The 57671-nt window shown below is 63.6% G+C and carries 49 protein-coding genes (1 of these 49 only partly in view); 23 read left to right on the top strand and 26 right to left on the bottom strand.

Going from position 1 to position 57671, the window contains the following annotated elements; all coding sequences use genetic code 11:
* The 4 genes from NWF22_RS15095 to NWF22_RS15075 all read left to right on the top strand — a co-directional run.
* Positions 1-199, top strand: the end of a protein-coding gene (locus NWF22_RS15095) for an SRPBCC family protein (protein WP_160903578.1). Its footprint begins 497 nt before the window's first position; the window shows 199 of its 696 coding nt (coding positions 498-696); its start codon lies off the left edge, out of view; the stop codon is at positions 197-199.
* A 213-nt stretch (positions 200-412) separates the two neighbouring features.
* Positions 413-1243 carry an AAA family ATPase gene (locus NWF22_RS15090; RefSeq protein ID WP_160903735.1) on the top strand — a complete coding sequence of 277 codons (831 nt, stop codon included), beginning with the start codon at positions 413-415 and terminating at the stop codon, positions 1241-1243.
* A gap of 71 nt (positions 1244-1314) precedes the next feature.
* Entirely contained in the window at positions 1315-2346 is a 1032-nt protein-coding gene (locus NWF22_RS15080) for a VWA domain-containing protein (protein WP_160903736.1), read from the top strand.
* On the top strand, positions 2339-3529 hold the full coding sequence (locus NWF22_RS15075) for an XdhC family protein (RefSeq protein WP_160903579.1): 1191 nt from the start codon (positions 2339-2341) through the stop codon (positions 3527-3529). Before NWF22_RS15080 ends, NWF22_RS15075 begins: the two co-directional genes overlap by 8 nt.
* Here NWF22_RS15075 and NWF22_RS24500 read toward each other — a convergent pair.
* The 8 genes from NWF22_RS24500 to NWF22_RS15030 form a co-directional block, all read right to left on the bottom strand.
* Positions 3526-4128: a TetR family transcriptional regulator gene (locus NWF22_RS24500; RefSeq protein ID WP_160903580.1), complete on the bottom strand. Its 603-nt coding sequence runs from the start codon at positions 4126-4128 to the stop codon at positions 3526-3528. The genes NWF22_RS15075 and NWF22_RS24500 overlap by 4 nt on opposite strands.
* A gap of 179 nt (positions 4129-4307) precedes the next feature.
* Positions 4308-5768, bottom strand: coding sequence for an MFS transporter (locus NWF22_RS15060; protein WP_160903581.1), 1461 nt, complete (start codon positions 5766-5768; stop codon positions 4308-4310).
* A gap of 1032 nt (positions 5769-6800) precedes the next feature.
* Positions 6801-7373: a maleylpyruvate isomerase family mycothiol-dependent enzyme gene (locus NWF22_RS15055; protein ID WP_233751604.1), complete on the bottom strand. Its 573-nt coding sequence runs from the start codon at positions 7371-7373 to the stop codon at positions 6801-6803.
* Between the two features lie 47 nt (positions 7374-7420).
* Positions 7421-8245, bottom strand: a complete 825-nt coding sequence (locus tag NWF22_RS15050; protein ID WP_160903583.1) for a fumarylacetoacetate hydrolase family protein — start codon at positions 8243-8245, stop codon at positions 7421-7423.
* Complete coding sequence (locus tag NWF22_RS15045; RefSeq protein WP_160903584.1) at positions 8242-9387, bottom strand: cupin domain-containing protein; 1146 nt, start codon at positions 9385-9387, stop codon at positions 8242-8244. The genes NWF22_RS15050 and NWF22_RS15045 overlap by 4 nt, the downstream gene beginning before the upstream one ends.
* Positions 9388-9519: 132 nt before the next feature.
* Positions 9520-9936, bottom strand: coding sequence for a nuclear transport factor 2 family protein (locus tag NWF22_RS15040; RefSeq protein WP_233751607.1), 417 nt, complete (start codon positions 9934-9936; stop codon positions 9520-9522).
* 118 nt (positions 9937-10054) lie between these two features.
* Positions 10055-11584 (bottom strand): aldehyde dehydrogenase family protein, encoded by a 1530-nt coding sequence (locus NWF22_RS15035; RefSeq protein ID WP_258321161.1) that lies wholly within the window; start codon positions 11582-11584, stop codon positions 10055-10057.
* Positions 11538-12635: an iron-containing alcohol dehydrogenase family protein gene (locus tag NWF22_RS15030; protein ID WP_160903586.1), complete on the bottom strand. Its 1098-nt coding sequence runs from the start codon at positions 12633-12635 to the stop codon at positions 11538-11540. Before NWF22_RS15030 ends, NWF22_RS15035 begins: the two co-directional genes overlap by 47 nt.
* A 180-nt stretch (positions 12636-12815) precedes the next feature.
* On the opposite strand from NWF22_RS15030, the gene NWF22_RS15025 reads away from it, so the two are divergent.
* Together NWF22_RS15025 and NWF22_RS15020 are read left to right on the top strand one after the other, a co-directional pair.
* Positions 12816-13595, top strand: a complete 780-nt coding sequence (locus tag NWF22_RS15025) for an IclR family transcriptional regulator (protein WP_160903587.1) — start codon at positions 12816-12818, stop codon at positions 13593-13595.
* A gap of 55 nt (positions 13596-13650) precedes the next feature.
* Positions 13651-14355: a class II aldolase/adducin family protein gene (locus tag NWF22_RS15020; RefSeq protein ID WP_202398932.1), complete on the top strand. Its 705-nt coding sequence runs from the start codon at positions 13651-13653 to the stop codon at positions 14353-14355.
* Between the two features lie 116 nt (positions 14356-14471).
* On the opposite strand, the gene NWF22_RS15015 is transcribed toward NWF22_RS15020, so the two are convergent.
* The 5 genes from NWF22_RS15015 to NWF22_RS14995 all read right to left on the bottom strand — a co-directional run bounded on the left by NWF22_RS15015 (position 14472) and on the right by NWF22_RS14995 (position 19815).
* The gene (locus tag NWF22_RS15015; RefSeq protein WP_160903588.1) at positions 14472-15941 is read right to left on the bottom strand and encodes an aldehyde dehydrogenase family protein; all 1470 of its coding nucleotides are present in this window, start codon (positions 15939-15941) and stop codon (positions 14472-14474) included.
* A gap of 77 nt (positions 15942-16018) precedes the next feature.
* Positions 16019-16855 carry a mycofactocin-coupled SDR family oxidoreductase gene (locus NWF22_RS15010; protein WP_160903589.1) on the bottom strand — a complete coding sequence of 279 codons (837 nt, stop codon included), beginning with the start codon at positions 16853-16855 and terminating at the stop codon, positions 16019-16021.
* Positions 16856-16947: 92 nt separating this feature from the next.
* The gene (locus NWF22_RS15005; protein ID WP_233751696.1) at positions 16948-17709 is read right to left on the bottom strand and encodes an alpha/beta fold hydrolase; all 762 of its coding nucleotides are present in this window, start codon (positions 17707-17709) and stop codon (positions 16948-16950) included.
* Positions 17710-17954: 245 nt separating this feature from the next.
* Complete coding sequence (locus tag NWF22_RS15000) at positions 17955-19496, bottom strand: class I adenylate-forming enzyme family protein (protein WP_160903591.1); 1542 nt, start codon at positions 19494-19496, stop codon at positions 17955-17957.
* Positions 19497-19506: 10 nt separating this feature from the next.
* Complete coding sequence (locus NWF22_RS14995) at positions 19507-19815, bottom strand: hypothetical protein (RefSeq protein WP_160903592.1); 309 nt, start codon at positions 19813-19815, stop codon at positions 19507-19509.
* A 306-nt stretch (positions 19816-20121) separates the two neighbouring features.
* Here NWF22_RS14995 and NWF22_RS14990 point away from each other — a divergent pair, with 306 nt between their 5' ends.
* The 3 genes from NWF22_RS14990 (at position 20122) to NWF22_RS14980 (ending at position 23662) form a co-directional block, all read left to right on the top strand.
* Positions 20122-21684: an MFS transporter gene (locus NWF22_RS14990; RefSeq protein WP_233751612.1), complete on the top strand. Its 1563-nt coding sequence runs from the start codon at positions 20122-20124 to the stop codon at positions 21682-21684.
* Positions 21685-21785: 101 nt separating this feature from the next.
* Positions 21786-22241, top strand: coding sequence for a MarR family winged helix-turn-helix transcriptional regulator (locus NWF22_RS14985; protein WP_160903593.1), 456 nt, complete (start codon positions 21786-21788; stop codon positions 22239-22241).
* A complete protein-coding gene (locus tag NWF22_RS14980) occupies positions 22238-23662 on the top strand; it encodes an MFS transporter (RefSeq protein ID WP_160903594.1) in 1425 nt (474 codons plus the stop codon). The genes NWF22_RS14985 and NWF22_RS14980 overlap by 4 nt, the downstream gene beginning before the upstream one ends.
* A gap of 31 nt (positions 23663-23693) precedes the next feature.
* Here the strand turns inward: NWF22_RS14980 and NWF22_RS14975 are convergent, their stop codons facing one another.
* Positions 23694-24338, bottom strand: a complete 645-nt coding sequence (locus tag NWF22_RS14975) for a TetR/AcrR family transcriptional regulator (RefSeq protein WP_160903740.1) — start codon at positions 24336-24338, stop codon at positions 23694-23696.
* 232 nt (positions 24339-24570) lie between these two features.
* Here NWF22_RS14975 and NWF22_RS14970 point away from each other — a divergent pair, with 232 nt between their 5' ends.
* From NWF22_RS14970 to NWF22_RS14960, 3 genes are all read left to right on the top strand, one after another.
* Positions 24571-25698: a DUF5938 domain-containing protein gene (locus tag NWF22_RS14970; protein ID WP_160903595.1), complete on the top strand. Its 1128-nt coding sequence runs from the start codon at positions 24571-24573 to the stop codon at positions 25696-25698.
* A gap of 8 nt (positions 25699-25706) precedes the next feature.
* Positions 25707-27239, top strand: coding sequence for an acyl-CoA synthetase (locus NWF22_RS14965; RefSeq protein ID WP_160903596.1), 1533 nt, complete (start codon positions 25707-25709; stop codon positions 27237-27239).
* 64 nt (positions 27240-27303) lie between these two features.
* Positions 27304-28059, top strand: a complete 756-nt coding sequence (locus tag NWF22_RS14960; RefSeq protein WP_160903597.1) for an SDR family NAD(P)-dependent oxidoreductase — start codon at positions 27304-27306, stop codon at positions 28057-28059.
* Between the two features lie 89 nt (positions 28060-28148).
* On the opposite strand, the gene NWF22_RS14955 is transcribed toward NWF22_RS14960, so the two are convergent.
* From NWF22_RS14955 to NWF22_RS14935, 5 genes are all read right to left on the bottom strand, one after another.
* Positions 28149-29405 carry an MFS transporter gene (locus tag NWF22_RS14955; protein ID WP_160903598.1) on the bottom strand — a complete coding sequence of 419 codons (1257 nt, stop codon included), beginning with the start codon at positions 29403-29405 and terminating at the stop codon, positions 28149-28151.
* Between the two features lie 101 nt (positions 29406-29506).
* Positions 29507-29905, bottom strand: a complete 399-nt coding sequence (locus NWF22_RS14950) for a (R)-mandelonitrile lyase (RefSeq protein ID WP_160903599.1) — start codon at positions 29903-29905, stop codon at positions 29507-29509.
* A 128-nt stretch (positions 29906-30033) separates the two neighbouring features.
* Positions 30034-30348, bottom strand: coding sequence for a carboxymuconolactone decarboxylase family protein (locus NWF22_RS14945; RefSeq protein ID WP_160903600.1), 315 nt, complete (start codon positions 30346-30348; stop codon positions 30034-30036).
* Between the two features lie 100 nt (positions 30349-30448).
* Positions 30449-31849, bottom strand: a complete 1401-nt coding sequence (locus tag NWF22_RS14940) for an MFS transporter (RefSeq protein WP_160903601.1) — start codon at positions 31847-31849, stop codon at positions 30449-30451.
* A 31-nt stretch (positions 31850-31880) separates the two neighbouring features.
* Entirely contained in the window at positions 31881-32399 is a 519-nt protein-coding gene (locus tag NWF22_RS14935; protein ID WP_160903602.1) for a cupin domain-containing protein, read from the bottom strand.
* A 358-nt stretch (positions 32400-32757) separates the two neighbouring features.
* On the opposite strand from NWF22_RS14935, the gene NWF22_RS14930 reads away from it, so the two are divergent.
* From NWF22_RS14930 to NWF22_RS14885, 10 genes are all read left to right on the top strand, one after another.
* Positions 32758-33579, top strand: a complete 822-nt coding sequence (locus tag NWF22_RS14930; protein WP_309249712.1) for an NAD(P)-dependent oxidoreductase — start codon at positions 32758-32760, stop codon at positions 33577-33579.
* Between the two features lie 181 nt (positions 33580-33760).
* Positions 33761-35206, top strand: a complete 1446-nt coding sequence (locus tag NWF22_RS14925) for a gamma-aminobutyraldehyde dehydrogenase (RefSeq protein WP_160903603.1) — start codon at positions 33761-33763, stop codon at positions 35204-35206.
* Positions 35207-35270: 64 nt separating this feature from the next.
* Positions 35271-37481 (top strand): oxidoreductase, encoded by a 2211-nt coding sequence (locus NWF22_RS14920; protein ID WP_160903604.1) that lies wholly within the window; start codon positions 35271-35273, stop codon positions 37479-37481.
* 478 nt (positions 37482-37959) lie between these two features.
* Positions 37960-38688, top strand: a complete 729-nt coding sequence (locus NWF22_RS14915) for a FadR/GntR family transcriptional regulator (protein ID WP_160903605.1) — start codon at positions 37960-37962, stop codon at positions 38686-38688.
* Entirely contained in the window at positions 38685-39395 is a 711-nt protein-coding gene (locus tag NWF22_RS14910) for a PDC sensor domain-containing protein (protein ID WP_160903606.1), read from the top strand. Before NWF22_RS14915 ends, NWF22_RS14910 begins: the two co-directional genes overlap by 4 nt.
* 444 nt (positions 39396-39839) lie before the next feature.
* Positions 39840-40190, top strand: coding sequence for a N,N-dimethylformamidase alpha subunit family protein (locus NWF22_RS14905; RefSeq protein ID WP_160903607.1), 351 nt, complete (start codon positions 39840-39842; stop codon positions 40188-40190).
* Positions 40183-42501 carry a N,N-dimethylformamidase beta subunit family domain-containing protein gene (locus NWF22_RS14900; RefSeq protein ID WP_160903608.1) on the top strand — a complete coding sequence of 773 codons (2319 nt, stop codon included), beginning with the start codon at positions 40183-40185 and terminating at the stop codon, positions 42499-42501. The genes NWF22_RS14905 and NWF22_RS14900 overlap by 8 nt, the downstream gene beginning before the upstream one ends.
* A gap of 97 nt (positions 42502-42598) precedes the next feature.
* The gene (locus NWF22_RS14895) at positions 42599-43708 is read left to right on the top strand and encodes a sugar ABC transporter substrate-binding protein (protein ID WP_160903609.1); all 1110 of its coding nucleotides are present in this window, start codon (positions 42599-42601) and stop codon (positions 43706-43708) included.
* A 192-nt stretch (positions 43709-43900) separates the two neighbouring features.
* A complete protein-coding gene (locus tag NWF22_RS14890) occupies positions 43901-45475 on the top strand; it encodes a sugar ABC transporter ATP-binding protein (RefSeq protein WP_160903610.1) in 1575 nt (524 codons plus the stop codon).
* 8 nt (positions 45476-45483) lie between these two features.
* Entirely contained in the window at positions 45484-46473 is a 990-nt protein-coding gene (locus NWF22_RS14885) for an ABC transporter permease (protein ID WP_160903611.1), read from the top strand.
* Between the two features lie 362 nt (positions 46474-46835).
* Here the strand turns inward: NWF22_RS14885 and ltrA are convergent, their stop codons facing one another.
* From ltrA to NWF22_RS14865, 4 genes are all read right to left on the bottom strand, one after another.
* Entirely contained in the window at positions 46836-48209 is a 1374-nt protein-coding gene (ltrA, locus tag NWF22_RS14880) for a group II intron reverse transcriptase/maturase (protein WP_202398906.1), read from the bottom strand.
* 1312 nt (positions 48210-49521) lie between these two features.
* Positions 49522-50409 (bottom strand): LLM class flavin-dependent oxidoreductase, encoded by an 888-nt coding sequence (locus tag NWF22_RS14875; protein WP_160903612.1) that lies wholly within the window; start codon positions 50407-50409, stop codon positions 49522-49524.
* A 42-nt stretch (positions 50410-50451) separates the two neighbouring features.
* Positions 50452-51942, bottom strand: coding sequence for an NAD-dependent succinate-semialdehyde dehydrogenase (locus tag NWF22_RS14870; protein ID WP_160903613.1), 1491 nt, complete (start codon positions 51940-51942; stop codon positions 50452-50454).
* Positions 51939-53207 (bottom strand): aminotransferase family protein, encoded by a 1269-nt coding sequence (locus tag NWF22_RS14865; protein ID WP_160903614.1) that lies wholly within the window; start codon positions 53205-53207, stop codon positions 51939-51941. The genes NWF22_RS14870 and NWF22_RS14865 overlap by 4 nt, the downstream gene beginning before the upstream one ends.
* Before the next feature lie 213 nt (positions 53208-53420).
* Between NWF22_RS14865 and NWF22_RS14860 the strand changes: the two genes are divergently transcribed.
* The gene (locus NWF22_RS14860) at positions 53421-54311 is read left to right on the top strand and encodes a LysR family transcriptional regulator (protein WP_160903615.1); all 891 of its coding nucleotides are present in this window, start codon (positions 53421-53423) and stop codon (positions 54309-54311) included.
* A gap of 319 nt (positions 54312-54630) precedes the next feature.
* Here NWF22_RS14860 and NWF22_RS14855 read toward each other — a convergent pair whose 3' ends face one another.
* The 3 genes from NWF22_RS14855 to NWF22_RS14845 are packed head-to-tail and all read right to left on the bottom strand — an operon-like array spanning position 54631 to position 57459.
* A complete protein-coding gene (locus NWF22_RS14855) occupies positions 54631-55461 on the bottom strand; it encodes an enoyl-CoA hydratase family protein (protein ID WP_160903616.1) in 831 nt (276 codons plus the stop codon).
* Positions 55448-56626: a CaiB/BaiF CoA transferase family protein gene (locus NWF22_RS14850; RefSeq protein ID WP_160903617.1), complete on the bottom strand. Its 1179-nt coding sequence runs from the start codon at positions 56624-56626 to the stop codon at positions 55448-55450. Before NWF22_RS14850 ends, NWF22_RS14855 begins: the two co-directional genes overlap by 14 nt.
* The gene (locus tag NWF22_RS14845) at positions 56623-57459 is read right to left on the bottom strand and encodes an enoyl-CoA hydratase/isomerase family protein (RefSeq protein WP_160903618.1); all 837 of its coding nucleotides are present in this window, start codon (positions 57457-57459) and stop codon (positions 56623-56625) included. The genes NWF22_RS14850 and NWF22_RS14845 overlap by 4 nt, the downstream gene beginning before the upstream one ends.
* Positions 57460-57671 lie beyond the last annotated feature (212 nt).

The raw sequence follows: 57671 nt of genomic DNA, 5'->3' as shown, positions 1-57671 counted from the left end.
GGCCACAGAAACCGCCACGACATCGTCGGCGTCGACGCCGACGGCCAGTGTCCGCGCCGCTGAGGCCGAGGCCCTCGATCTCAGCTCCCTGGTGTCCGGGCGCATCAAACGACAGATCGCAGCCGGCGCAGCACTCGTTCTCGGTCTCGCCGCCGCATCGATGTGGCTACGGCGCCGCCGCACCCGGGCACACCGCTGACATCGAAGTCGGCACGCCGGAGTCCGGTACGGCGCGGCGGAACATCGTGTCGACTGGGTGATCCCCACAGTCGGCCCCGCCGCGTCGTGCCACACGGATAGACGGGTCGACCTCGAGGCGCAGGTTCATGACAGGAAAGGAGGAACGAGCGTGACGAGCGACCCGATCCTCTCCCGACTCGACTCACCCGACGCCGTCGCGGCGGTCCTGAAAATGGGCGGATACCTCAGCGACACAACGCTGTCCACGGTCGTGTGGTTGGCGCTCGACCTCCAACGCCCCCTCCTGTTGGAAGGCGAACCGGGCACCGGAAAGACCGCGCTGGCCGAAGCGCTGGCCGAGGGACTCGGAGTCGAGCTGATCCGGCTGCAGTGCTACGAAGGAATTGACTCCTCGCAGGCGCTGTACGACTGGGACTTTCCTCGTCAGATTCTTCACTTGCGTGCGCTGCAACTCAACGGCCAGGTAGTGAGCGAAGAAGCAGAAGCCAGCGTCCACAGCGAACGCTTCCTGCTCGCCCGTCCGATACTTCGAGCGTTGCAGCAGTCACCGGCAGTGTTGCTGATCGACGAAATCGACCGTGCCGACGACGAGTTCGAGGCATTCCTGCTCGAAGTGCTGTCCTCCTGGCAGGTGTCGATTCCGGAGATCGGCACGCTGACGGCTGCGACCCCGCCGATCGTGATCCTCACGTCCAATCGAACGCGGGAGCTGCATGATGCCTTGAAGCGGCGATGTCTCTACCACTGGATCGGCTATCCCGACCTCGAGCGTGAGATTCAGATCGTCCGTTCTCGCGCGCCCGGTGCGTGTTCGGAGCTGGCAGAGCAAGCAGTACGGATCGTGCAACGGCTCCGGCGCGAATCCGCGCTGGTCAAGGTTCCCGGCGTAGCCGAAACCATTGATTGGACCCAAGCACTACATCGGTTGGGCGCCACAACTGTTGACGCCGATCAGGCCGAAGCCTCCCTCGGCGCCCTGGTGAAGTACCGCGAAGACGTATCCGAGGTGCGTGGTTCCCTCGAGGAGCATGCAGCATCGTGATCGCCGAATCATCCGCTCCAACGGTCGATCACCTACTACTCACCCTGGTTCACAGACTGCGTTCGGCGGGCATGCAGGTCGCGCAGGACCGGGCGATAGCATTCGTCAAAGCCGTTTCTCGCATCGGCTTGGATCACCCTCGTGCAATCCACATCGCCGGACACGCAACGTTGTGTTCGTCGCCGGAGGACCGGGCCGTGTTCGATGACGTCGTCTCCGCGTGGTTTGCCGGACTCGACGATGACCGGCGGCCACATCAGCTGCGCGCGATACGAGATGGCGGCATGAATGCGGAACGGCACGAGGGCGACACCGACCACGTTCTGGTCCAGCGCACCGTGGTGGCGTCCTCGATCGAACGACTGCGACATCGTGATATCGCTGACCTCGACGACGACGAACGAGCCGCCTTCCGCACGATCGTGGAGCAGATCGTCCCCACTTTGCCCCGCCGCACCAGCCGGCGGTGTCGTCCTTCGCGGCGGGGAGTATTCGACGCGCGTCGCACGCTTCGCGCCGAATTGAAACACCACGGGGAGCCCGGCGAGATCAGGAGACAGCGCAGCACATCGCGTCCCCGTCGACTTCTCTTTCTGATCGACATAAGCGGCTCGATGGAACCGTACGCCGATGCCCTGTTGAGATTGGCCCACAGATACGCCTTCGCCACGTCCACCGTGGGCGTCTACACGATCGGCACACGCGTCACGAGCATCACCCGTGCGTTGCGCATTCGCGATACCGAGCGTGCCTTGGCGGCGATGGCGGAGATCGTGCCGGATTGGTCCGGCGGGACCCGCCTTGGTGAAGCGTTCGGCAGCTTCCTCGGCCAAGCCGGTGAGCGCAATCTCGCTCGTGGTGCCGTGGTGGTTGTGCTCTCCGATGGTTGGGAGCAAGGAGACTGCCATGTGCTCGGTACGCAAGCCGCGTTGATGAGTCGGCTCGCCAACCGCGTCGTGTGGGTCAATCCGCAGCGGGGCAAACCCGGGTATGAGCCTGTGCAGCGCGGCATCGTAGCCGTACTTCCGTACGTCGACGACTTTGTATCCGGCCACTCGTTGGCCGCCTTTCTGGAGTTACGCGAGGTTCTGGCGAATGCGTGAAGTTCTCCCCGAATTGCTGCGATGGTGGAAAGCCGGACACACAGTGGGTGTCGGCACGGTCGTCGCAACCTTCCGTTCTGCACCGCAACCACCCGGTGCCTCGATGGTCGTCGGTCCCGATGGCGCGGCGTTCGGTTCGGTCTCCGGAGGCTGCGTCGAGGGCGCGGTCTACGACCTCTGCACGTCAACGGCAGAAACCGGCGATCGTGTACTCGAGCGGTACGGGGTCACCGATGACGATGCGTTGGCTGTGGGTCTCACCTGCGGCGGCATCCTCGACGTCTTCGTCGACGCTGTCTCGCCGACCACCTTCCCAGAACTCGCTGATGTCGCCGCCGACCTCGGCGCAGAGCGTCCGGTGGCCGTCGCAACGGTCATCGCTCATCCCGATTCGTCGCGGGTCGGCCGTCGGCTGGTGATCCGCGAGTCAGGTGTCACGGGCACTCTGGGCTCTGCGCGGGCCGACAGTGCAGTTCACGACGACGCCATCGGTCTGCTCGCCGCGGGACACCATTCGACGTTGTCGTACGGGCCCGATGGTGAACGTCTCGGCGACGAGATGAAGGTGTTCGTGTGGGCATTCACCCCTCCTCCGCGGATGATCGTCTTCGGCGCCATCGATTTCGCGGCCGCTGTCGCGCGGGTTGGCAGCTTCTTGCGGTATCGGGTGACCGTCTGTGACGCACGGCCGGTCTTCGCGACCGCGTCGCGGTTCCCACACGCCGACGAAGTGGTGGTCGATTGGCCACACCGCTACCTCGCGGGCGAAGCAGCCGCGGGGCGTATCGACCGAAGAACCGTGCTGTGTGTGCTGACCCACGACCCGAAATTCGACGTTCCGGTACTTGACGTCGCGCTGCGCCTCACCGGCGACGCACAACCGTGCTACATCGGGGCGATGGGTTCACGACGCACTCATGCCGATCGGCTGCTCAGACTTCGAGAGGTCGGACTCGAGGCCGATCACCTCGCCCGCCTATCATCACCGATCGGCCTGGACCTCGGAGCGCGTACCGCCGAAGAGACGGCGGTGTCCGTCGCAGCCGAGATCATTGCGCATCGATGGGGAGGCAGCGGCCGGTCGCTGGCCACTACCAGCGGACGCATTCACGGTGAGACCGCCAACGACGACGGTCTTCGCAGCGAGCCGGGGAGCGCGAACGTCCCAGCTAGCGGCAGCTAGCGGACCTGAGCACGCTCGACGGTTCCACCTGCATCGGCGAGATCGTTGAAGACCCGATCGACCGCGATACGGATCGAGGGACATTCTCCAGTGGCCCAGAGGCGCCACGCATAGTCGAGGCCCGCGAGGCCGGCAGCAATCAACGGGCCTGCCGCTTCGGGCCGTTCGATTCGCTGTGCCAGCACCGGTGCGATGTTTCGCTCGTGCGTGAGGTATCGCTGCGCCAGACGAGCGCGTAGCGCCGGTGTCGTATGAATCATCCGTAAGCGAGAACGTTCGGGCTCGGAGTCCTCCCGCGCATGGGCCACTGCCTCGGTAAACATCCGATGCATCAAGCCCCAGGGACTCTCCCCGACGATGGGCGGGAGACCCTCGAGCAGAGCCCCGTAGTCGATCGACGACGCCTCCAGCGAGGCGAGAACCGCGTCTTCTTTGCATGCGAAGTAGCGAAAGAAGGTCGCGCGGGAGATGCCGGCCTCCTTGGCAGCCTCGTCCACTGTGGCCTCGTCAAAACCACGTTCGGCGAAGTACCTGCTGAGAGTATCTGCGAGCTCCGCGCGGAGTGCATCTCGTGCACGCTCGCGCACTCCGTTTGCCATGCGGCAAGGCTACCGGAGCACCAACCGATCCCGAAGCCGCTGTGCGTACGCCCATCGGTTCGCGCCGCCGGCGCCTCACACAGCGAAGCGCGGGCTGAAGGTTGGGATGCGCCACTCGCGCCTCCGCTCCCTCAGCCCGCGCCTGAACCTCTGATCGAGGCCCGGTGACAGCTTGTCGGCTACACCGTCGCCCCCTTGGGCTCCGGAACGCCGGTGCGAACTTGGTCTTCCTCCGCGTCCGCGATGTAGATCCGCGGACCCGGACGGAAGCGGATCGCGAGCGCGATCACGGCAACCGCGGCCCAGATCGCGGCCAGCAGCCAGGACACGGCCGCTGCGCCGACCGCTGCCAAGATCGTGGAGATGAGGAACGGACCGGCCACGTTGACCAGGCGTCCGAACCCGTAGGTGAACCCGGCACCCGAGGCGCGCAGCGCAGCCGGATACTCCTCTGCGGTGGTGAGGTTCGCGAGGGGAACAAAAGCTCCGAAGGTGAACATCATCATGAACGCAGCGATGCTGAGCACCACGGTCACCGACGTCGTCGCGAACACGAACGCGGCCAGGATACCGATCGCGGACACCACACACATCGCGATCCAGCGGCGGATGAACCGAGTGATGACGATCATCGAAAGCGCACCGACGGGCTGTCCGATAGTACCGAGGAACGAGATCGTGAGCAGTTGCTCGGTGGAGAACCCGCGAAGGCTGAGCATCGTCGGAAGCCACACGTTGAACGACACCGCGACGAAGATGTAGAGCGTCCACAGAGCCATCAGCAGGGATGTCGGCACAACGAGACGTCCGCGAAACAGGTCGACGTACTTGCCCGGCCGAACCTCGTCGGCCTCGTCCGTGCGTGCTGCCGACGCGGCTCCCGCCGGTGTGGGGCTCGCGGCCTGATCCAGTCGCTCCGGAGTGTACTCCGGCAGGTCATGTCCCCGTTCGAGCGCCTGCATCGCGGCTTCCGCATCGGCGTTGCGGCCGCGCGAGACGAGCCACAGAGGCGACTCCGGCATCAACTTCATCGGCAACAGGAACAGCAATCCGACCCCGCCGAAAATGAAGACCAAGCGCCAGCCGTAGTCACCGAGCGGGACCACAACCCGGGCGAACGCCGAGATCACCACAACAGACGCCGTACCGAAGAATCCGACGAACGCCGTCCGGGCGTTGCGCTGCGCGCGCGGGCTGATCTCGATCAGATACGTGATGGCCACGATGTAGAGAGCACCCAGGGCCACACCACTCAAGAACCTGAGGACGACGAAGACCGCCACGCCGTCGATAAGCGCGAAGCTCATCGTTCCGGCGGAACCGATGAACAACGACCAGCGAAGCACGCGCATGCGTCCGACCCGGTCGGCGATCCGGCCACCCAGCCAAGCTCCGACCACCGTCCCGAACAGGGTCGTGCTCACCAGGAAGGCGATGTTGTCGACCGTGAATCCGAGGTTCTCCTGAAGTGTCGGAGCGACGTACGACAGGCTCATGTCATTGGCGAAATCGAACAGCACCGCCATGCCGAGGGTCAGGACGTAGACGACCATCATCCCCTTGAAGGGCACCCGTTCAAGTCGCGCGACAATCTCGCGCTCCTTCTCCGGATCGGCTACCCCGATCGTATTCTTGCTCACATCTTCCTCCATGTTGGGTCGAAAATCCTGAATTCGAGCGGGCTACGAACCCGGTTTCGGCCTCGGCACGTCGCGAACTCTCGGGCCATCGGCCGGTGGTCACATAACTCAGAACTGGCGTCGAGGTCCTCTCAACGGTTCCTTCCCTGACGACTGACGGACGCTGCGGCCTGTGCCACTCGACTCCGTTGCTGTGGTCCAGATCACCGCCGACTGAATGACTGTATTACGGTATTCGGAACCACGCAAGGTTTGCCGGCAGATCATTCCCCGGACGGCGTCGACATGCGACGAACACGACCCGTACGTGGCATGCCGCTCAGTGCGCGAAAGTCCGCGTTCCAGAGCGCAAAGGCTTGCGATTTCTCCCCGCCGCACCGGCGATCAACCAGCCAGACGCGTGGTGGCAGGTTACGACAGGTGATGCCGGTGTCCGTTGACATTCCGGACCAGGTCGGCGCATCCGCAGGCACGCAACGAGATTGCGGCGAGGCCCGCGGTGTGCGACGACATGCGCCGGGTCCAGACCCGGCGCATGTCGAAGTGAAGGCCAACAGCAACTTTGTTTTTCGCGGATGCGCCGAGACGCCCGGCGGTGGCCAGCGACTCTGGTTGTCGCACGAACCGACGTGGCCTGTTCCATCCCGCGCGACGTGCTGATGTCGCTTACCCCCGGTATGGGGACCACGGTGCGCCGGCTTGGGCACGAGGAAGAGGGCGACTAGGAAAGAGGCCACCCGGATCGCCGGCGACCGATCACCGGCGTGGGAGAACCCTCGGTGGTGTCTTCGCCGCACCGGTTCGAAATGATGTGAAACCTGTTGCGGCTCAGTCTAATAAATTCATTCCACAGTCGAGTGGTGGCCGGCTCGAGCACTATCGGGCACGTCGGATTCGTAGCCGGCACCGCTCGGGCGCCACCCCGCAAGACAGGTCCGAGGGCGACGCGCAAAAGCCAAGGCGCGCGACCGCGCCGCGCGCCTTGAACGAGTGGCGAATGGCCAGATCACCGATGTCAGCGAGCTGGAACGGTCACAGCCAGGGGCCGAGATCAGGTGCGTCGTCGAGGCCACTGGGCCGGCCGGTCAGCCAGGCGACGCGCTGCGGCAGATCCGCTTCGACATCAGGCACCTCACCGCGTTTGCGGATCACGTCCTCGCTGAGAGCATGCAGGAACGCCTCTGGCAGCTCCGCGAACTCGGCGCCGAGGCGCAGGTCAACCGAGTGCACGTACACCTCTCGTGCGCGCATCCACGGGATCTCAGTGGCGCGAACCACCCGGCCTTGCGCCGTGGTCACTTCTGCGGACCATTGGCTTTCCGACAGGCCACCCATCATGCCGCCGAGCTTGCTTGCAGCGGCATGAGCCCACCTGTTGAGCTCGGGCCCCGAGAGGGTGGCTCCTTGCTCGATCGACGCCGCGCGTTCCTCGGCACTCGAATACATCGGCGTGACCTCACCGGTGGCAGCCCAGTGAACGAGATTGCACAGGGCATCTGCATTGGCCGCGACGTGAGCGACCAAGTGGCGTCGGGTCCAGTTGGGAAGCGCGCTTGCACTGTCGAATTTTGACTCGCTCAGACCGTCCGTCAAGCCGAGGAACAAGTCGGTACCGTCGTCGGACCAGCGAAGCGAATCGGCGAGTTCGCGACTCATTCCTTGACGATCCTGTTGATGCACCGGCCGATGTTCTCGATCTCGGTCGTGACGGTCTCCCCGCCCCTCAGGTAGTTCTTTGGCTCCCGTGCATGACCCACGCCGGCCGGGGTGCCGGTGGCGATCAGGTCGCCCGGACGGAGCTCTACGAGCGTGGACACGTACTGCACGAGGTACACGGGATCGAAGAGCAAGGTGCCGGTGTCATCGTTCTGCATCACCTGCTCGTCGACCGTCGTCCGCACGGCTACCGCCGGCCGAACTCCACCGGGCAGCTCGTCAGGCGTCACGAGCCACGGACCCACCGGGGTCGAGGAATCCCAGATCTTCCCCTGCGTCCATTCGATGGTGCGGAATTGCCAGTCGCGCATGGAGATGTCGTTCATGATGGTGAACCCCGCGATTGCCGCAGTGGCCTGCGCTTCGGTCGCTCTCCGGACCCGATCACCAACCACTACCGTCAGCTCGACCTCCCAGTCCAGAGCGTCGGTCTCATCGGGCTTGACGATGTCGTCGTACGGGCCGATCAGTGTGCTGGCGAACTTCGTGAACAGTGTGGGGTATGTGGGAAGGTCCCGCTTCATCTCGAGAATGTGATTGCGGTAGTTGTGTCCTACGCACACAACTTTCGCGGGCGACGGAACGGTGGGGGCGAAATCTGCCCCTTCCAGCGACCAGGTCGGGCCGGTCGGCGTCGCCGCAGCGAGACTGGTGTCAGCCATCAGTTCACCGAGATCCGAATAGCCCAGATCCACCAGGACGTCGCCGTCCTTGCGGACGGCACGATTGCCCTCAGGTGTACGAATTGTTGCGAACTTCATCGGTTTTCCTCCACAGTCGAGCGGTAAAGTCCAAGAGCTTCGAACACCGGCAAGTCCGAGAACCGGAACAGATCCAGCGCGCCGGAGTCCGAATCGGTTGCGCCGGCCTCAGACCGCACCGAGAAGTCCTTCCACGACGGAACGGTGAACAGGTCGCCGCGCGTAACGCTCCACGTTTCGTTCCCCACGGTCACCGTTCCCGAACCGTCGAAGACCTGCACGACCGACGAGCCGACTTCGCGTCGCGGTCGGGTCTCGACACCCGGAAGGACTCGATGCATCTCGGCGCGAATAGTGCTCAGAACGTCACCACCGTTCACGGGATTGGTATATCGAATCGCTGCGTGCCCCGGGTCCAGCAGCCCGCCTCCCAATCCGTCTGCCCCGACGGCAAGCTGTTCCGCCAAGGCCCGATCGGTGTACTCCCACTTGTAGGAGAGCAGTGGAGTCCCCGAGCTCGGGATCCGCTCTGACAGAGGCCTGAGCCCCGGGTATCCCCAAAGCCGCTCCGAACGTGAGAGATCACCCGATACCTTCTCATCGTCCGGGATCTCCTCGCGCCCATATTCAAAGAATTGGGTGTCGGCCAGATATTGAAAAGGAATGTCGAGACCGTCGATCCACGACATCGGGCGAGTGGAGACGTTGTAGTGCGCGTGCCAGTTCCAGCCCGGCTGAGGCAAGAAGTCTCCGCGGCGCATCGCTACCGAGTCCCCGCCGACGACGGTCCACACGCCCTCTCCCTCGACAATGAAGCGGAAAGCGTTCTGAGTGTGCCGATGTTCGGGGGCATCCTCTCCCGGCAGAAGATATTGGATCGCCGCCCACAACGTCGGTGTCGCGAACGGTCGTCCCCCCAGTGACGGGTTCGCCAAAGCGATGGCGCGACGCTCACCGCCACGCCCGACAGGAACCAGATCTCCGGCCCGGGCAGCCAGTTCACGCAAGTTGCTCCACCGCCACAGGTGTGGTTTCGCCTGCGATCGTGGGTGGCTCGGCATCAGGTCACCGATCTCGGTCCACAATGGAACCAACATCTCTTTCTCGAAATTGCGATAAAGATCTTCGAGATCTGGAGTGACGTCCGGTTGCCCTGGCGCCTGTACCGCCTGCAATTGGACCGGAGAGGTACCCATGTTCATCCCTTCATACTGCCCAGCTCACTCAACCCAGAGAAGCGTGATTCTGTACAACAGAACTGTGCTGGCACGTTGGGCCGCCTCGGCGAGCGGTCCCCCTCCCGCGTGAGTCAGTCCCGATGGCCCTGTATCTGCCTACGAATTCAGCCAGGGATAGCGCGCGGTGTCTGCACTCGCATAGTCCGGGTCGAGGTAGGTCGAGAGGCGATGGATCTTGAAGTCCCGGATCTCGAAAACGTCACACCAGTTGCCGGCGTGCGTGATCCCCGCACGCCACTCGACGCCGTCAGACGTCGTCCCGTGGCTGGTCCCCTCCAACACGACGAGGTCACCCTGCACCACCACGTTGTAGAACATCGCATGATGCTCGATGCTCTCGATCATGGTGGACAGTTGCTCGAAGAACTTCTTGATCTCGGTTTTGCCACGCATCAACCCCCTCTTGGGGAAGTAGTACAGCGCGTCGTCATCGAAGAGTTCCAACGTGTCACCGCCGGTGTCGAGGCGAAGGAGAAACTCCTTGGCCACTGAGACGCGCTGTTCGTCGGTCATGACTCCTGTTGTCACGCTCATGGAGATACCTCAATCTCTCTCGCCGAATCCCCCAGGACTCACAGTCGGCGTAGTCGTCGCGAACCCTGAAAGGCATCAGCGGGTCGCGCCTTTGTCGTCACTCCGAGCGCCGCTGGCCGCCGAAGTTCACATGGACATTCTTTGATTGCGTGTATGACTCGAGTTCCTCGATATCCTCCTCGCGCCCCAGACCGCTGTTCTTGAATCCACCGAAAGCGGTGCCCGGTGTGTGCCGGGAGACATCATTCACCCAGACATAGCCGGCCTCGACGTCATGAGCGAACCGGTGGGCCAGGTCCAGATCACGGGTGAAGATACTCGCGGTCAGTCCGTACTCGACCATATTCGCGATGCGGATGGCGTCGTCGTAGTCCTCGAATGGCATCGCGGCCAGCACCGGCCCGAAAATCTCCTCCTGAGCAAGGCGTGAGGCGGGATCCACATCGGCGAACAGAGTCGGCCGCACGAACCGCCCGGCGTCGAGCCCGTCGGCGCTGACACAACTTCCGCCCGCGACCAGCCGCGCGCCCTCATCGCGACCGACATCGATGTAGGACAGGACCTTGTCCATCTGGGCCTGGCTGACGATGGCCCCGGTATCGGTGTCTTCACTGGCGGGCGATCCGCTGGTCAGGTCGTCGAGCTTGGCTCCCAGCCGATCAACGAACTCGGCATAGATGTCTTTGTGGACAATGAGCCGCGACGTCGAACCACACGATTGCCCCTGCCACGTGAAGTTCATACCCCGGGTCGCAGCATCGAGGGCGATGTCGATGTCCGAGTCCGGGTACACGACAAGTGGGTTCTTGCCACCGAGCTCGAGGGTCACGTGCTTGACGCTGACCTCGGCGGCACGGCGCAGGATGGCCCGGCCTGTCGCCGCAGACCCGATGAATGCCAACCGTCGGATGTCCGGGTGCGCAACCAGTGCGTCCCCGGCCTCGTGCCCATAGCCCGTGACGACATTGAAAACGCCGTCGGGAAGTACCTCCTTGGCCAGTTCGCCCAGACGCAGCGCGGACAGGCTGGTGAACTCACTCGGTTTGATGACCACCGTGTTGCCGGCCGCCAAGGGTGCGGCGATCTTCGATGCGGCAAACATGAACGGGTGATTGAACGGGATGATTCGCGCGACGACGCCCCAGGGCTGCCGCAAGGAGTAGTTGAGACGCCCTTGGCCCGTCGGCACTGTGTGGCCACGCAGCTGCAGAATCAGTCCGGCGTAGTAGCGGAGCTGAGCTGCGCCGACAAAAGCGTCATTTCGCATCTCCCGGATGGGGCTACCGTTGTCGGTGACATCAAGATGCGCCAGCTCATCGGCATTCTCGACGATGATATCGGCGAGCTGATTGAGGATGCGCGCTCGCTGCATGGGGTCGATGCGCGACCAGCCGGGAAAGGCATCGCGGGCCGCCGCCACCGCGGCGTCGACGTCATCTGCGTTGCCTGCCGGAAACTGTGCGATCACCTCGCCGGTGGCGGGATTCTCTGCCTCGATGAAACGGCCGGCGGAACCCACGGAGTCCTCGCCGCCGATGTGCATCGGCAGCGTCGGGATGGTGGTTGTCATGACTTCTCCTCTAGTTGGCATGAGCTGCAGCGACGATGGCCCGGATGTCGTCGTCACACGTCGCGCGAAGATTGTTGTTCCGGAACGGGTGTTGGGTACTCGCCACCACGATGGCGTCGACGTCGGAACCAGCCAGGTCGGACTCCTCGAAACGGCCCTTCCAGTCGATGTCCGCGAAAAACTGCGGCAGGCGATCCACCAATGCGGCGTGCGTCGGGCTCATCACGGGACGATTGAAATCGCCCACGCTCTTCAGCAGGGCACCATTCTGGTATCCGTGTGCAAGAGGCACGGATGGTGCGCATGTCATTGCGTGAATCAGCCCGAGACCTGAATTGCCGCAGGCGAGGTTGGCCGCGGTACTTGCTTCGAGGAGCGCTTGGAGCAGGCCCTCCTCGCGGCTCGAGAGAGCCGCGGGAAGGACGTCGAAGATCGTCAGCGCCGCCTTCTCGGCGAGCGCATCGGTGAAGAGGCTGCGCCCCTTGACCCACATGGCTTCGAAGGCATGACTCAAGGCATCCAGGGCCGCATAGAGCATCGGGGCGTGGGGTAGGCCTACGAGCAGTTGGCCATCCAAGATCGCGTAGTCCGGCGCATAGCCGGCGCCACGGACGATCACCTCGCGGGGACGGCCCTTCTCGTGCAGCACCAGGGCGTTGGACACCTCGCTGCCGCTACCGGCCGTGGTCGGCACCGCGATAGACGGCGCGGGCGCCAGCGCAGCTTTGCCGACACCCTCGTAATCCAGGATGCTGCCGGGGTTGGTCAGCCTGAGTGCAACACCCTTGGCCAGCCCCAGCGCGCTGCCGCCACCCACCGCGATAACCGCATCGCAGCCGGCCTCGAGAGCGGACTCCGCGGCGAGGTCGCACGACGCGACGTCGGGATTCACACCTACCAGCTCGACCGTCCCGATCGATCCGACACCGTCCAGCGCGCGATCGAGCAGTCCGGCTTCTGCCACACCGCGATCAGCAACCACCGCGATCCGTGTCGGTGACAAGGACTCGACCAAGGCCGGGATATTCGCTACCGCGCCCAACCCACTGATGACGCTCGTCGGCGCAGCGAAGCCGAACCCGAACGGCTCAGTCTGTTTGCCAGCCACAGTCTTTCCTCTCGATTGTCGTCCGCCAGCATCGTACGGCTGACGCCGGGAAAGAATCACCGCCAACCGCTCCAAGTTCTGCCTTGCAGAACATGAAGCGGTTGGGCATAGTCTTCCTACACGGGTTTGTCGTGGCCAAGTCACCGCAGGGCAGCCCAACGAACGGATTGGCCGGAAGCCATGAGCCAGGACACCACGCTGCATGAGACGGCGCCGGGTAGCGACCCACCACCGCCCTACGCCATCGCATCGGTCGACAACGCGCTGCGCATCGTCTTGATGCTGGATGAACGAGGGATGCGGCTCACCGATATCGCCACTCACCTGGACGTCGCACGGTCCACCGCCCATCGCTTGCTGGCGATGCTGGTCTACCGAGGCTTCGCGGTGCGCGGTGAGGACCACCTCTACCGCGCCGGGCGCGTGCGTCACCGCAGCGCACCAACGTCTTCCAGACGAGCGGACGACCTCACCCGTTTGGTCCGGCCGGCCTTGGCGGAACTCAACGAGAGTCTTGACGAGACAGTCCATCTGCAGGTTCTGCAGGGTCGGCTGGTTCATTTCATCGAGAGCATCGAAGGCACGCAGCCGTTGCGGATCGGATCGCGTGCCGGCGCAACACTGCCCGCACATCGAACCTCGGGCGGCAAAGCAATGCTCGCATCTTTGCCCCGCACGGAACTGGACGCGATATGGTCGGCCGCAGAAGAACATGACGGCCTTCCCCAGGATGTCGCCGACCTGCTACAACCAGTGCGGCAACTGGGTTATGGCGTCAACCTGGGCACCACCGAGCGAGGAATACACGCGATCGGCGCGGCAATCATGTCGGCCGATTCCAGACCCGTGGCCGCGGTGAGTGTATCGATGCCCTCGATCCGCCTACCGCGCAGAAGGGTTCGAGAGCTTGCCGAATCCGTCGTGCGCACCGCCCGAAACGCCGAATCCGCGTTGCGTTGATCGAAAAAACAGAATCAAACTGAGTCCGTACCACTACCGAGGAAGCGACGTGACGATGACCGACTACCCCGAGATCCGCGAGATGGTTTCGCTGTCGAGCCGTGTGATGGCGGCAGCAGGCAGCAATGATTTCATCTGGGGCCACGTTTCAGCGCGCGACCCCGAGGGCCGCGGCGTGTGGATGAAGCAAGCATCATGGGGCCTGGAAGAGATCACACCGTCCCGAGTCCATCTCGTCACCCCCGACGGCGACGTAGCGGCCGGCGGAGGCCAACGGCACAGCGAATACCCCATTCACACCGAGATCATGCGCGCCCGGCCCGATGTCGGTGGGGTGGTTCACGTTCACAGCCGCTATTCAGTTGCCCTGGCGGCAGCGGACGTCGACCTCCTCCCGGTCAGCCACGAGGCCAATTACTTTGCACCCATTGGTGTTCCAAGGTTCACGGAGACGGCAGACCTCATCCTGACAGCCGAACTCGGCCAGCATCTCGCCCGAGCGTTGGGAGACGCCGAAGCGGTGTTCCTGGTCAATCATGGAGTGGCCACAGTCGGCCCCGACCTGCAGTCGGCCACCGTGGCCGCCATCGTGCTTGATCGTGCCTGTAGACAGCAGTTGCTGACGAGGGCCTACGGCGGCTCACCGACATGGTCGGATGCCGACGAGTCACTCGCGAAGCGCGAGCACATCTATGGCGGCAAGGCTCGGCATCAGGTATGGGACTATCTGGTACGACAACTCCCCAGCGATCCGGCGTAATATCCGCCGGTGCCCGGGGTGGCCGATCTCGACCTGTCGCTCGCTACCAGGGTCAGTGTCCCGCGGCGGAATTCGTTGGTATTCCGTCGCGGGACACCGGCGGCTGGTCGGTGACCTCAGAAGGGATAGGCGGGGATCTCGTCCTGGACCGTCATCCACTTCCACTCGGTGAACACTCCGGTATTCGTCAGGGTGCTCCACGCACTTCCGTTGCCGGAGATTCCCACACCTCCGATCGGACCGTACACCTCGTGCAGCACCGGTTGATCGTTGACATGCACGATCCCGGCGTGAAGTTGTTCGGCAATGCGCTGTGCACGAGCGAGATCGGGACCCACCACTCCGGCCGACAGTCCGTAGGCGGTGTCGTTCGCCAGCGCGACGGCCTCGTCGTCACTGGCGAAAGTGGTGATCGGGGCGACGGGGCCGAAGATCTCTTCGTCGAAGCACGGCATACCTGCTTTCACCCCGGTCAGCACTGTCGGTGTGTACAACAGCCCCTCGCGGCGGCCTCCCGTGACCAATGTCGCTCCGGCGTTGACCGTTTGAGCTACGATCCGATCCACATTCGCCGCTTGACGCTCATTGACGATGGGACCCAGGTGCACGTCGCCGCGCGGATCGCCGACCGCAAGCGCCTCAGCATGTTTGGTGAGCGCGGCGACATAGTCGTCGGCGATGTCCTCGTGAACGATGTGTCGTCCGGTCGACAGGCAGATCTGCCCCTGATGGAAGAACGAGCCCCAGGCTCCGGCACTGGCGGCTGCCTCGATGTCGACTCCGGGAAGGACCACGTAGGGATTGTTACCACCGAGCTCGAGAACCACCTTCTTGAGTAGCTCTCCAGCCTTGGCCCCGACTTGCCGGCCGCCGCGGATACCGCCGGTGAAGGTGACGAGATCCACCAACGGATCAGCAACAACGGCCTCACCGGTTTCGACGCCTCCGGGCAGGATGTGCAACAGACCCTCGGGGAGTCCGGCTGCCTCGAACAGTTGCGCCAAGACCGCTCCGCCACAGATCGGGGTCTGGGGATCCGGCTTCACGATCACGGCGTTGCCAGCGGCGAGCGCGGGCGCTATCTGGCGCAATGCCAGGAGGAACGGCGAGTTCCACGGGGTGATGATGCCCACGGTTCCCACTGGGACCCGCTTCGCGAAACTCCGTCGGTCCCGGTCTGATGTTGCGGTCATGTACCCGACTGGTTCTGAACCGATATTGGCCGCTTCGATGGCTTCGCGAACCGACATCACGACTTCCCACTGGCCCTTGGCCCCGATGGAGCCCGTCTCACGAACCGTGAGCGCGGCGATCTCATCCGCGTGGTCCGGCAGGAGCGCAGCGAACTTGCGCAGCACATCACCGCGCTCGGGTCCGGGAACGCGGGCCCACTCGCGCTGTGCATCTTTGGCCATGCGAGTCGCACGCGAGACGTCGGCGGCGGAGGCCTGCCCGATGACACCGAGCGTCTCGCCGGATGCCTTCTCGATCACGTGGAGTTCTCCGCCTTCGGCCGGCGCGACCCACGTTCCACTGTAGATTTTGCGATCCCAGATCGACTCGGGTGCAAGTGTGTTGTTTTCCATTGTAATTCCTAACTACCGGATCAAATTCTGCTATTGCGGGTGCCGGGAGAGCCTGTGCCGGGAGGCGTCGTTGGTGCTCAACGGGCGGTCACGCCGGCGTCTACCGGAAGGGTGACACCGGTGATGTACCTGGCCTCGTCGCTGGCGAGGAACAGGACGGCATTGCTGATATCGACCGGGTCCACGAACGGCACCGGAATCAGATGCATGTGCGTGAACGCCTCGTCGGATTGTTCACGCGTGGGTTCCTCGACACCCGGCACCGCCAACCGCCACAACGCCGGATGATGGATCATCGGCGTGTCGACGTTCGTCGGCGCGACGCTGTTGACGCGGATGCGCGACGATCCCAGTTCTTGTGCCAGCGTGCGCATGAGCCCGATGACCCCGTGCTTGGCGGCAGCGTAGTGCGGCAGATTCTGAATGCCCTTGACGCCCGCCACCGAGCTGATCAGGACGATCGAACCTCCACTGCCCTGTCGCAGCAGGTGGGGAACGGTGGCCTTGGTCGTGTGCCACACGCCGGTGAGATTGATGTCGATCATCTCTTGCCACTCGTCGGTACTCAGTTCCCAACTGATCCCGTATGTTGCGATGGCCGCGTTGGCGACCACGATGTCCAGGTGTCCGAGTTCAGCGACTCCCGCGTCCACCGCAGACCGGAGAGCATCGAAGTCCCGGACGTCCACCCTTCGTGCAACGATCCGACGCCCCAGGTTCTCGACTTCCTTGACCGTCCGGTCTAGGTCATCTGGCGTCGCCGCCGGATAGTCTCGCGCTGTACTGATCTCATCGCAGATGTCGACTGCGATGATGTCGGCGCCCTCTTGCGCCAACCGAATCGCGTGAGCGCGACCCTGCCCTCGTGCTGCACCGGTTATCAACGCAACTTTGCGATCCACACGCCCGGCCATACTCATCACCCTTCCAAAGTCGCTCCGCATGTCGCTGAGCTTTCACAACAGATCAGTTCTCACTTCGGGCACGCCACACGCGTCTCGTGCCCTCACAACGGCAACAGGGCCCGGCCATGTCGTCCCACATCCAATGAGTCCAGAAGGGAGACCAGATCTGTACTGACCGAATCGTTGTCATTTCTCGCCACGGAGGCGAGTCCGTCGCCGGTATCGATCCACGTGGTCGTGCGCGCGATCTGGTGCCTTTCCTGAACGATGGACTCCGCAACGCTGCTCGGCGTGTGCTTCGGCTCGATCAGTCGGGGAGCCATCAGTGATGCTGCGGCCTCGTGAATGTGCTTCCGCGAACGGGCGGTCGTCATGTCGTCGCCGTAACCGCGGGCACTCTCGTTGTGCAGAAACCCCGGATCCCAGTGCCAGAACCACCGCCCGTCCCGCCGCGTCAGAATCCGCCGAAGATCGCCATTCGTCAGACGCTGCCCGATCTGGTTGTCGAATGTCGAAGCGGCATCCTTCGCCTCGCCGAGGGTCGCAAACCCGCTCGTCCCGCTTCGGATGAACGCCCAGGTATCCCTATTGCCGCCGGGCTCGAGCCGTTGCGCAACATCGACAAGCGCGAGTGCACGCGCGAGCGCAGGGTCGGACATCACGGCGAGCATCGCGACAATGCCCCCCATCGACGAACCGACGAGGACAGGCCTGTCCGACAGCGTCGAAATCACCGACCGCACATCGGCGACCATGGTGTTGATCCGGTAGTCACCGTCCGGAGCCCACTGGCTGCCGCCGTGACCGCGAGCGTCGAGCGCGATCGCGGTCCATCCGTTCTGGGCCAGACGCTGGCCCGTCATGGCCCACGCACGCCGCGTTTGGCCTTCACCGTGCAGCAACACGACAGTGCCGCGACCGACGGTCCCTGACGGCGGAACCCAACGGTCCGCCGCCAGAGTGACGCCGTTACCGAAGAAGATGATCGGAACAGTGCCGCGCTCCATGTACGCCTCCTCGATTTCTCCGATGTCGATCCCACGAATCGACTACATGCAGGTCGATACGCACCTGCATGTGCCTGACATGTGGATCCGGCGGAACGCCGCTATGCGCGCTGTCCCTGAATCGCTTTCGCCTGGGTCTCCTCACCCGCCAGAGTCGCGACGATGTCGCGGCGCACCAACTTGCCCAGGTCTGTGCGGGGCAGTTCGGACCAGCAGGTGATGCGGTCGGGAGTCTTGGAGCCACGGAGCGTCGCTCGCACGTCGGCGCGCAATTTCTCCGTGTCCACCTCACCGCCACTGTGGGCTACCACCACGGCCTCTATCCGCTGTCCCCACTCGTCGTCAGGAACACCGACTACGACCGCATCTGCGACTGAGGGATGTCGGAGCAGGACATCTTCGATCTCGGCCGGCGAGATGTTTTCTCCTCCGCGGATGATCGTGTCGTCGACTCGCCCCTCGAGGTACAAGTAGCCCTCGGCGTCCAACCAGCCTTGGTCGCGTGTGTCAAAGTAGCCACGGTCGTCAACGGCGGATTGGCGTCCCGCGTATTGGCCGGACACTTGTTCACCGAATACCCATACGCGCCCCGGGGTTCCAGTCGGCACCGGCTGGCCGTTTGCGTCTCTGATCTCGATGTCCACGCCGGGAATGGGTTTGCCGGCCGATCGCAGGCGTCTGCGTACATCTGGATCGTCGCTCGCGATGGCCGCGCGGTGCTCGTCCGGACCCAGGACCGAGATGGTCGACGAAGTCTCCGTGAGTCCATACGCATTGGCGAACTCGACGTGTTCCCACTCTTTCAGGGCCGCCTCGATCACGCGCGGCGGCATCTGCGCGCCCCCGTAGGCAACTGCTCGCAGGTCGGGCACGGATATGTCCAGGTCGGGGGCATCCATGATGCGCGCCAGCATAGTGGGCACGAGCATCGCATTCGTCACGCCCTGATCCCGGACCAGCTGAACCCACGCCTGGGGTGCAAAGTGCGGAAGCGTCAGCAGACGTCGACCAGCGTAGAGATTCGTCAACACGTTGGAGACGGCCGCGATGTGATACGGCGGGACACTCATCAGGGAGGCCTCGTCGTCGGACGCTCCCGCGAACTCGACGGTTCCCAGCACGTACGCGGTCAGGTTCTGATGCTTCAGTACCACGCCTTTGGGCGCGGACGTCGTGCCGCTGGTGTAGATCAAGACCGCGGGCACTTCGAGATCAGCTTCGGCGTCGTCGGCGTCGACGGTGGGACCACTCAGCGCGGCGTTCGTTGCCTCGCTGATCCACTGCTCTGGAGTGAACACGGACAGACCGGCTCGTTTGAGCGCTTCTTCCTGACCGGGATCGGCGATACCGAGTGCACGCGGATGATTGGCCAGCAACGAGTCGAGTTGCTCGGTGCCCAGACGGTAATTCACGGGAACCAGCGGCACGCCGGCGATTGCTGCAGCAAACAGAGCGACCGGGAAGGCCGGCCCGTTCACTCCCAGATACACGATCGAGTCGGCTCCCGCGGCGCGCACGAGGCCGGCTCCGCCACCGGCGACCGAGCGCAGCCTCTCCGGAGTGAACCCATCCTCTTTACGGCCGAGCACCACTCGGTCTCCGAAGCCGTCGGTTGCCATATCCAGCAACATCGTCAGATTCATCGGCTGCTACTCAATCCGAGGCGGGCAGCGGCTTGGCCGCCTTCAATGGCATCGGGACACCTTCGAGCGCCAGGGTTCCCTTGCCGGCTTTGGTGCACAGCAACTCCACCCCACGTTCTTCATCGGTGTACCGCTTACCGAGTGCAGTTCCCTCAGCGTGGGCGGCGTCGACCTCCCCGGTACCGACTCGGGGATCCTTCTTGTCGACCATCACGACACCCCCACAGGTGACCTCCAGATCTTCACCTGGCCAGCGGACAACGACCACCGTCGTTCCGTCCACAACACTGGCCAACGTCTGTCCCACGCGTGGCTTCATCACACACTCCTCAACAAACCGATCGAGATTCGTGCGGCTCGACGGCATTTTCTCGTCGTACCGTATTACGGTCTGAAGCTTAGTGGAGTGACCCGGGTTACACAACCTTTTGCCCCGCCCCCGGTCGAAGTCACTTCAAAAGGTCCGGCCGCATCCCGACCACGGAACGTCCGTCACCTCGCCGGCCTGTGACCGATTACACGAGCGCACTGTCGTACACGCGAAAGAAGGAGTGATATCGTATCTCTAATATGAGATTGAGTCTCATCCACGCGGGTCGCCGAACTCAGGGCCCAAGAAGGAGGGATGATGGTCACCCGATATACGGATGACACGCATGTCGGCGCGCAGACCACACCCGACAGTCACACCAAACGCGCACTTCGCTGGGCAGGTCCAGCACTCGCCTTTGCCGGACTCGGCGGGTCGTTCACGCAGACGATCTTGATCCCCATCCAGGGTGAGCTCCCAGAACTCCTCGGCGCCTCGGCCACCAGCACGGCGTGGGCCGTCACGATCACGCTGCTCGTGGCGGCTGTGTTCACTCCGATATCGGGGCGTTTCGGGGACATGTTCGGGAAGCGGCGCGTCTCACTGATTCTCATCGCCGTGCTGATCATCGGATCGGCGGTGTGCGCCCTGTCGAACTCTGTCATCCCACTCATAGTGGGCCGCGGCCTACAAGGGGTCGGCGTGGGCGTCGTGGCGGTGGGTATTGCCATGGTGCGGGACATCTTGCCGGCCTCGCGGGTAGGTTCCACCGCAGCCATGGTCAGCGCCACCATTGGCGTGGGAGCCGCCCTCGGTCTGCCGATCAGCGCCTTTGTCGCGCAGCACTTCGACTGGCACATGCTGTTCTGGCTATCGGCCGCCATCAGCATCGGGACATTCGCACTGGTGGCCTGGGCGCTCCCGACAGAGTCACCGAAGACCGGCGGAAAGGTGGATTGGGTTGGCATCGTTGGCATGTCGGCTGGCCTATCGGGACTCCTGCTGTGTCTGTCACATGGTCGTGAATGGGAGTGGACGTCAGTGCGCACCATGGCGGTATTGGGTGGCAGCGCCGCTGTACTGGTGTTGTGGGTGTGGCATGAACTTCGCGTCCGGCAGCCGCTGGTCGACGTCCGGGTCAATACCCGGCGTGCAGTTCTGTTGACGAACCTCGCCTCTGCGGCCATGGGGATGGCGTGGTTCGCATCGCAAGTCGCCTTCCCCCAACTGTTGCAGCTACCGACCGCCGTAGGCGGAGTGTCGCTCTCACTCGTCGAAGCCAGTCTCGTCCTCATGCCGTCGGGTCTGGCGATGCTCGCGATGGCCCCCGTGGCAGGCCGGCTCGAGCGACGATCCGGACCAAAACCGCTGCTGGTCGCGGCCGCGGTACTGATCGCCATCGCGTTCTGCCTCGCTCTCACCATGACCATGGGCCAATGGACCGTTCTGTTCATCAACGTCCTCATCGGCGTGGGTATCGGAATGGGCTACGCCGCCATGCCGACCCTCATCCTGCAATCGGTTCCGCGGTCGGAGACCGGATCAGCCAACGGGGTCAACACGCTCATGCGGGCCGTAGGCGCGGCGGTCGGCGCCGCCGTGGTCGGAGCCGTGCTCGCCATCGAGCCGGCCCCGGGAGCCGCCGACAACCGCCAGCACGTGTCGGCTGCATTCGACGAGACGTTCCTGTTCGGCCTGGTCGCCGCGCTCCTCTGCGGCCTGTTTGCCGCGTTCATTCCGGCCCGAGGTCCGGCGGCTGTGAGCGGTACCGAAGTGCCCGGGCCCAGTTCGAGGGGCAGGCGATTCCCGCGAAGTCGACTCATCCGGCACCGTGGGACCGCATATCCAACGAACTCCCCCTCTCGTACATCCCTTTAGACACCTAAGCTGTCTACACTGAGAGCAACGTCGCACCTGCACGCGCCAGTTGCTCCAAAAGTAAACAGCTATGCTGTCCATACTGCCCCGAGGGAGGATGTATGGACAGCCGCGTCGATCAGCTACGCGAAGACATAGTGCGTTTCAACCGAACGATCAGAACGAAGAGCGCCGGCGGGCATCTGCTGACCGCCACCCAACTGCAGGCTCTCGGGCAGATCGACCGAGACGGGCCGATGAGCGCCCGCGCACTCGCCGACGCCGAGGCCGTGACGCCCCAAACCGTGGCGCGGACGGTCGCGGCACTCGAGCAGCAGGGCATGGTGACGCGATCGAGCGACCCGTCCGATGGGCGTGCCAGCTTGATCGCCATCACCGACCACGGGCACGCCACCCTGCAATCCGACCGTGGCAACCGCAGCGAATGGCTCGCGGCGGCCATCGAGACGCACTGCACCGACGTCGAACGAGATCTACTCTTCCTCGCCGGGGCGCTGCTTCGCCGACTTGGCGAGGACAGCCGCGCCACACAGGGTTCGGCTGGGGTTGACGCATGACCGCCGGGGCCGAAACCGGCACTGCCAACACCTCTCGGCCTGTTCCCTTGCGGATCAGCGGCGCCACCGCTACGGGCAGCGTGCTGCAGCCCCTCAATTCCTCGATGATCACGGTGGCCATCGTCGCGATCGGCGCGAATTTTGGGTCGGCAACCGGCATCTCGTGGATCATCTCGGCGATGTATATCACCACTGCGGTCTGCTCTCCGATGGCCGGCCGCCTCGGGGTCATGTTCGGAGCGCGTCGCGTGTTCGTCATCGGCCTGCTGTTGGTTTGCGTCGCTTCCCTTCTCGGCACCTTCGCTCCGTCACTTGCGTGGCTGATCGCCGCCTACGTGCTGCTCGGCATCGGCATGTCGGCACATCTGCCCAACGCCATGACGATGGTCCGCGGATATGCCGAACGCTACGGTTGCCAACCGCGAACCGCGATCACCACCCTCGTCGTCTGCAGCCAGTCCGTTGCCGCCCTCGGCCCCACCCTCGGTGGTCTTCTAGTGGGCACATTCGGATGGCAGTCGATCCTGTGGATCAACATCCCTGTCGCAGCCATCAGTGCCATCGCCATCCTGCGTGTCGACGTCGGTTTCGCCGGTGACAGACCGGCCTCAGTCTGTGCCGCTGTGCGCACGATCGACATACTCGGCATCGCACTGTTCGTCGTGACCATCACCTCGCTGATGCTCTTCCTCGTCTCATTGCGGGCGACGCCACTGTGGTGGATCATCCCCGTGTTCGCACTCGCAGGCGGCCTGTTCATCTACTGGGAGCGACGAGCGGCCGATCCGTTCCTCGATGTCGCCGCCCTGCAACAGAATCGCGCGCTCACCGCGACACTCGGACGGACCATGCTCACGTACCTGTGCTTCTACTGCGTGTACTTCGGGATTCCGCAGTGGCTGCAGTATGTTCGCGGCATGTCGGCCATCGAGGCCGGACTGACGATGCTGCCCGTCGCAGGTGTCGGAATCGTCGCGACGATGTTCGGCTCACGCATCTATCGGCGCTACGGAGCGCGAACCACGCTGTTCGTCGGCACCTTCGCACTGCTGATCGGGGGTGTTCTGGTCGCGACCGTCGAACGATCCACCGCCCCGATCGTCGTTCTGCTGATCGTCGCCGCTGTCCTGGGTATACCCAACGGCGTCAACAACATCGGCAATCAGAACCTACTCAACGAGGTCACGACGGTCGACGAAGTAGGCACCGCCATCGGGATGTACCGAACCGTCTCATTCGTCGGCGCCAACCTCGCGGTGGCAGTGCTCACGCTCACCGCCGGCGGCGCCGTCGGCGACGCCGGCCTGCGCCGCACCGGTGTGTTCATCATCGTGGTCGCCGCACTACTACTGGCCGGGGTCGTGTTCTCTCGCAATATGGGTCCGCGTGTCGAGCGCGACACCGCGCGGAGCCTCAGCTGACATTCCGTTGGCCGCCGCAACCCGGCGAGCCTCATTGTTCGTGTGCGGCTCCACCCACTGCCACCGCAAACACCGCATCGAGTTGCGCCTTCGCCGCATCGACGCCGGCCGGACGTCCCGCAAAATGCTGCAAGAGAGCGCGCTGAAAAATGCCGTCGAGCGCCGCATAAGCGGTCGACGAGTCGATCGTGGGTTCGACACTTCGCAGCTCGCAGTATCGGGCGACTACCCGCCAGATCATCTCCTCGCGGCGCACCTCGATGTCGAGCACCTCGGACCGGAATGCATCATCGAAGAAGCTCTGATTGCGCAGGTCGTACCAAAGACGATGTACGGGCGCGTCGCGAACGAGGGTGCCGATGTACTTGTCCCCGAAAGCCTGATGTAGCTGGTCTGCGGTCTCCGCATCGGCGACGATTTCGTCGTAGCGCGTGACACACAGGCTCTCGAACTGACGTACCGCCTCTGCGATCAGGTCGAGTTTGTCGGAGAAGTAGTAATGCAAGACCCCGTGGGAATACTCCGAGTTCTGCGCGATCTCGCGAAGGCTTGTGCGCGCATAGCCGAGCTCGGCGAGTGTGTTGAGGGTTGCTGCGGCCAGTACCGCGCGTTTGGCATGGAACTTGTCGCGGCTGCGTTCCTCGACTCGCACCTTGGGGTCGACGACCTGCGTCATATCCACACTCCCTCCTTATCTGCCGATCCATTCCTTGCCTGGCAGCGAGTCTAGTCCCACCTGCCGGTGCGATTTCTTGACAGTCGTCAAGCTTTTCCTTGACGACTGTCAAGTGATCTCACTAGTGTGAGCCACAGCACATACCTGTGCCGACGTGAAAGGCGCATCACCGCCCCTGCCCGCATCTGCGGGATCCGGCCGGCCGCGCTCCGATGACGAGAGGAACACTCACATGGCAACCGACAAGCGCGTCGTCGTATACGGCGCTTCGGGCTACACCGGCCGTCTCATCTGCGAGTACCTGCGCGAATACAACATTCCGTTTCTTGCTGCAGGCCGGAGCCTCAGCCGCCTGAAGAGTGTCGTCGAGGCCGTACCAGGCATCGACACCGTCGACCACGACATCGTGGAGGTCGAGCACTCGAAGGAAGCCTTCGTCGAGACCTTTCGCGGTGCAGACGTCGTGCTCAACACCGTCGGCCCGTTCGCGCGGTGGGGCCACCCCGTGGTCGAGGCCTGCCTGGAGATCGGCGCGCATTACACCGATACCAACGGCGAACAGAACTGGATGATCGACGTCGAGGCGAAGTACTCTGCCGAGTTCGCCGCCCAAGGCCTCGTCCTCACTCCCGGGCTCGCCCAGATGTACTCGATCGGCGAGATCGCCGCGAACATCTGCCTCGAGACGCCGGGTCTGGACACCTTGGACATCGAGGTGTTCTGGAAGGGCCACCCCACGGTCGCGTCCACCAACACGATCCTGACCAACGCCGCCTTCTCCAAGGCGTACTACCTTGAGCAAAACGAGTACGTCGAGTGGCCGGCCGACGGCGGTCTCCTCCAGGTCGTCGTGCCCGGCCAGCACGAGCTGGGACTCGCGTTGCCGTGGGGCGGAACCTCACACCCCGTGTGGTTCAAGAACGACCCGCGCGTGGCGAATGCCCGCGCACTCGGCGGGGTGTTCAATCGCCCACTGATGGAGGGTGTCCCTCAGATGGTGGCCGCAGCGTTGGCCGAGATGGAGGGCAAGACCGAGACGCAGAAGTACGAAATCATCGACGCGATCTCCGGTTCCATCCGCAGCGAGACCCCGCCGCGGGAGAACCCACGGATCAACACCTCACTCGATTCGGTATACGCTTCGGGCCCACTTGGCCGGGTACATTGCGTGATTCACGGTAACTGCAACTACAAGCAAACCGCGCTTCTCAACGCTCACGCCGCCGCCCACTTGCTGAAGGCGCCACCACGAGCGGTCGGTTTCGCATCCAGCTGCGAGGCGTTCGGATACCGGGAACTGCTCGGAGTGTTGAAGGCCTTCGGCCTGGTGCTCGATCCGATCGTGACCGCGCACAGTTGAGCTCGGCGATGCGACTAGCGGACTACCTGGACAAGGGTGCGTCGTTGGGCCCCGACCGCCCATGCCTCACCGCTGACGGCGCGACATGGACCTATGGCGAGGTCCGAGAACACACGGTCGCCATCGCTGGGGCGTTGCAGCGCACCGGAATCGCGACCGGCGATCGCGTCGCGGTCCTCTCGACGAACGATCCCCTGGCCTTGACGTGCGTGTTCGGTATCTCGCGGGCGGGTGCCGTGTGGTGCCCGGTCAATCCTCGCAACGAAGCTGACGAGAACCGGCAGTTGTTCGACCTGTTCGGCTGTCGATTCCTGTTCTTCCAGAAGAAGTTCGGCGAGCTCGTGGCCCGCATCAGGCCCGATTTGCCGCAGCTTGAATGGCTCGTCTGTCTCGACGGTGAGTTCGACGGCGCCGTGGACTTCGGCACCTGGCTGTCGGAGCACCGCGGCGAACCAGATGAGGAGCGGCACCCGCCGCACGGATTGTGTCTTCTGGCAGGCACCGGGGGCACGACCGGCAAGCCGAAGGGGGTACGGCTCACCGAGGACAACCTGATGACGTCCACGGCGCTCGCGTTGATGAGCTACCCGTTCGGGGAGCGTCCCCGCTACCTCGCGCTCGCTCCGCTGACCCATTCGGCGGGCGTGCTGACTTTCCCGATCCTGAGTCTGGGTGGCGAAGTGGTCATCATGCCCCGGCCGGACCTTGGGGAGTTCTTGACGCTTGTGCAACGACATCGCATCACGCACGCGTTCTTACCCCCCACGGTGATCTACGGGCTGCTCGATCATCCCGCGCTCGACGACACGGATCTCTCCTCGCTGCGATGCCTCTGGTACGGCGCCGCACCGATGTCGCCGACACGCCTCGAAGAGGCGTTGACGCGAATCGGCCCGGTCTTCGGACAGCTGTTCGGTCAGACCGAGGCGCCCAACATGATTGCGACCCTGGCGCCGGCCGATCACTTCCGACCGGACGGTACGGTGGCGACGGAACGACTACGCTCTGCCGGTCGTCCGACGCCACTCACCACTGTGGCGATCATGGGAGACAACGGCACCCTGCTGCCTCGAGGGGAACGCGGCGAGATCGTCGTGAAAGGACCGCTGGTCATGGACGGCTACCACGACAATCCAACTGCAACAGAGGAATCGAGTCGTTTCGGCTGGCATCACACCGGCGACATCGGATACCTCGACGAGGAGAACTTCCTCTTTGTGGTGGATCGCGCGAAGGACATGATCATCACCGGCGGGTTCAACGTCTACTCCGCCGAGGTCGAACAAGCCCTGCTGGCCCATCCCGCGGTGAAGGAGAGCGCGGTCATCGGTGTCCCCGACGACAAATGGGGCGAGCGCGTCACCGCAGCGGTGCAACTACGCCCCGGACAACCGGCGACCGGCGAAGAGCTCATCGGCTTCGTCAAGAACCGGATCGGCAGTGTCAAGGCGCCGAAGGAGATAGAGATCTGGGACGACCTGCCGCGGTCGAAGGTGGGCAAGATCCTGAAGAACGAGGTGCGCGCGTCGATGCAGAAGTGATCGATCCAGCCGCCAATCATCTGAAATCACTGTTCTCACCGGTATGAGATCTGAAAGGAACACCATGTCCGAACTACAAGGCAAGCGGGTTTTCGTGACGGGATCAGGCGCCGGCATCGGCAAAGCCATCGCCACGTTGTTCACCGAACGCGGCGCGCGTGTGGTCGTCAGCGACCGTGACAAGGACGCCGCCGAGCAGGCCGCCGCCGAGATCGGTGCGGCGGGAATCGCAAACTGCGACGTCACCAGCGAACCGGAAGTCCAGACCGCGATCGCCGAGGCTGTCCGGATTCTGGGCGGCCTCGACGTGTTGGTCAACAACGCCGGAATCGAGATCTCCTCACCGCTGCTCCAACAGTCGACCGAGAGTTTCGACCTGATCCATCAGGTCAATGTCCGCGGGCCGTTCGTGGCGATGAAGGCAGCGGCCGAACACCTCGTGGCATCCAAGGGCAATGTCGTCAATATGGCCTCGGTCGCCGGACTCGGCGGAAGCCCACTGCTGGGGTCCTACTGCGCCAGCAAGGCCGCACTGATCCAGCTGACGCGTGTGGCGGCGATCGAGATGCGCGACGCCGGAGTCCGGGTGAACGCAGTGTGCCCGGGCTTCGCCGACACCGACATGGTCTCCCGGCTCGTCCCCGATTTCGAGGCGGCGACCCAGGTACCGTTCGGCGATCTGGTGGCTGCCAAACAGGGCCGACTGGGCACACCGGAGGACATCGCCCAGGTGGTCGCGTTCCTGGCATCTGACAGCGCTAGCTGGGTCACCGGCAGCAGCTATGTCCTCGACGGCGGCCTGACGGCCTCGCTGGTGTGACACCGGAGGAGCTCACCGACTCTGCCCCGACTGCGCTCCGGTGAGCGACCCCGATCAGGCGGGCCAGAAGCGGTTCGCGGCGGTCTGACTCACGACCGCCGCGAACCCCGTGTCGTTGTCGCCCGCCACGCATCGCTGAACTCCGGAACTCGTGAAGTGTCGGCATCCGAGTGGGGCGCCGCGGATGCCTCTCGGAACGTGAAAACGATCGCGATCACGGCGGCGAGCACCACCAGAACGCTGTATCCGGCGGCAATACCGGTGAGGTCCACCCGAATGGAGAACTGACCAGCGATGAAATTGGGGATCGCCGCACCCGCATAGGAGATCAGATAGATCGTCGCGAGCATGCCCGCACGTTCCGCAGGCGAGGCCTGTGCCACGAGACGCCGCAGGCTGGCCGTGAACGCCGCACCTTGCGACATCCCCGCGATGACTCCCGCCACCAGGAACAAGGCGATGGCGTGCAGGGCGAGGGCGACGGTGAGCGTCACCGCCGCGAGAGCAAACAGAGCGATCCCCCAACGCTGGACGGTCACAGGCTCGAGAGATCCGGTAAGCGGACCGCCGAAAGCGTTGGGCGCCATGAACGATGCAAACACCACCGACGCCACGAAGACGCTCTGTGACCCGAGGTCGACGGCGGTTACCGTGGGGCTGAATGCTTGGTAGAAACCGCCCAGGGACCAGGTGGCGATGAAGATTGCGGCGGCGGCCGGCATCAGTGGTAGCGCCGCTGCGGGCACCGCGACTCTGGGTCGCAACGATGCCATCGCGCCGGGTGTGCGCCGCACGGGTTCGCTACTGAGCACCAGGCCGACCGCACAACAGCACAACAGGGCAACTGCAACCAGGAGACCCAACTGCCTGGGTGTGGGAGCGTATTCCGCGAGCGCGCCCACTCCGACGGCACCTATGGTCAGCCCGAGAAGCGGGCCGCTCGCAGCGGCGACGGTCCCAAGCCACTGCGGGCGGCGCGGCGCGGTCTCGATGATGAACGACGTCAACACACTCGACGCCAGCCCGCATGCGAGTCCTTGCAGAGCCCTGCCCGATGCGAGCGTCACCAGGGAGTGAACCGACAGGAGCATTGCCGTCCCCATGCACGCCAGTACGACAGTTGCCAGTGCAACCGGCCGCCGTCCGAGGTGATTGGACAGTCGTCCGCACACAACGAGCGAGAACAGCACGGCGACAAAGTAGCTCACGGCAGCCAGCGACAAGCCCGCGGTGGTGATGGGTTCGGTCTCACGGTATCGCTCATATAGCGGGATCGGCGCCCCCGATGAAGCGAAGACCACGATAAGCGAAGTGACCGCCGCAGCGAACGACAGGAACGTCCGCATTGTTGTCGCAGATCCGCCGGCGATGCCTGGCTCCGACTGAGTCAGGGCGGAATCAGCGGGTGAACCCGCCGGTGGGGCGGAATGCTGTGTCACAGGCCTGATCAGCGTTGTCCGTACTCCGCGTCGGTCACGTGATCGAGCCAGGTGACCACCTGCCCGTTCTCGTCGGCCTCTTGCATGGCGACGTGTGCCATGAACCGGTCCGGTGTCGCACCATGCCAGTGCTCTTCACCCGGTTCGATGTACACCACGTCCCCGGGCCGGATCTCCTGCACGTCGCCGCCGCGACGAGCGACGAGGCCGATACCGTCGGTCACATACAGAGTCTGGCCTTTCGGGTGGGTGTGCCATGCCGTACGTGCGCCGGGCGTGAAGCGCACGTGCGCACATCCGATCGCGGACTGGCTGTCTGGAACGCGGATGCCGTCGATGTACACCGACCCCGTGAACTGAGCCTCCGGACCCGGGGCGGTCTGGCCACCACTTGGCATGAACTTCATAGGTCACTTCCTTTCCATTCGATGACAATCGTCGATCCCTCGGCCGTGAACAGCGATCTCGAAGTGCAGCCTTTGTGCTATCGACATGGTTCGCCGCCACCCGCCACCGAGCAGCGCCTGGACTCGATCTACTCCTCGCCGTTGACCAGCACTGATCTGAGAATCTCACCTCCGGTGACGGCAGAGGGCCAACCGGCGTAGAACCCCATGTGCGTGACGACCTCGGCGAGTTCGTCGGCAGTGACCCCATTACCCAGTGCCCGCTGCATGTGTGCTTCGAGTTGTTCCGGGCGGTAGAGGGCAATCAGTGCGGCCACCGTGATCAGACTGCGATCACGCTTGCTCAGTTCCTCGCGTTCCCACACGTCTCCGTACAGCACGTCCTGTCCCAGTTCAGCCAGTTTGGGGACGGCCTTCGGGTAGTGCCACTCACGCTGTGCCATTGTGTACCTTCGTTTCTCGACTGTTCGGTCATTCCACGACAACTCGGTTCACACGGTCGCGCCCGGACATCGGCGATGTCCGGGCGCGACGCGCGGGAACCTAGGATCGCGTGAGGGAGGAGGGTGATCCGTCCGTCTCGTTGATGGACTCGTGGTCCGGGACGACCGGCTCGTCGAACTCGTGCTTGGTGTTGGCCCACAAGCCGAACGCCGAGGCACCGGCGATGAAGACGGTCACCGAGGCGGCCAAGTACATGACCTCTGCGGTAACCACGGAGAGCAGTGCTCCCACGAGAAGCGGTGCGGTGATCGATCCGACGCGGCTGATGCCGCCCATGAGCCCGAGCCCACGTGCACGGATGGTCGGCGGGTACAGCCGCGTAGCGGATGTCATGTAGGCCGACAAGCCGGCCTGAATGCCCATGCCGAGGATGAACGCCGCCACATACGCCACACCCCCGGACAGAGTCATCGCGAAGGTCACCTGGGCGACCACGGCGACGCCGAGCGCCATCCAGCACAGCTTGGTCGGGATGACCCGAAGTGTCATCAGGGTGAACAGGACACCGCCGGTGATCGCGCCGATGCTGATCACGGTGGTCACGAGGGCACCGGTGGCGGCACTGTCGGTCGCCGTGGTGATGAGCTGCGGGGTCCAACTGTTGATGAAGTAGTACCCGAGGATACCGAAGGTGTAGCCACCCCAGATCAGGAGCGACCGCACCCGGTAACGCGGCGACAGGACGCCGACCTTCGCGTCACGTGACGACTCGGACTCGTCGTCGGCGTGCGGGGAGAACTCAGGTGCAGGCTTCATCGAAGGATCGACCCCGACCAGCCGCAGCCTACGTGCGATCGCGGCAATCTTGATGTCGTCGCCGGCGCTGCCACGGTTGGCGAGGAACACCGGGCTTTCCGGCAGCGTCAGCCAGACCACAACGGCTGTCAGGCCACTGAGGGTTGCGCCGAACACGAACAGCGCCTGCCATGCGCCGTCGAAGCTGCTGATGATGAACAGGCTGGCCAGACCACCCAGCAGGCTGCCGATCGGCACACCCAAGGTGATGATGCCGACACTGAGGCTTCGGCGATTCTGTGAGGAGTACTCGTCACCGAGGATGTGGACCAACGGGAGCATCGTGCCGACCGCGAGTCCGGTGAGCAGGCGCGTCACCATCATCACTTCCACGTTGGGCGCGAAGGCCGTGATGCCCAGGACCACGGACGCGAACACCAAGCCGAGGACGACCAGGTTCTTCCGGCCAATACGGTCGGCCATCGGAGCGATCAGGGCGCTGCCGATTCCGTAGCCGATGAACGCGAGACTGATCAACAGCCCCTTTTGACCACCACTGGCGAAGCCGTCGGGCAGGTGCGGCAGCGCATAAGCGACCAGCAACAGATCCAGGCCGTCGATGGCACCGCAGAGGATGCACAGGGCGACGGCGTACCAGCGGAAGGGATTCATCCGCTGTTGCCGCAAAGCGGTTACGACATCCATGAGTTTTCCAATCTCTCTATCGAGTTGCCGTTCAGCCCTTGGCCGAGATCATGATCGACTGCAAGGTCACGGGTTGGTCTGTGCGATTGCTCCAGGCGTGTTTGGTGCCGCGCTGGACCAGGGTGTCGCCGGCCCGGAGGACCGTCTCCTCGGCCTCCATGATCGCGACGATCTCGCCGGAGAGGATGGTGACGATGTCCACCGTCTCGGTCACGTGCAGCCCGGGGATACCCCCCGCTTCGGCGGGATCGATGGCTCCGGGCATGACATCCGCCGGGTCGAGGTGCTCCCACTCCGAGTCAGGCGCGAAAGTCACGACCCGGAAGACGAAGCCACCCTCGGCAGGCATCGTGACAACGCCGGCCTCAAGACCCGGCCCGTCGTCGTAGGCCACCGGCAGGTTGTTCACCCGCCAGATGTCACATTTGGTGTTCACCGGACCGACGACGCGCTCCGGAGTGTTCTCGTCGCTGACGATGCACGATTTGCCGTCGGCACCGACTCCGGTGACCACCCTGCGCGCCTGTGCACCGTGATGCTGCGGTGTCATAGCTGTCGCCTGCCCTTCTTCTCTGCACTGTGCGGCCTTGCCGCCTGAAGATTCTGAAGTTGTGAGTTCGAGCTCACGTCGGAGATCGCGAAGTCGTCGCGCCGTTCGTCGTGGATGAGCCCAGCCGCGCTACTTGCCGTATATCTATCACAATAAATAGCGTGGTGTGATGGTAGGCACATGCAGCCCGCTCGGTCAACCTCTTTCACTCATCTCGTGCCTCGCCAGGATCAACTTGTGCGTCGCGTTGACTTGAACAGAGCAGGTGACAAGTGCCACAGCCATCTGACCATCTATTGCAGTAGATATTGCGTCATGGCACCCAACAGGCGCCGCACTACCCAAATCACACAGGAGCGTGACACGGGCATCGGATACATCCGCCTCGGCAACATGGGTGGTGCCCTCGCCAGCCGTCTCCAGCTCACCCACAAAATTTGACCGTCTACGACCGCAGCCAATCTGCCGTGAGCATGCTGGCCGCCGACGGGTTGCCGGCGATCTCCGTTCCCGCGCTCTGGTAGTCGACCAGACCTCCGGCGATCCGACGGCCACGCGGGCCATGGCCACCGAACTCGCTCAGCACGGCATCGATCTGATCGACGCGCCGGTCAGCGGTGGAACGAAGGGCGCCCAGGCCGGCACCATCTCGATCATGGTCGGCGCAAGTGACGATCAGTGCGCTCGCGCGTCGGAGGTACTGTCGGCGATCAGCCCGAACATCTTCCACGCGGGCGACGTCGGCGCGGGGCACGCCATGAAGCTCGTCAACAATGTCATATCCGGCGCCCAGCGCCTGCTGACACTCGAGGGCCTGGCTCTTGCCGCGAAGAACGGGGTCGCTCCGGCCGAGGCCATCGAGATCCTGAAGTCCGGTGGAGCCCAAGTCCGTTTAGAGCAATGCGGTCAGCCGTCCGGCGTAACAGCGCGCACAGCGCTGTGCGCGCGACGCAATCCGCACCGCCGGCTCGGCCAGACCGAGCCGGCGACGCAATCCGCACCGCCGGCTCGGCCAGACCGAGCCGGTACGCCAGCGGCGTGGCACAGCCCCCCCGGGCCAGGCAGCTCTCACTTCGGCGTCTTCGGCGAGCGCACCTTCCGCACCTGGGCACATGCCGCTTGCGTTCGTACCGCCGCTTGCAGATCCACAATTCTCGCGTTGCACGACGTGACGACCTAAGCTATAACACTAAATGTCAAATGTTTACGCAGAGATGGGCAGACATAACAGTCGTCACCGCGGACGCACCGGTTCCCGCGTTCCGGCTCAGGTAGCCACCTGTGGGCCCGACGACGCACCAGCCGACGCGTGGACCTGAAATGCGTTACTGCTCAACAGATCTATCGAGGAGAAGGTCGCCATGACTGATGTAACAGTGCACAATTTCATCGGAGGCAAGCAGCAGCCGGCACGGTCCGGCAAGACTGCAGCAGTCATAAGTCCGGCAACCGGCCTACCCTTTGGTTCTGCTCCGGTCAGCAGTGCCGAGGATGTCGATGACGCGTTCGCGGCAGCATCGGACGCATTCGAGGGCTGGCGGGACACGATCCCCGCCGACCGTCAGCGAGCACTGCTGCGGATCGCCGACTCCATCGAGCAGCGGGCGGACGAACTCGTCGCCATCGAATCCAAGAACACAGGGATGCCTGCGGCACTCATCAAGGCCGAGGAGATCGGGCCGATGACTGACCAGATCCGCTTCTTCGCGGGCGCTGCGCGTGTCCTGGAGGGTCGGTCAGCCGGCGAATACATGTCCGGGTTCACGTCGTTCCTGCGACGCGAGCCGATCGGCGTCGTCGGACAAGTGACACCCTGGAACTACCCGATGATGATGGCGGTGTGGAAGTTTGCGCCGGCGATTGCCGCAGGCAACACCGTGGTACTCAAGCCCAGCGACACCACCCCGTTGACGGCGGTGTTGCTTGCCGAGATCGCCCAAGAGCATCTGCCGAGCGGTGTCTTCAACGTCGTCACCGGGGATCGGGATACCGGACGCGAACTCGTAGCGCACAAGACCCCGCAGATGGTCTCCGTCACCGGATCGGTACGCGCGGGCATGGAGGTTGCCGGATCGGCAGCCACTGACCTCAAGAAGGTACACCTCGAGCTCGGCGGCAAGGCCCCAGTGATCGTATTCGATGACGCGGACATCGCCAAGACGGCCGAAGGTATCGCCAGCGCAGGCTATTTCAACGCCGGGCAGGACTGCACCGCCGCCACCCGCGTGCTCGCAGCGCCGGGCATCCACGACGAGCTGGTGGCCGCACTGACCGAGCAGGCTCGTGCGACCAAGCCCGGCGGGCTCGACTCGGCCGACGCGATCCTCGGACCTGTCAACAACCCGAACCAGCTCGCCCGCGTCGGCGGTTTCATCGACCGGCTGCCCGACCATGCGACCGTACACGCCGGTGGTCGTCGCAACGACGAAGCGGACTTCGCCGCCGGCTACTACTACGAACCGACCGTCGTCTCGGGTCTGCGCCAGGATGATGAGGCCAGCAAGACCGAGCTCTTCGGCCCGGTGATCACCGTGCAGCAGTTCGACGGTGAGGACCAAGCAGTCCGATGGGCCAACGACGTCCCCTACGCGCTCTCCTCGAGCGTGTGGACACGCGATCACAGCCGGGCCATGCGAGTGTCCCGACGACTCGATTTCGGCTGCGTGTGGATCAATTGCCATATCCCCTTGGTGGCGGAGATGCCGCACGGCGGTTTCAAGCACTCCGGCTACGGCAAGGATCTGTCGGTGTATGGCCTCGAGGACTACACCCGACTCAAGCACGTCATGTCGTCGCTCGACTACTGAGCCCATCACCCCCACCCCGTAACACCCGTCGGCGACGCCGACAAAGCCCAAGAAGGTCAGTGCCATGCCCCGCGATCCTCGTCACGACATCCTTTTCGAACCCATCACCTTCGGCCCCAAGACCATGCGGAACCGATTCTGGGCCACATCCCATTCCACCGGCTACGGCTCCGAGCGACCAGGAATCCAGGCCGGCTTCCGCGGTATGAAGGCCGAAGGCGGTTGGGGCGTCGTATCCAGCGACTTCTGTTCCATCCATCCCGAATCCGACGAGTTCCCATTCACATCATCGCGGCTGTGGGACGACGGTGACATCATCAACCTCGGCCACCTGACCGACGAGATCCACAAACACGGATCGCTGGCGTCGGTGCAACTCTGGTACAACGGCATGCACTCGCCGCGGCTGGAAGCACGCGAGACAGCCCGCGGACCGTCGCCGTTGCCCTCCAACGTTTTTCCGGAGCGCAACGTCTACGCAGCCTACGCCGACAAAGATGACATTCGCGCCATCATCAACATGTACATCCTCGGTGCGAAGCGTGCGGAGCAGGCTGGTTTCGACATTGCCGAAGTATCCGGCGGCGACTCCACGATCCCGCTGCAGTTCCTGGAGACCAGATACAACCATCGCACCGACGAATACGGCGGCTCGCTGGAGAACCGCGCCCGGTTCTACATCGAACTCATGACGGCCCTGAAGAAGGCCGTCGGCGACACCATGGCGGTCACCACCCGATTCGAGGTGGACACGGTCAACGGCGACCACCGCATCAAGCACTTCGACGAGGGGTCGAAGTTCTTGGAGATCATGGAGAAAGAGGGCGTCGTCGACCTCTGGGGCCTCAAGATCGGCGACTACGAGGAATGGGGCGAAGACGCGGGCAGTTCACGTTTCCGCAAACCCAACTGGGCGAGCGGTTTCATCAAGGGCGCCAAGGACATCGTCAGCGTTCCGGTGGTCAGCAACGGCCGATTCACCGACCCCGACGCCATGGTCGCCGCAATCCGCAATGGTCAGTGCGACATCATCGGTGCCGCGCGCCCCTCCATCTCGGATCCGTTCCTCCCGACCAAGATCTCCGAGGGCCGGCCCGACGAGGTGCGCGAATGCATCGGCTGCAATATGTGCGTCGGCCGCATGCAGCAGCAGGCGTTGATGTACTGCACGCAGAACGCCACCACCGGTGAGGAATACCGCCGTGGCTGGCACCCGGAGAAGTTCACGAAGGTCACCGAACCCGAGGCGGTACTCGTCGTCGGTGCCGGTCCGGCCGGAATGGAGTGTGCGGTCACGCTTGGGCGTCGCGGGTACCTGGTGCACCTGCGTGACAGCGCCACCGAGCTGGGTGGACATTGGCGCGATGTCAGCAAGTACCCCCGCTGCGGAGAGTACGGACGCCTCATCGACTACCGCGAGGTGATGCTGTCGAAGCTGGACAATGTGCAGGTGCAACTCGGTGTCCCGGAGATGACTGCCGACGATGTGCTCGAGTACGGCGCGGAAAAGGTGGTCATCGCGACCGGTTCGCACTGGTCACCGGTCGGCCTGGGCCCGGAGACTCATTCCCCGTTGACGAATGTCAACGCGTCGACGATGCCCAATGTGCTCACCCCCGAACAGGTCATGGCAGGCAAGGACGTACCCGGGCGCAACGTCGTGATCCTCGACGGTGACGGACATTTCACCGGGTTCGCGATGGCCGAGATGATGGCCGACCTGGGCAAGAACGTCACCATCGTGACCAATACCCACGACATCTTCGAGTTCTCCAAGTTCACCATGGAGATGCCCAACAACAAGCGCACGATGCATTCGAAGGGCATCAAGTACATCCGGAACCACTGGGCCACCGAGCTCAAAGACGGCAAGCTCCAGCTGTTCTTCCTGTACAAGGACAGCGCCGAGCTGACCGAGCAGAGACCCGGCGAATGGGGCCGCACCTTCTCCGACGATGTCGTCGAACTCGACTGTGATGCGCTGATTCTCACAACCACTCGAGTCTCCAACTCACAATTGTTCACGGACCTGCGCGCGCAGCAGGATCGCTGGTCCGAGGCCGGGATCGCGGCGGTCTACCAGGTCGGCGACTGCGTGCAGCCCCGCCATGCGATGGATGCGGTCTTCGACGGTCATCGGTTGGCGCGCGAGTTCGAATCGCCGGATCCGCAGCGACCGCTGCCGTTCATCAGGGAACGCCAGGTGTGGGGCCATGAGACCTTCCCCAAGCTCGGCGATGCGCGACCGGTGGTCGAAGGCAACCTGCTCGTCTGACACCGGCTACGGCACACACCCGGAGCCGGCGTGCCCTCCGCATCTCGAAGCTGCCCTCGTCGGGACAACACGTCCCCACGAGGGCAGCTTTGCCACCGGCACCCCGGCGCAAGTCCGGCCGACACCGGCGCAACGCGGCAGAGCCGTACAGCGCTCCGGCGCAGATCCTGTGATTAACTAAAACATGTAAAGATTACGGTCATGTCCATACAAACGGTCGGGGCACTGTGAGCGTTTCACCCGGAGCGGTACAGCGTGTACCCCCAGCACGGGCGGCGACCCCGACGCTATCCGTGGCCGCTGCCGCGGTGTCGCAGGGCGGAAGTCGCAGCGAGTCATCCACGCTCGGATACGCTGCGACCCGCATGGCGAATCCTTGTGAAAGGGTGGAAGTCGAGTGCCGTCTGCATCGCGACATTCCGGCGAAGTCGGCCCGCTAGGCGGGAGGGAACCCACGACCATCCCGTCCCTGCTCCAAGTGGCCCTGGATCCGCTCGATACCGCCACTCGTTCCGACGTAGTGACCAAACGCCTCCAGCACGCCATCGCCTTGGGCCTACTGAGGGATGGCGCACCCCTGCCCAGCGAAGCCGACCTCGCTGCGCAACTGCAGGTCTCGAACGTCACCGTCCGTGCCTCGTTGGCCGAGCTGCGACGACAAGGCCTGATCGAAACCCGGCGCGGACGTGGTGGCGGCAGCTTCATCAAGGCCGGCACCGGCCAGGACCGTTCAATTCTCGAGCGGCAGCTACTGGCCCTCAACATCGACGAAATCCGGGATACCCGCGACCTGCACGTGGCCGTGTCCGGCCGCGCGGCATACCTGGCGGCGATTCGCGCCCGCGGATACGAACTCAGCAAGTTGACATCACTGGCGGAATCGCTCGGACAGGCGAATACTCCCAGCGAGCGGGTGAGGGCAGATTTTCGCTTTCACGCCGAACTCGCTGCGGCAACGAGGTCGGCCGAACTCACTCGTGTCGAGGTGGGCATCATGACTACGCTGGCCCCCCTACTGTGGATTGCAGACATGGAGGCCAAAGAGATCAAGAACGCCTGCGCGCAACACCAAGCCATCGTCGCGGCCGTGATTCGGCAAGACAGCGAGACCGCCAGATCGCTCGCCGAGAACCACATCCAGGAAACACTCGACGGCCTGATCGAGCTTCGCATGCAACTCGGTCGAATCGAGGGCGACCGGCCATGACCCACCGCTCCAGCAATCAGGTGCTCGCGGAACTCAAGAGCAAACTCGTCGGCCTCACAGGTCAGGTCCACGGCTTGCTGTTGCAGATGCGCGACGAGGTGATCGCAGAATCGTCGTCGACGCCGGGTGGACGACGAGGCCGCTCACTCGACCAGTTCAAAGAGTTCGTCGGCACTCTCTACGACTCCGCAGATCTACCGGTCCTCGGGATGGGCTTCTTGCCGGTGCCGGATGATTCGGCGCGGATTCGACCCCAGTGGTGGTACCAGCAACCCGACGCCGCCAAGAACAAGGTCGGCATGAAACCGTTGAGCGTGGCCCCTGAACCGGAGGCCCTCGACTTCTATGACATCGTCGCCACCGAGTGGTGGCGTAACGCCGTGGAGTCCAACCGGCCCGTCGCGTCGGGGCCGTTCGTCGACATCAGCGGAACCAATGCGTATGTACTCACCTTTGCGCAGTCGGTGCGGATAGACGGCGAACTCATCGGCGTCGTCGCCGTGGACGTCACCGTCTCGACGTTCCAATCCCTCTGCCAGAACGACCTGCTCGACCTACCGCGAGGGACAAGCGTGGTCAACCCCGAGGGCATGGTGCTGGCCACGAATATCGGGGCGTTGCTGGGTGGTGTGGTGGACATGAACACGGTGCCGGCCAGTCGCAAGAAACCGATCACCCGTACTTCCTGGGTTGTCGTCACGACTTGATGTCGCCGATGCCTGCAGGCGCTCCAGACGCGGCACATCCGCGGTTCAGGCCGATACGCACGTCCTGACGTCCCGCCCGTCGTCGTATGTGGCGTAGCTCGATGCGGCCCACGACCAGACCCGGGCGGATCAGCATCGAGAAGTCCCGCCACCGCCCATCCACGAGTTCCCTCGTGGGGTGCGCCAGCGGCTCCGAGCTCCGCCGATGTCGTCGCCCACTGCGCGGGTGCGCCGCCATCAGACCCATATGCAGCGGCTTTCGCAACTCCGTGTTTCATCCGTGTTTCAAGTCGCCAATGCTCCCGGATTCAACTTGCCGTCGACGCGTGGTGGGCTAGACTTCAAACCTATAACATCACATGTTATATCGAAGACAGACCGCTAGGAGGTCCACACGTGCCGTTGACTGATCCAACCCCGTTGCGGGACAAGTCGGAGGATTGGATGGACGAGTTCCGCAGACGTCGGATCGCTGACATCCGCGAGCTGGTGACTCCGGAACTCGTGGAAGCCCATCGACTCAATCCACGCGGCCCGCACAGTCACGAGCTGAACCTGGTGCTGAACTTTGTGCGCGGCCCCGCACATCCGATGGAGCGAAAGTCTTTCGTCTACTTGAAAAACCCCTATGACTCGTACGGCCTGGCATTGATGGCCGGGCGCGGCGAGCCCGCCGAGATCGTCGAAGGTGCCGAGTACTCGTCCGAGGCCGACGCGGTGCATGGTGCATTCCTGCAGCGTCTGCACGCCCACGGACTCGACGACCTTCTGGAAGGAAACGACAACGATGTCTAGAATCTTCATTCGCGGCTATTGCGACTTCCCCAGCGTCCGTCCCGGCGACACCCTGGACTTCTATGTCAGCACTGACCGGCCGGCGCCGTTCTCGGCCCAATTGGTCCGGCTGGGGTACAAGAACACCGAACCCGCCACCGATACCGTCGAGCGACGCAGCGACGACATCCACAGCGACTACCTGACCTTCGATCCGGTGCCCTCGAATGTCGACGGCGAGTACGAGGGTTTTCCCCAGCGTACGCAGGTCGGCGCATACATCGAGGTCCCTGACGAATCCGGCATCCTCGCTGGCGACGACGGGCTGACGGTGCAGTCGTTCGTGTGGTCCACCTTGCCGAACAAGACGCAGGCAATCATGTCCCGGTGGGACGAATCCACCACGACCGGCTGGAGTCTGACACTCGAAGACGGCCACCCCACGTTCACCGTCAGCGACGGAACTGGCGTCATTGCCAGAGTGCAGAGCGACCTCAAGCTGTTCCCCGAGGTCTTCTACTCCATCGTCGCCGGCTTCGATCCCGCCGCCCAGAAGCTGTTCATCGAGCAGCGTGTGACGATGACCAGGACCAACAGCCGGATCGGCTTTGTGACCCCACTGGCGTCGGATACGCGGGTTGACGCGGAGGCCCCCATCTCGGTGGTTGCTGCGCATGCTCCGGTGATCCTCGCGGGCCTCACCGAATCCGTCGTCGAGCAGCGAGCCTGGGTCACCGACCAGTTCAATGGCAAGCTCGATTCTCCGAAGGTGTTCCGGGGCCTACTGGCGCCAGAGGCCATCGAGTTCCTGCATCGCGGAGAGGTTCCCGACGGTGTCGACCTGTTGGCCCATTGGGACTTCAGCAAGGAGACCACCCCGAACGGTGTCGGCAACGACGCGATCACCGACTGCTCGGCGAGCAGTCTGCACGGCACCTGTGTGAACCAGCCCGATCGCGTCATGACCGGCTGGAATTGGGATGGCTCCGAGGAGAACTACAAGCACGCCCCGGAGCAATACGGTGCCATCTGGTTTCACGACGACTCCATCGATGACTGCCGCTGGGAGAGTCCGATCCCACTGCACATCACCGCCGAGATGCGCAGCGGTTCATACGCTTTACAGGTTCGTTCCGGGGAGTTCGAGGACCATATTCCGTTCTTCATCCTGCCGCCGAAGGGACTGAGCACCGCCAAGATCGCGGTACTCATCCCCACGCTGAGCTACCTCGGGTACGCCAACAGCCAGGACATGCAGAATGCCCCGGCAACCCAGACCATCATGGGATTGTTCGCCAGCATCGAAGAGAAGGATCTGGAGCTCAACGAGTGTCCGGAGTACGGACTCTCGACCTACGATTACCATGCGGACGGCCGCGGTGTGCAGTACAGCTCGTGGCGTAGGCCCCTGCTGAACATGCGGCCACGTTACCGACACGAGTTCGGCATGCTGTGGCAGTTCCCTGCCGATATGCAATTGCTCGGATGGCTGGACACCTCCGGCTACGAGTACGACGTGATCACCGATCACGATCTCCATGCCGAGGGCAAGGACCTGCTGTCGAACTACAACGTGGTGATCACCGGAACCCACCCGGAGTACTACAGCACCCCCATGATGGATGCCTGGGAGGACTACCTTGCCGACGGGGGGCGCGGCATGTACCTCGCAGGCAACGGTTTCGTGTGGGTTACGTCGGTGCACCCGGACAAACCGTGGATGATGGAAGTCCGCAAGGGAGAGACGGGAACCCAGGCGTGGCGGGCGCGTCCGGGCGAGTACTACCACGAGTTCAGCGCGGAGCGCGGCGGAATCTGGCGCATGCGTGCGCGTGCTCCGCAAAAGACCTGGGGCACCGGAATGAGCTCCCATGGTCTGGACGTCTCTGCCGGGTACGTACAGCTTCCCGATGCGCGAGACCCGCGCCTCGAGTGGATCTTCGAGGGAATCGGGTCCGATGAGCTGATCGGCGACTTCGGGCTCGTGAACGGTGGTGCGGCCGGCCTCGAGATGGACATCTACGATCTCTCGCTTGGCAGCCCGCCGCACGCAATGCTCCTGGCCAGCTCGCACGGACACAGTGTCAACGCCGTGCTTGTTCCGGAGGAGCAGTTCTTCCCGCACGCCGGGATGAACGGGATCGAGCACCCGCGAGTACGTGCCGACCTGGTCTACTTCACCACACCTGCGGGCGGTGCGGTGTTCAGCGCCTCGTCGATGACGTGGTCGGGCAGCTTGCCATACAACAACGGCGACAACAACGTCGCGAAGATGACCGCCAACATCCTACGGAGGTTCATGGCCGACGGTCCGGTCGAAGAACTGATCTGACCCACCAGTAGATCGGGGACCAGCCCCAGTATGCCGGCTGACCCCCCGATGAACTGTGCCCAAAATACGAAGTCCCATCCATCAAGGATCAACAACAATGAAACGAAACACCCGAAACTCCGCGTTGGCAGTCATGGCCGCGGCCACGTTTGCCCTGACCGCGTGTGGAAATGACCTCGCCGGGAACAGCCCGGAGCCGAGCGTGGCCCAGCAGGAGAACTGGAATGAGGGCGGCGAGGTCCAGATCGCCGCGCCGGATGCAGAACAAGCGAACGGTGTGCGCATCGCCTTTCTCGGAAACTCCAGGGACAACCCCTTCTCCGAGTACATGTTTCGGGCGGTGGAAGATGAAGCCCAGCGTTACGGTGCAACGGCAGAGTTCGTCGGACCCACCAACTTCGACGCGCAGGAGCAGTACCAGCTGGTCTCCGACATCGCCGTCGGCCAGCAGTACGACGTCATCTTGATCATCCCGAACGACAGCGCCAGTATCACACCGGCAGTCGAGGCGGCCGCGGCGGCCGGAATCCCGACGGTGGCATTGAATCAGCCGATCGGCCCCGACATCCTCTCGGACCAGATCCAGGCCGAAGGTGTCGTATCCCAGATCGTCGAGGATCTGGAGTTGAACGCGACTGCGATGGCCGATGGCACCATCGCAGCGTGCGAGAACAAGGACCCCTGCAAGGTCGAGGTCCTCTGGGGAGTGCGGTCACTGCTGTTCGACAAGGTCAAGCCCGACATCTTCTACGCGGCATTGGCCGATCACCCGAACATCGAGATCGTCTGTGAAACCGACGCCGAGTACACACAAGACCTCGGCCGCACCCAGGCAGCCGATTGCCTCCAGGCAAATCCGGACCTGAATGTCATTGCCAGCCAGGCCGATGAGTCGACCAGAGGTGCCGAGAGTTCGGTTGTGGCGGCAGGGCGCACTGTGGGGACGGGACCCGACGACGTCCGGTTGGTGTCTTCCTACGGCACCATGTACGCGATCGATCAGATCCGTGAGGGGCATTGGGACATGACCACCTACAACCGGCCGCAGAGCACTGGTCGCGCCGGCGTCCGTATTGCCCTGTCCCATCTGCAGGGAGACGAGGTGCCGGAATACGTCCGGATGGAACACCTCGACGGTGACCCCTTCATGCTCACCAAAGAGGTCCTCGACGCGAATCCCCAAATCGTCGGTCAGTGGGAAGGCTGACGGTACAGGCGATCTGATCTGAACGTACCAGCGTCTGCGCTGCGCTCACCCCGTGGCGCAGACGCTGGTACGTCCAGGGACCAGACATGGCTGATCAGCCCGGTGGCCGAGGAACGCTCGACCACCATCGGGTGGTTGGCCCTGCCGTGGAATCTGGTTGCACACCCCTGGACTGTAGGAAGGAATACCCCAATGTCCGATCGTATGCGCGAAGCGGACGGCAGCGACGCCGACACGACCGAGTTGATCCAGCTCGCATCCATCACGAAGCAGTTCGGCAGCCAAAAGGCTTTGGACGGAGTTGATCTCGAGATCCGGGCCGGCGAAGTTCATGCGCTTGTCGGCGAGAACGGTGCGGGTAAGTCAACGCTGGGCAAGGTGATCAGCGGGTTTCATCTGCCCGACTCCGGCCGGATGACTGTCGCAGGAAAGCCGGTCAGCTACCGCAGCCCCAGTGCGGCGCTGCACGACGGTATCGTGACGATGCACCAAGAGATCTCACTCGCATTGGACTGCACCGTGATCGACAATGTGTTGCTCGGCAGAGAGCAACACCGATTCGGATACGTCGCCAAGCGACGCAACCTCGAGATCTTCGACGAGTTGGTGGAGCGGACAGGCTTCGAGCTCGACCCCAACGCGACGGCCGGGGACCTCGGCCTACCCGCTCAGCAGGAGGTCGAGATCATGCGCGCGATCGCCCGCGACGCACGCCTCATCATCATGGACGAACCGACTGCGGCTCTTCCTGGAGAGGCCGCCGCCAAGTTGCACAAGGTGGTACGGCGCCTCCGGGATTCCGGCACCTCGATTGTCTACATCTCCCACTTCTTGGACGAGGTCCTCGACCTCAGCGACCGTGTGAGCGTGTTGCGCAACGGACGTCACGTCCGGACTCGGGATGCTTCCGACTACACCCACACCAGTCTGATCTCCGACATGCTCGGCCGGTCGCTAGAAGCGAACTACCCGGAGAAGCCCGCCGTACCCGCGAACGCGCGGGTGATTCTCGATGCCAAGCAGGTTCGCGTGCCGGGCGCCTCGGGACCGGTGGATGTCACCGTGCGCGCCGGAGAGGTCCTCGGCATCTTCGGCCTGGTCGGTAGCGGTCGATCAGAGCTTGCCCACGCGCTGTTCGGTGCAACAAAGGGAGTCGAGGCGGACATCACTCTCGACGAGTCGCCGTACCAACCACGGTCGCCCCGCTATGCCCTCGATTCCGGAATCTCCTTGCTTCCCGAGAGCCGTAAAACCGAAGGCCTCTTCCTCGGGCTGAACCAACGTCACAACGTCAGTTCGGCCTTTCTGAAGGATGTCTCGACTGCAGGTGTGGTCAACCGGAAGCGCGAGGCGGACCTGACCCGTGACGCCCTGACCGACATGGGCGTCGACAACGTAGACCTCACCGCCGACGTGATGCGGCTGTCCGGCGGCAACCAGCAGAAGGTCTTGTTCGGCAAATGTCTGTTCCGGACTCCGAAACTCTTGATCCTTGATGAGCCGACGCGCGGCGTCGATGTCGGATCTAGACGGGCGATCTACGACCGGGTGGTCGAGTTCGTCCGGTCCGGAATGGCCGTCATCGTGATCTCCTCCGAACTCGATGAGGTCACCCATTTGTGCCACCGCCTGGTGGTCATGCGTGGCGGCGAGATCGTCGGTTCGTTCGATCCTGATTCCGCTGACCACGACAAGGTTCTGCAGACCGCTTTCGGAGCTTCAGAGCCTGAGCTGGCAGATTCCGCTCCACACACCAAAGCCCGATAGGAAGACCCGTGACAACAACAGCAACCGCGCCCGAGACGACCGCACCCGCGCGACCTGCATCGCCTTCGATCGGAAGTTGGCTCCGCAACTACGCCATCGCGCCGATCGTGTTGCTTCTCATCATCATCATGTCGTTCGCAGCGCCCAACTTCTTGTCGGTGCGCAACTTCATGAATCTCATCGACCAGAACGCGCCGCTGATGCTCATCGCATTGGGCACCACTTTTGTGATCATCTCGGGAGCGTTCGATCTCTCGACCGGTCAGATCATGTCGATGTCCGGCGTCATCGCGGCGAAGGTGGCGCTCGTTCTTCAGAATCCCGCGTTGGGCTTGATCGTCGGTCTGCTGGTGGGCATTCCCGTGGGCCTGGTCAACGGCTATCTCGTTGGCCGACTGCAGATCAACAGCTTTCTGACGACTCTGGCGACCGGCCTCACCATGGGTGGGATAGCGTTGCTGGTCACCCAGGGCCTGAGCCTGGATCTTTCGAGCAGCAGCAATTTCCGCTGGCTCGGGTCGCACCGCTTCGGTGACGTGCCTGTGTCCGTGATCGTGATCGTGCTCACCTACCTGATCCTCGGATTCCTGCTGTCCCGGACGGTCTTCGGCCGACACCTGTATTCCGTGGGCAGCAATGCGGAAGCCGCTCGGCTCTCCGGTATCGCAACCTCGAGAATCCGCATCGCGGCGTACACCGTGGGTGCGTTGACCGCAGCGCTGGCCGGACTCATCCTGGTCAGTCGCACCGGTGTCGGAAACGTCTACGCCGGGGCCAGCAACCTCACGCTCATGGCCATCGCTGCCGTAGTGATCGGCGGCACCAGCATTCTGGGCGGAAAAGGCGCGCTGTGGCGCACCGTGCTCGGCGTGCTACTCCTCGCCCTGACGCAGAACGCGTTCAACCTCTTGAGCATCCAGCCCTACTGGCAACAGATTGTCTCCGGCCTCATCATTCTGGCGGCAGTCATCCTGAACGCCGGCGCACTCAAACGCTGACGATGATGCGTCAGCAACAGCGCTGACAGAGGTCGACCCGGTCTGCACGCCGCGTATCCCGCGCGGTGTGCAGACCGTTGTCATTTGATCGTTGGGGTGGCGGTAAGAATTCGGCGAGAACACATCCGGGGTTCCCCGACACCGCGCCACGCAGGGTTGCGGCGCTGGTGTGATTCACGTGGTTGCCGACATACGCAACGCATGGGTGTTGACCCCGAGTTGGCTCAATCAGCGCCCGGACCCTCGATGCATTGGTAGTCAGGGGCGCGGTGCTCGCAGCGCGAGTCCGTTTCCCCATCCCCCTTTCAATCCGTGCATGCGGTTTTCCCGCACACGGCTTACCGATGATCTTCTGTGCATGGTTACGCTGCCTTCGGGTAACGGATAGTGCCGCGCAAACGGTGCAGGCCGTGCCCGTTAAACCACTCTTCAGTCCATTGATCGGCTTGACCAGCACGCAGATTGCGGCCCCGCTTCTTGACTTGCAAGCGAAACAACCGCCGCACCACGTAACTGTCGATCTCACGGAACTTCTCGGCAGCGTTACCGGTCCGAAAGTAGTTACCCCAGCCCCGCAGCACCGGATTGAGATCCGCAATCACCACGCGGATATCCGCACCGGCACGATTTCGGCCTGTGCGCGCACGCACCTTGGCCCGCAACCGTGTCATCGCCGTCTGGCTGGGCCATCGATGCAGGTAGTAACGCACAATGCCGCGCTGCTCCCACAACCGACCCGACATGCGCGCCCGGAAATGACAACCCAAAAAATCCAGGCCCTCACGACCGTCACGCAGGTCGACCACCTTCGTCTTGTCCGGATGCAGTCGCAACCCCAACGACGCCAGGATCTCTCCCACCGCCGCCAAAGCATGCTCAGCCTGCGCCGCACTGCGGCACAACACCACACCATCATCGGCGTAGCGCACCAACTCGCCCACCCCACGGGCAGACAACTCGGTGTCGAGCACATGCAGATAAATGTTGGCCAACAACGGGGAGATCACCCCGCCCTGAGGCGTGCCCGCGACCGTCCGCGTCACCTGCCCCTGCACCATCACTCCTGCCTGCAACCACAAACGCAGCAGTTTAAGCACCCGCCGATCCGAGACCCTCCGGCCGACCTCCACCAGCAACCGCTCGTGATCGATCTCGCCGAAATAGTTCGCGATGTCGAACTCCACCACGAACCGATGACCCTCGATGAACCCGGTACGCAACCGTTCCATCGCCCCGGCGGCCGAACGTTTGGGCCGGAAACCATACGAGCACGGCAGAAAATCCGCCTCGAAAATCGGTTCCAACACAATCTTGGCCGCCGCCTGAGCCACCCGATCTCGCACCGTGGGAATCCCCAACGGCCGCACACCACCGTGTGGTTTCGGAATCTCCACCCGACGCGTCGGCGCCGGGCGGTACACACCCTCGCGAAGGTCACGACGCAACTCACGCAGCATGCGGTCCACGCCGTAGTCCTCCACCGCAACCAGGGTCACTCGATCCACCCCGGCCGCACCCTTGTTCTTACGCACTCGTTCCCACGCCTCCCACAGGACGTCACCCCTGTAGACACGGTCATATAGAGCGTGGAAACGCCGACCCTCAGACTGCTTGGCCGCAGCCCATAGCGTCCGTTGCAGTCGTCGCACTTTCACCGGTGAAGCAGCCAACGGCGCCTCATCGGCTACGACAGGCGATGGCCTGTCGGGGAAGTTGGACCAAGTCACCTCGGTCATGCCCTGATGCTTACCCACTCCGTCCGCAGGATCAAAGCTGGGACCCTTCCCTCCCGGCGCGTTATGTTGCACGCCGATCACCGGTACTACGCTCCCATCGGACTCCCGCTGCCCTCCAGAGGATTTCACCATCGGCTTATACCCCTGGTCTTTGCCCGACGAAGGCCAGACAGACGGGTCTCTCCTGTTCCGAACCAGACTGTGTGTGCGTGCCGTCTCCCCTACCCCGGAAGGACCCCCCAGCTGACCCCGGAACAGGGCATGGCGGACATGGCCTTCGCCGTGATATGAGCGGCTCGGCTCCTCCGTTGTATCTGTGACGAGGCTGCAGAGTTCGCTTAACGCTACGGCCCGCACACTTGCTCCCTCCGAAGAGGCTTTCGACACCCCGCTCAGCCCGCCACCTCTCGACGACGAACCGGGGCCTGCTACCCGGCGTTCCGGTACCTACCGGGACGGGACTTCCACCCGCTAGTCCAATCCAGCTTTCAGGACGCACCATCTGGGCAGCTCAGCGCGGCAACAGACTGCGACGCACGGTCCGGACCCATACGGTCCACACTCAACCCGGCGGCTTGGTGTGCCGCCCCCACGGGCGATTTCGCGAGACAACCGCGACACCCCGGAATCGTCTCGTCCCTTCCCCGACTGCGGTGGCCAGGCGTAGTCGTACCGCGGCGTTTGAGATGGCGCTGAGACCCGTCAGTGCGGAACGGACGATCGGCGTGAGGCGGGTATCCGCCGTTGTTGAGTGAGTGTGGCGCCGCGTGTGTGATGGCCTGTCCTCGGCGCCCATGACGCCGGGCGAAGCCACGGACGCCGCGTCGGTCGGGGTCGATCGATGAGAAGACCCAGATCGCCCCAGTTGACAATTGAAACTCGCCCAGGCCGATTCCAGTCCGGGAACCAGCCGGGCTGCGCCGGACATCGGGAGGGAGTAGACGCGGTCTCGCGCAACTCTCCGAGGGCGCATCGATCGCGGAAGCAGACGGTCGAAGAATTGGGCACCGCCGGATCACCGGTCGCGCGGCCGCACAGGGTATCCGGCAGGTCGTGGATGCCGATCGACAAGAGCACCACAGTGGCGTCGAGCCACACCCCCACTACCGACGAGTCACTCGCGGACCGTTGCAGCAGGACACTGACGATCGCCCCGGCATCAATCGGCGCGCGCAGACACCGACCGCAAGCCCCGCCCGAGCGGGACGGGGCTTGCCGGCCCACTGTTTCGGCGCAGCCTCGGACGTGTGCTCATCCGGGAACCGGCGGCGTGCAGTCCGCAGCGCCCAGTTGCTCTCGGCGCCGAATGCGACTACTCGGGAAGGGCTTTGAGGAGAGGCTGCACCTGCCGTGCGGCGATGGTCACGAATTCGTTGATGTCTACGTCGGGGGACGGCTGCAGTACGATTGTGCCGGCACCAGCGTCGATCCATCGCCGTGCAGCGGCCGCCACATCCTCCGGTGAACCGTACGCGGCGAGATCGGCCTCCACATCGAACCCCCAGCTTCGAAGTTCTTCGATCGCCCGATCCTTGGCGTTCGTTCCGAAGGTAGTCTGCAGGTAAGTGATCACATCGTGCGGGGAGGTGTCTGTGCGCTGGGCCCGCCCTTCGTCGATGCTCACCACCGAGTCCCTGATCATCTGCGGTGTGGTCCAACTGGCGAGCACCGTCGCTGTTGCCAGCTCGCCGCTGAGCCGCAGGGTCTTCGGACCAGTCGCAGCGCAGATCAATTCAACTCTCTGCTCGGGCGGCCACGCCAGTTGCACGTCATTGAGCTCGACGTACTTGCCGTGCATGGTGACGCGTTCCCCGTCGAGAAGTGCGCGCAGTGCGGTCAGGTACTCGCGTAGGAGGGTCATCGGGGAGGCCACTTTGGCGCCGATCTGCTGCATCCAGTCCTGCACGCCGTGTCCGACGCCGATGCGCACGCGCCCCGGGTACAGACGGCAGAGTGTTGCGATCTCCATGGCGGTCAGTGCGACATTGCGCATGGGAGCGGGCAGCACTCCGATTGCAACGGTCAAACGGCGACTGTTCGCGAGGGCGACAGCCGCGGCCGAGATGCCCCCGTTCAAGAAGCAATCCTCGAAGATCCAGAGCTCGTCCAGACCGACCTCATCGGCAGTGCGCGCCGCGCCGGGGAGCAGTTCGGGTGTGAATTCCGGACGAAAGACGACGCCCACCGTGGTTTCGCTCATGTGCAGTTCAACCTTCCGAATGTTCTTTCTCTGGGCTGGTGTCTATTCGGTCTCGCGCCGCGCAACGTTGTAGAAGCGGATGTCTTGATACTCCTCGAGCCCTTCGGCGCTGCCTTCGCGGCCCAGACCGGACTGCTTGATGCCGCCGAACGGAGCAGCTGCGTTGGACGGGACACCTTGATTGATCCCGACCAGACCGCTGTGCAGTGCATCTGCGACGTTGAGGGCGCGGTCGAGGGTTTCGGTGAATACGTAGCTCGCCAGTCCGTAGTTGGTGTCGTTGGCGCGCTGTACCACTTCCGCTTGGCTGCGGAATCGCTGAATTGCCGCGATAGGGCCGAAGATCTCGGACTGGGCCACGTCGGCGCTTTGGGGCACGTGGTCGAGCAGCGTTGGCTCGAAAAAGGTTCCGGCGCCGGCTATGGCGCTGCCCCCGGTGCGTAGGTCAGCGCCACGACCGACGGCGTCGTCGACCAATGACTGCATGTTCGCCACGGCCCGGTCATCGATGAGCGGGCCGACGATCACACCATCGGCCAAACCATCGCCAACCTGAGATTCGGCCATCTTCGTGGCGAGACCCTCGACAAAGGCGTCGGCGATACCATCCTGAACGTAGATGCGATTCGCAGCGATGCAGGACTGCCCCCCGTTGCGCATCTTTGCTGCGAAAGCGCCGTTGACAGCGCGCTCGAGATCGGCGTCGTCGAAAATGATCAGTGGCGCGTCCCCGCCGAGTTCCATCGATGAACGCAGCACGTTGTCGGCGGCCAACCGCAGCAACGTCTTTCCGACTCCGGTGGAGCCGGTGAACGACACCTTGCGAACGCGCGGGTCGGCCAGCACCGCCTCACTGAAGGCGGGGGCGTCCGCCGTGGTGATCACCTGGATGAGGTCGACCGGAACCCCTGCCTGGCGGGCTAGTTCGACCACGTAGAAGGTCGTCAGCGGTGTCAGGTTGGCGGGTTTGATCACCACCGGGCAGCCGGCTGCCAACGCCGGGGCGATCTTGCGCGTCGCCATCGCCAGCGGGAAGTTCCACGGTGTGATCAGAACTGCAAGTCCCACCGGGCCACGACGAGTGAGCAGCGTTCCACCACCGGACGGGACTTCGCGCACATTGCCGCCGGGGCGTACCGCCTCCTCGGCATACCACCGGACGAAGTCACTTCCGTAGGTGACCTCGGAGCGGGATTCGGCCAGCGGTTTGCCCATCTCCCGCGTGATCAGCAGCGCCAGTTCATCGGCATGGTCGATGATGAGGTCGTACCAACGGCGAAGAATGTCTGCCCGATCCCGGGGAGTCCGAGCAGCCCACTCGAGGCCGGCAGCATCTGCCGCCGCCACTGCACGTATCGCATCCGCGGCGCCGAAGTCAGGGACTGTGGCGATGGGCTCACCGGATGCCGGATTCGCGACGTCGAACTGCCGATCAGTATCCGGAAGGGTCAGAGCCGCAACGACGGAGTCGGCCGCGGCCGCCGTGCGCGGGTCGGCTGACAGCAGGGACGAAACAGAAGAATCGGTTGTCATGCGCTTTCCTCCTCCGACAGCACCTGCGAGATCGCGTCGACGAACCGGACCAGTTCGCCATCGGTGGTGATGAACGGAGGGCTGATCTGCAACGTGTTGCCCCGGAGCGGCCGCGAGATGAAGCCGATGTCGATCAGCTTGTCCGCCACGGATTCCGCACGCACATCGTCGCTCAATGAGACGCCGCCCAAGAAGCCGCCGACACGCACATCGACGACACTGGAGTGCTTCGCCGAGAGTTGATCCAACTGCGCGCGGAGGAGGGTCTCGAGTTCCGCCGTGCGGGACACCAGACCGTGGCGTTCCAAAATGTCGAGGTTCGCCATCGCCACGGCACATGAGGTGGCGTGGCCTGCATAGGTGGCGCCGTGCCGGAATACGGGTGTTGCATCGTCGTCGACGTAGAACGGCTGCCACACATGCGGTGCCACGATGACACCGCCCAGGGGAGCGTATCCCGAGGTCACGCCTTTCGCGAAGGTGATGAGGTCTGGCTGCAGACCATAGCGTTCCGCGGCGAACATCGACCCTGTCCGCCCGAAACCGGTGATGACCTCATCGAGCATGAACAGTATGTCGTTATCACGGCACAGCTGCTGCACTGTCTGCAGGTATCCGGGTGGGGGCGGATTGACTCCACCGGTGCCCTGAATCGGTTCGGTGACGATCCCCGCGATGTTCTCTGGGCCGATCTCTGCGATGACCGCTTTCAGCGCATCGACGTCGTCGACCGGCACTCGACGGGTTTCCGGCACCAGGGATTCGGTACCGTAACCCTCACGGTTGAACTCGAGGCCAGCAATGCTGGTTCCATAAGCGTGCAAGCCGTGATATGCGAACTCTCGACTCAGGATGACGGACTTGGTGGTCCGACCGGCACGCTGCCAGTGGCGACGGGCCAGCTTGCAGGCCACGTCGATGGCGTCCGAACCGCCGGAGTTCAGGATGAGCTTCGGGTCCGCGATCGGCGACATCGCGGCAAGTCTGTCTGCCAGCGCCAGCGCCTGATCGTTCACGAACCGGGCGAAGATGTGGTAAGTCTCCAGTTTCAGCATCTGGGCGCGCGCGGCGGCGGCAAGATCAGGGTGGCTGTGACCGATGTTGGCGTGCCACAGACCAGCAGTGCCGTCGAAGAGTTTCTGCCCTGCGGCGGTGTAGATGTAGGAACCCTCACCGCGTTCGATGACAAGTTGGCGACCGAGCACCGAGGGGACATGTGCTTGGGCAGGCCACAGCGCCGGGCCATCAAGAATCTTTGTATTCATCAGTACACCAGTGCCTTTCAAAGAAGATGCGGAACGGCGGCGGAGTTCAGGTCGACCCGGCCAGTAGCTGGCCGGCGCGTCAATCCGACCCTGAACACCACGCTATCCAGAGATATAAGTAATGAAAAGCGGCGTTTCAAGACAGGAATATGTAAGCTTTGGTGACATGTCTGCTGGACAATGGATACCCGCTCGTGGCGAGGGAGGTGTGACGTGCTCGATGTGCGAAAGATGGTGCTGCTGCGCGAGGTGCGACTGAGGGGAAGCATCAGCGCCGCAGCCCATTCGCTGTCGTACTCACACTCTGCGGTTTCACAGCAACTGAGCGCGTTGGAGAAGCAGGCCGGAGTTCCGTTGCTGGAAAAGGTCGGTCGAGGTGTCAGGCTCACACCCGCCGCGGAAGACCTGGTTGCACATGCAGACGAAATCGTGGCGATTCTGGAGCGAGCGGAAAGCAACCTGGCAGCGAGTGATCGATCCGTTCGAGGTGTGCTGCGCATCGCCGCGTTCACCACGATCAGCCGGTTGGCAGTGCCCCCCGTCATCGCTCGTCTGCACGACGAGCATCCCGATCTTGATGTGCGATACCGTCAGGTCGAGCCGGAGAACGGGTTGCAGATGTTGTCGGCACGCAGGGTCGACGTGGTGATAGCCGACAGCTACCCCGGAACGTCGGAATCGGTGCCCTCAGAGTTCACTGCGGACCTCTTGCTCCGTGACCCGATTCGCGTGTATCTCCCGGTATCGGTCGAGGCCACGTCGATCGATGACCTGCGCCGCATGCGTTGGGTCTTCGAACCCAGCGGCTCCGAGGCGCACGCCTTCACACGCAGGTTGTGTCAGCAGAGGGGATTCGACCCGGATGTCGCATACGAGTCGCCGGACCTCTTATTTCACCTGCGACTCGTACAGGAAGGTCTGGCCGGCGCATTCTTGCCGGACCTCCTCGTGCGCGACCTGGGGGTGCGTCTCGAATCGACACCGCTCTTCGATGTTCACAATCTGCGTGACATCTCGCTGTTCTGTCGCGCCGGCGCCGAGCGTAGGCCCGCCATTGCTGCGTGTCGGCAGGCATTCGTGGAGCAATTCGACGAAGGGTCGTGACGGCCGATGATGGAATCACGCACCGGCAGCATCAGTTCGGAGAGTTTCGAGAACGCGGCCTCACGGAGTTGCCAAGTGGAACCGGTCGGGTTGCGGCGCGGAGGAGCAGGCCGCAACCCGACCGGGTCGATGGACCGTCACCCGTGGGCGACGAGACGGTTGGTATCAGTGATTGCATGTTGTACTCGTTGACGAACAGTGTCGTGTTGACGTTGGTCGGTAGGATCGCGTTGACGCGGATCCAGTCACGTGCCAGGTCGGCGGCAAGCGATTTCACGTCGTGGTATTGACCGCCGCCGTCATGAACTCAACCGCCTTACTACTTCTCGGTGTGGGCAGGAACTGTCTTCTTCGCTTTGGAAAGGAACTGCTGCATCGCATCTTTCGCTGCGTCGCTGGCGAACAACCGTGCGCTCAGAGTCGTCAGCTCATCGCCCGATCTGTCGAATCGACTCAGGAGATCTGCGACGAGGAGCCGCTTGGTTTCGCGTAGCCCCTGGGGGTGGCCGAGCGAAAGCTGTCGACACACCTTCTCGATCTCCGCGTCGAGTTCCTCGGGGGCGACCGCTCGGGTCACCAGTCCGTACTCGGCGGCCTCACTGCCGGTGAACTTCTCGGCGGTGAGGAACGCGTACTCCGCGTCGCGGGGTCGCATACGGGGCAACAGTGTGAGACTGATGACCGCCGGCGTCAATCCCAACCTGACTTCGGTGAGCGCATAGGACGACGTCGTGGCAGCGATGGCGATGTCGGCGGCGCCGACGATCCCGATGCCACCGGCACGGACGGCGCCGTCGACCCGTACCACCACCGGTTTGTCCAGTTCCAGGATCGCGCGCTGCACGGCGACCATGGTGCGCGGCGCCTCCTCGTCGTCGTTCGAGGAGGCCTCTGAAAGATCGGCTCCCGAGCAGAACACCGGCCCCCGGTGACGGATCAGCACCACCTTGACGTCGGGATCCGCATCGGCGCGCCGTAGCCCGTCGAGGAGTTCACGTAACAGCTGTCGCGACAGGGCGTTGCGGTTGTGCTGGCTGTCCAGGACGAGGCTCAGTACCGCGCCGTCCACCACCGTGTCGACGAGAGCAGCAGGAGCCTCTTCCGGCGCGGACGTCACCGCGAACCCGGTCCCGCGCTCACCGAGCGTCATCGGCTTCGTGGATCCAGTCGGCAAGGATGTCAGCCGAGTCGGCGCCGAGGTGGGGCGCCGGCGACATCGGGATCTTCTCCATCAGCGAGGAGTGCAACGGATTACCCGCCATGCGTGTGGGACCCCAGACCGGGTCGTCCATCGTCACGATCATCCCGCGCTCATGCAGATTGTCGAGCTCGAGGACCTGGTCCATGCTCAGCACCGGACCAGCCGGCACTCCATGTGCAGCAAGCTGTTCGAGCGCCTGCTCGGTCGTCAAATCGTCGATCCAGTCGTGGATGTGCTCTTCGAGTTCGGCGAGGTGCTGATGGCGCAGGACGCCACTGGCGAACTGGGGCAGCTGGGTGATCTCCGGCTTGTTCATCGCGGCGGTGAACCGTTCCCATACCGCTTCGCCGAGCACGGCAACCACGATGTGCCCGTCGCGGGTCGGCAGCGAGCCGAATGGCGCAGCCAGCCCGTGCATCCCGGGAGACGCGTCTTGCTCCAGAGCGCTGCGCATGATGAGCGCCAACTCATTGAAGGCCACCACTCCGTCGAGCATCGAGATGTCGATGCACGCACCCTCGCCGGTCCGTTCGCGGTGGAACAGTGCCTGATAGATCGCGGACTGCAGGTTGGCCGACGCGAAGATGTCCGCCAGCGGGAATCCTGGGTACACCGGGGCCTTGTCGGCCCCTTCGGGGCGATACATCAGACCACCCATGGCCTGCGCGACAACATCCAGCGCGGGCTGATAGGGCATATCACCGGAGTTGAACTCCGGCAGCCCGAACCCGGAGATCGCGCCGTAGATGATCGACGGATTCACCTTCTTGACGTCGTCGTAGGTCAGCCGCAGACCGGCGAGCGCGCTGGGACGAAGATTCTCGATGAAGATGTCGGCCGATTGGAGCAGCTGGTCGAACCGTTCCCGGTCTGCATCGCCCTTCAGGTCGAGCTCGATGCTGCGCTTGTTGCGATTGGCCCGCATGAAAGAGAGGCTGCGGTGATCGCCGTCGCGCTCACGGGAGGGCTGCACCCCACGAGAAGAATCTCCGACGCCGGGGATCTCGACCTTCACAACGTCGGCCCCCGCGTCGGCCAGCCACATCGTGGCCAGCGGCGCGGAGATGAAGTTCTCGACAGTCAGTACCCGAATACCGTTCAGTGGTCCCATCATTCTCTCCATTTCGGTGCGTCGCCGTTCGGCCAGTGCTTGGTCAGTCCGAGTGCTTCGGGGCCGCCGACGTTGCGCCCGAACACGGCGGGACGCCGATCGAGGAAGGACTGGTAGCCCTCTTCGGCGTCAGGGGTCCGGTAGTTCTCTTCGAGGACGGCTTCCTCCCAGTCGAGGGATTCGTCCCAACTCAAATCGATACCGTCGTAGGCGATCCGCTTGGTTGCTGCCACTGCGTCGGGACTGAACTGCGCGATGGTCTCGGCCAACTCGACGGCCGTCGACACTGCCTCCCCCTGCGGGACGACCCGCTGCACGAGTCCGATCTGCAGCGCCTTCTCGGCATTCATGTACTCCGAAGTGAGCAGGCACTCCATCGCGTTCCCGAGTCCGACGAGCCGGACCATCCGGGTGATCACGCTGGCGCCATTGATGACGCCACGCTTGAGACCAGACGGACCCATGACCGCTGTTTCCGACGCGATTCGCAGGTCGCAGGTCAGTGCCAGCGGGAATCCCCCACCGACGCAGTAGCCTTCGATCGCAGCGATGAACGGGACAGACATCCGCCACGGCTTGGGCAGAACCGTCCGCTTGCCACTGCCCTCCGGACCGACGACCTTGCCGACGTAGTCCGGGATGTATCCGCCGGCGCAGAACGACTTGCCGCCGGCACCACTGAGGACGACGACCCGCACGTCCGAACGACGATCGATGTCGTCGTAGATGGCGGCGAGTTCCTTCGCCATCGCCGAGTCGACCGCGTTGCGTTTCTCCGGGTTGTTGATCGTGATGTGACCCACGAAGTCTTTGACCTCGAAGTCGATGCTCGCCATGCTCTCGCCTTCCACAACGGCCGGTGTCGTTCACCAGCGGAGGCGCGGACCGAGAGTCACCGATGGACTCGAACGTGACCGCGGTTACATCCAGTAATCTACTGTAATAAATACATAAGTCAAGCCCGTACGACGACGCCAAGAAGCGACTCCGAGCAAGAAGGCACGCAGGAGGGAACCACTGGATTAAATTCACACAGGTTGCGCACGGC

This window comes from Gordonia mangrovi, assembly GCF_024734075.1.
Taxonomy (GTDB): domain Bacteria; phylum Actinomycetota; class Actinomycetes; order Mycobacteriales; family Mycobacteriaceae; genus Gordonia; species Gordonia mangrovi.
Note: the sequence above shows the minus strand (reverse complement) of the source record. Positions and strands in the feature narration are given on the sequence as shown.

What these genes read in the sequence shown, in the direction of transcription:
- NWF22_RS14870 (WP_160903613.1), bottom strand. Translation starts at nt 51,942, where the DNA reads ATGACAACCGATTCTTCTGTTTCGTCCCTGCTGTCAGCCGACCCGCGC.
- NWF22_RS15050 (WP_160903583.1), bottom strand. Translation starts at nt 8,245, where the DNA reads ATGAAGTTCGCAACAATTCGTACACCTGAGGGCAATCGTGCCGTCCGC.
- NWF22_RS14855 (WP_160903616.1), bottom strand. Translation starts at nt 55,461, where the DNA reads ATGACGCTCGGTGAGCGCGGGACCGGGTTCGCGGTGACGTCCGCGCCG.
- NWF22_RS14865 (WP_160903614.1), bottom strand. Translation starts at nt 53,207, where the DNA reads ATGAATACAAAGATTCTTGATGGCCCGGCGCTGTGGCCTGCCCAAGCA.
- NWF22_RS14965 (WP_160903596.1), top strand. Translation starts at nt 25,707, where the DNA reads ATGCGACTAGCGGACTACCTGGACAAGGGTGCGTCGTTGGGCCCCGAC.
- NWF22_RS14845 (WP_160903618.1), bottom strand. Translation starts at nt 57,459, where the DNA reads ATGGCGAGCATCGACTTCGAGGTCAAAGACTTCGTGGGTCACATCACG.
- NWF22_RS14940 (WP_160903601.1), bottom strand. Translation starts at nt 31,849, where the DNA reads ATGGATGTCGTAACCGCTTTGCGGCAACAGCGGATGAATCCCTTCCGC.
- NWF22_RS14895 (WP_160903609.1), top strand. Translation starts at nt 42,599, where the DNA reads ATGAAACGAAACACCCGAAACTCCGCGTTGGCAGTCATGGCCGCGGCC.
- NWF22_RS15045 (WP_160903584.1), bottom strand. Translation starts at nt 9,387, where the DNA reads ATGAACATGGGTACCTCTCCGGTCCAATTGCAGGCGGTACAGGCGCCA.
- NWF22_RS14920 (WP_160903604.1), top strand. Translation starts at nt 35,271, where the DNA reads ATGCCCCGCGATCCTCGTCACGACATCCTTTTCGAACCCATCACCTTC.
- NWF22_RS15020 (WP_202398932.1), top strand. Translation starts at nt 13,651, where the DNA reads ATGACCGACTACCCCGAGATCCGCGAGATGGTTTCGCTGTCGAGCCGT.
- NWF22_RS14925 (WP_160903603.1), top strand. Translation starts at nt 33,761, where the DNA reads ATGACTGATGTAACAGTGCACAATTTCATCGGAGGCAAGCAGCAGCCG.
- NWF22_RS14955 (WP_160903598.1), bottom strand. Translation starts at nt 29,405, where the DNA reads ATGCGGACGTTCCTGTCGTTCGCTGCGGCGGTCACTTCGCTTATCGTG.
- NWF22_RS14850 (WP_160903617.1), bottom strand. Translation starts at nt 56,626, where the DNA reads ATGATGGGACCACTGAACGGTATTCGGGTACTGACTGTCGAGAACTTC.
- NWF22_RS14900 (WP_160903608.1), top strand. Translation starts at nt 40,183, where the DNA reads ATGTCTAGAATCTTCATTCGCGGCTATTGCGACTTCCCCAGCGTCCGT.
- NWF22_RS14960 (WP_160903597.1), top strand. Translation starts at nt 27,304, where the DNA reads ATGTCCGAACTACAAGGCAAGCGGGTTTTCGTGACGGGATCAGGCGCC.
- NWF22_RS14950 (WP_160903599.1), bottom strand. Translation starts at nt 29,905, where the DNA reads ATGAAGTTCATGCCAAGTGGTGGCCAGACCGCCCCGGGTCCGGAGGCT.
- NWF22_RS15090 (WP_160903735.1), top strand. Translation starts at nt 413, where the DNA reads ATGGGCGGATACCTCAGCGACACAACGCTGTCCACGGTCGTGTGGTTG.
- NWF22_RS15040 (WP_233751607.1), bottom strand. Translation starts at nt 9,936, where the DNA reads ATGACCGACGAACAGCGCGTCTCAGTGGCCAAGGAGTTTCTCCTTCGC.
- NWF22_RS15015 (WP_160903588.1), bottom strand. Translation starts at nt 15,941, where the DNA reads ATGGAAAACAACACACTTGCACCCGAGTCGATCTGGGATCGCAAAATC.
- NWF22_RS14890 (WP_160903610.1), top strand. Translation starts at nt 43,901, where the DNA reads ATGTCCGATCGTATGCGCGAAGCGGACGGCAGCGACGCCGACACGACC.
- NWF22_RS15075 (WP_160903579.1), top strand. Translation starts at nt 2,339, where the DNA reads ATGCGTGAAGTTCTCCCCGAATTGCTGCGATGGTGGAAAGCCGGACAC.
- NWF22_RS14905 (WP_160903607.1), top strand. Translation starts at nt 39,840, where the DNA reads ATGGACGAGTTCCGCAGACGTCGGATCGCTGACATCCGCGAGCTGGTG.
- NWF22_RS15010 (WP_160903589.1), bottom strand. Translation starts at nt 16,855, where the DNA reads ATGGCCGGGCGTGTGGATCGCAAAGTTGCGTTGATAACCGGTGCAGCA.
- NWF22_RS14945 (WP_160903600.1), bottom strand. Translation starts at nt 30,348, where the DNA reads ATGGCACAGCGTGAGTGGCACTACCCGAAGGCCGTCCCCAAACTGGCT.
- NWF22_RS14935 (WP_160903602.1), bottom strand. Translation starts at nt 32,399, where the DNA reads ATGACACCGCAGCATCACGGTGCACAGGCGCGCAGGGTGGTCACCGGA.
- NWF22_RS14985 (WP_160903593.1), top strand. Translation starts at nt 21,786, where the DNA reads ATGGACAGCCGCGTCGATCAGCTACGCGAAGACATAGTGCGTTTCAAC.
- NWF22_RS14995 (WP_160903592.1), bottom strand. Translation starts at nt 19,815, where the DNA reads ATGAAGCCACGCGTGGGACAGACGTTGGCCAGTGTTGTGGACGGAACG.
- NWF22_RS15005 (WP_233751696.1), bottom strand. Translation starts at nt 17,709, where the DNA reads ATGACGGGCCAGCGTCTGGCCCAGAACGGATGGACCGCGATCGCGCTC.
- NWF22_RS14875 (WP_160903612.1), bottom strand. Translation starts at nt 50,409, where the DNA reads ATGAGCGAAACCACGGTGGGCGTCGTCTTTCGTCCGGAATTCACACCC.
- NWF22_RS14975 (WP_160903740.1), bottom strand. Translation starts at nt 24,338, where the DNA reads ATGACGCAGGTCGTCGACCCCAAGGTGCGAGTCGAGGAACGCAGCCGC.
- NWF22_RS24500 (WP_160903580.1), bottom strand. Translation starts at nt 4,128, where the DNA reads ATGGCAAACGGAGTGCGCGAGCGTGCACGAGATGCACTCCGCGCGGAG.
- NWF22_RS14970 (WP_160903595.1), top strand. Translation starts at nt 24,571, where the DNA reads ATGGCAACCGACAAGCGCGTCGTCGTATACGGCGCTTCGGGCTACACC.
- NWF22_RS14910 (WP_160903606.1), top strand. Translation starts at nt 38,685, where the DNA reads ATGACCCACCGCTCCAGCAATCAGGTGCTCGCGGAACTCAAGAGCAAA.
- NWF22_RS14980 (WP_160903594.1), top strand. Translation starts at nt 22,238, where the DNA reads ATGACCGCCGGGGCCGAAACCGGCACTGCCAACACCTCTCGGCCTGTT.
- NWF22_RS14990 (WP_233751612.1), top strand. Translation starts at nt 20,122, where the DNA reads ATGATGGTCACCCGATATACGGATGACACGCATGTCGGCGCGCAGACC.
- NWF22_RS15080 (WP_160903736.1), top strand. Translation starts at nt 1,315, where the DNA reads ATGCAGGTCGCGCAGGACCGGGCGATAGCATTCGTCAAAGCCGTTTCT.
- ltrA (WP_202398906.1), bottom strand. Translation starts at nt 48,209, where the DNA reads ATGACCGAGGTGACTTGGTCCAACTTCCCCGACAGGCCATCGCCTGTC.
- NWF22_RS15000 (WP_160903591.1), bottom strand. Translation starts at nt 19,496, where the DNA reads ATGAATCTGACGATGTTGCTGGATATGGCAACCGACGGCTTCGGAGAC.
- NWF22_RS15025 (WP_160903587.1), top strand. Translation starts at nt 12,816, where the DNA reads ATGAGCCAGGACACCACGCTGCATGAGACGGCGCCGGGTAGCGACCCA.